This is a genomic window from Microbacterium sp. LS_15 (assembly GCF_041954735.1).
Lineage (GTDB): Bacteria > Actinomycetota > Actinomycetes > Actinomycetales > Microbacteriaceae > Microbacterium.
Genome location: NZ_JAVAYD010000002.1, coordinates 280,548 through 336,027, shown reverse-complemented (window position 1 = coordinate 336,027; position 55,480 = coordinate 280,548). Strand labels below are relative to the sequence as shown.

At 70.1% G+C, this 55,480-nt stretch carries 53 protein-coding genes and 2 pseudogenes (2 of these 55 only partly in view); 20 read left to right on the top strand and 35 right to left on the bottom strand.

Going from position 1 to position 55,480, the window contains the following annotated elements:
• The 3 genes from RAC69_RS05760 to RAC69_RS05750 all read left to right on the top strand — a co-directional run.
• Positions 1–242: the 3' portion of a LuxR C-terminal-related transcriptional regulator gene (locus RAC69_RS05760; RefSeq protein ID WP_375085791.1), read on the top strand. The gene continues 1,303 nt to the left of window position 1, outside the view; only the last 242 of its 1,545 coding nucleotides appear in the window; the start codon falls outside the window, past its left edge; the stop codon is at positions 240–242.
• Positions 243–502: 260 nt separating this feature from the next.
• The gene (locus RAC69_RS05755) at positions 503–3,622 is read left to right on the top strand and encodes an LPXTG cell wall anchor domain-containing protein (RefSeq protein ID WP_375085789.1); all 3,120 of its coding nucleotides are present in this window, start codon (positions 503–505) and stop codon (positions 3,620–3,622) included.
• A gap of 184 nt (positions 3,623–3,806) precedes the next feature.
• Positions 3,807–4,730 carry a zinc-binding dehydrogenase gene (locus RAC69_RS05750; RefSeq protein WP_375085788.1) on the top strand — a complete coding sequence of 308 codons (924 nt, stop codon included), beginning with the start codon at positions 3,807–3,809 and terminating at the stop codon, positions 4,728–4,730.
• A 189-nt stretch (positions 4,731–4,919) separates the two neighbouring features.
• Here the strand turns inward: RAC69_RS05750 and RAC69_RS05745 are convergent, their stop codons facing one another.
• The 8 genes from RAC69_RS05745 to RAC69_RS05710 form a co-directional block, all read right to left on the bottom strand.
• Positions 4,920–5,705, bottom strand: a complete 786-nt coding sequence (locus RAC69_RS05745) for a DNA/RNA non-specific endonuclease (RefSeq protein WP_375085787.1) — start codon at positions 5,703–5,705, stop codon at positions 4,920–4,922.
• 142 nt (positions 5,706–5,847) lie between these two features.
• Positions 5,848–6,744 (bottom strand): SDR family oxidoreductase, encoded by an 897-nt coding sequence (locus RAC69_RS05740; protein WP_375085785.1) that lies wholly within the window; start codon positions 6,742–6,744, stop codon positions 5,848–5,850.
• 71 nt (positions 6,745–6,815) lie between these two features.
• Positions 6,816–8,621 (bottom strand): glycoside hydrolase family 15 protein, encoded by a 1,806-nt coding sequence (locus tag RAC69_RS05735; protein ID WP_375085783.1) that lies wholly within the window; start codon positions 8,619–8,621, stop codon positions 6,816–6,818.
• 103 nt (positions 8,622–8,724) lie between these two features.
• The gene (locus RAC69_RS05730) at positions 8,725–8,952 is read right to left on the bottom strand and encodes an RNA-binding S4 domain-containing protein (protein ID WP_375085781.1); all 228 of its coding nucleotides are present in this window, start codon (positions 8,950–8,952) and stop codon (positions 8,725–8,727) included.
• An 86-nt stretch (positions 8,953–9,038) separates the two neighbouring features.
• A complete protein-coding gene (locus RAC69_RS05725; protein ID WP_375085779.1) occupies positions 9,039–9,869 on the bottom strand; it encodes a PepSY domain-containing protein in 831 nt (276 codons plus the stop codon).
• 88 nt (positions 9,870–9,957) lie between these two features.
• Positions 9,958–11,283, bottom strand: a complete 1,326-nt coding sequence (locus RAC69_RS05720; RefSeq protein WP_375085777.1) for a sensor histidine kinase — start codon at positions 11,281–11,283, stop codon at positions 9,958–9,960.
• A complete protein-coding gene (locus RAC69_RS05715; protein ID WP_375085776.1) occupies positions 11,276–11,953 on the bottom strand; it encodes a response regulator transcription factor in 678 nt (225 codons plus the stop codon). The genes RAC69_RS05720 and RAC69_RS05715 overlap by 8 nt, the downstream gene beginning before the upstream one ends.
• Positions 11,954–11,998: 45 nt before the next feature.
• Positions 11,999–12,529 carry a putative immunity protein gene (locus RAC69_RS05710; RefSeq protein ID WP_375085775.1) on the bottom strand — a complete coding sequence of 177 codons (531 nt, stop codon included), beginning with the start codon at positions 12,527–12,529 and terminating at the stop codon, positions 11,999–12,001.
• Between the two features lie 252 nt (positions 12,530–12,781).
• Between RAC69_RS05710 and RAC69_RS05705 the strand changes: the two genes are divergently transcribed.
• From RAC69_RS05705 to RAC69_RS05690, 4 genes are read left to right on the top strand one after another with little or no spacing between them, the layout of a single operon-like run.
• On the top strand, positions 12,782–13,471 hold the full coding sequence (locus RAC69_RS05705; RefSeq protein ID WP_375085774.1) for a MerR family transcriptional regulator: 690 nt from the start codon (positions 12,782–12,784) through the stop codon (positions 13,469–13,471).
• 45 nt (positions 13,472–13,516) lie between these two features.
• Complete coding sequence (locus tag RAC69_RS05700) at positions 13,517–13,936, top strand: MarR family winged helix-turn-helix transcriptional regulator (protein WP_375085773.1); 420 nt, start codon at positions 13,517–13,519, stop codon at positions 13,934–13,936.
• 20 nt (positions 13,937–13,956) lie between these two features.
• Positions 13,957–14,397 carry a hypothetical protein gene (locus RAC69_RS05695; protein WP_375085771.1) on the top strand — a complete coding sequence of 147 codons (441 nt, stop codon included), beginning with the start codon at positions 13,957–13,959 and terminating at the stop codon, positions 14,395–14,397.
• Entirely contained in the window at positions 14,394–14,660 is a 267-nt protein-coding gene (locus RAC69_RS05690; protein ID WP_375085770.1) for a hypothetical protein, read from the top strand. The genes RAC69_RS05695 and RAC69_RS05690 overlap by 4 nt, the downstream gene beginning before the upstream one ends.
• Positions 14,661–14,697: 37 nt before the next feature.
• On the opposite strand, the gene RAC69_RS05685 is transcribed toward RAC69_RS05690, so the two are convergent.
• Together RAC69_RS05685 and RAC69_RS05680 are read right to left on the bottom strand one after the other, a co-directional pair.
• Positions 14,698–14,904 carry a CDGSH iron-sulfur domain-containing protein gene (locus RAC69_RS05685; protein WP_375085768.1) on the bottom strand — a complete coding sequence of 69 codons (207 nt, stop codon included), beginning with the start codon at positions 14,902–14,904 and terminating at the stop codon, positions 14,698–14,700.
• A complete protein-coding gene (locus RAC69_RS05680; RefSeq protein ID WP_375085767.1) occupies positions 14,901–15,935 on the bottom strand; it encodes an iron-containing redox enzyme family protein in 1,035 nt (344 codons plus the stop codon). Before RAC69_RS05680 ends, RAC69_RS05685 begins: the two co-directional genes overlap by 4 nt.
• A gap of 136 nt (positions 15,936–16,071) precedes the next feature.
• Here RAC69_RS05680 and RAC69_RS05675 point away from each other — a divergent pair, with 136 nt between their 5' ends.
• Positions 16,072–16,599, top strand: a complete 528-nt coding sequence (locus RAC69_RS05675; RefSeq protein WP_375085765.1) for a hypothetical protein — start codon at positions 16,072–16,074, stop codon at positions 16,597–16,599.
• Between the two features lie 31 nt (positions 16,600–16,630).
• Here the strand turns inward: RAC69_RS05675 and RAC69_RS05670 are convergent, their stop codons facing one another.
• The 13 genes from RAC69_RS05670 to sigJ form a co-directional block, all read right to left on the bottom strand.
• Positions 16,631–17,080 carry a carboxymuconolactone decarboxylase family protein gene (locus tag RAC69_RS05670; RefSeq protein WP_375085764.1) on the bottom strand — a complete coding sequence of 150 codons (450 nt, stop codon included), beginning with the start codon at positions 17,078–17,080 and terminating at the stop codon, positions 16,631–16,633.
• A 119-nt stretch (positions 17,081–17,199) separates the two neighbouring features.
• A complete protein-coding gene (locus tag RAC69_RS05665) occupies positions 17,200–17,961 on the bottom strand; it encodes an HpcH/HpaI aldolase/citrate lyase family protein (protein WP_375085762.1) in 762 nt (253 codons plus the stop codon).
• 32 nt (positions 17,962–17,993) lie between these two features.
• Positions 17,994–18,791 carry a carbon-nitrogen hydrolase family protein gene (locus RAC69_RS05660; RefSeq protein WP_375085760.1) on the bottom strand — a complete coding sequence of 266 codons (798 nt, stop codon included), beginning with the start codon at positions 18,789–18,791 and terminating at the stop codon, positions 17,994–17,996.
• Positions 18,788–19,705, bottom strand: coding sequence for a LysR substrate-binding domain-containing protein (locus RAC69_RS05655; RefSeq protein ID WP_341932946.1), 918 nt, complete (start codon positions 19,703–19,705; stop codon positions 18,788–18,790). The genes RAC69_RS05660 and RAC69_RS05655 overlap by 4 nt, the downstream gene beginning before the upstream one ends.
• A 3-nt stretch (positions 19,706–19,708) precedes the next feature.
• Positions 19,709–21,394 carry an ABC transporter ATP-binding protein gene (locus tag RAC69_RS05650; protein WP_375085758.1) on the bottom strand — a complete coding sequence of 562 codons (1,686 nt, stop codon included), beginning with the start codon at positions 21,392–21,394 and terminating at the stop codon, positions 19,709–19,711.
• Entirely contained in the window at positions 21,391–22,236 is an 846-nt protein-coding gene (locus RAC69_RS05645) for an ABC transporter permease (protein WP_341932948.1), read from the bottom strand. The genes RAC69_RS05650 and RAC69_RS05645 overlap by 4 nt, the downstream gene beginning before the upstream one ends.
• A complete protein-coding gene (locus RAC69_RS05640) occupies positions 22,233–23,186 on the bottom strand; it encodes an ABC transporter permease (protein ID WP_375085756.1) in 954 nt (317 codons plus the stop codon). The genes RAC69_RS05645 and RAC69_RS05640 overlap by 4 nt, the downstream gene beginning before the upstream one ends.
• 7 nt (positions 23,187–23,193) lie before the next feature.
• Positions 23,194–24,774, bottom strand: a complete 1,581-nt coding sequence (locus tag RAC69_RS05635; RefSeq protein WP_375085755.1) for an ABC transporter substrate-binding protein — start codon at positions 24,772–24,774, stop codon at positions 23,194–23,196.
• 288 nt (positions 24,775–25,062) lie between these two features.
• The gene (locus RAC69_RS05630; protein ID WP_375085753.1) at positions 25,063–25,668 is read right to left on the bottom strand and encodes an HD domain-containing protein; all 606 of its coding nucleotides are present in this window, start codon (positions 25,666–25,668) and stop codon (positions 25,063–25,065) included.
• Between the two features lie 108 nt (positions 25,669–25,776).
• Positions 25,777–27,156: an LLM class flavin-dependent oxidoreductase gene (locus RAC69_RS05625; RefSeq protein ID WP_341932952.1), complete on the bottom strand. Its 1,380-nt coding sequence runs from the start codon at positions 27,154–27,156 to the stop codon at positions 25,777–25,779.
• Positions 27,157–27,340: 184 nt separating this feature from the next.
• A complete protein-coding gene (gene pnuC / locus RAC69_RS05620; protein WP_375085751.1) occupies positions 27,341–28,069 on the bottom strand; it encodes a nicotinamide riboside transporter PnuC in 729 nt (242 codons plus the stop codon).
• Positions 28,066–28,614 carry a GNAT family N-acetyltransferase gene (locus tag RAC69_RS05615; RefSeq protein WP_375085750.1) on the bottom strand — a complete coding sequence of 183 codons (549 nt, stop codon included), beginning with the start codon at positions 28,612–28,614 and terminating at the stop codon, positions 28,066–28,068. Before RAC69_RS05615 ends, pnuC begins: the two co-directional genes overlap by 4 nt.
• Positions 28,615–28,714: 100 nt before the next feature.
• Positions 28,715–29,623, bottom strand: coding sequence for an RNA polymerase sigma factor SigJ (gene sigJ, locus RAC69_RS05610; protein WP_375085749.1), 909 nt, complete (start codon positions 29,621–29,623; stop codon positions 28,715–28,717).
• 144 nt (positions 29,624–29,767) lie between these two features.
• Here sigJ and RAC69_RS05605 point away from each other — a divergent pair, with 144 nt between their 5' ends.
• A complete protein-coding gene (locus RAC69_RS05605) occupies positions 29,768–30,520 on the top strand; it encodes an SDR family oxidoreductase (protein WP_375085748.1) in 753 nt (250 codons plus the stop codon).
• 45 nt (positions 30,521–30,565) lie between these two features.
• Here the strand turns inward: RAC69_RS05605 and RAC69_RS05600 are convergent, their stop codons facing one another.
• The gene (locus RAC69_RS05600) at positions 30,566–31,483 is read right to left on the bottom strand and encodes a DUF808 domain-containing protein (RefSeq protein ID WP_375085746.1); all 918 of its coding nucleotides are present in this window, start codon (positions 31,481–31,483) and stop codon (positions 30,566–30,568) included.
• Between the two features lie 167 nt (positions 31,484–31,650).
• On the opposite strand from RAC69_RS05600, the gene msrB reads away from it, so the two are divergent.
• Both msrB and msrA read left to right on the top strand, forming a co-directional pair.
• Positions 31,651–32,148 carry a peptide-methionine (R)-S-oxide reductase MsrB gene (msrB, locus tag RAC69_RS05595; RefSeq protein WP_375085745.1) on the top strand — a complete coding sequence of 166 codons (498 nt, stop codon included), beginning with the start codon at positions 31,651–31,653 and terminating at the stop codon, positions 32,146–32,148.
• Positions 32,145–32,687, top strand: a complete 543-nt coding sequence (gene msrA, locus RAC69_RS05590) for a peptide-methionine (S)-S-oxide reductase MsrA (protein WP_375085744.1) — start codon at positions 32,145–32,147, stop codon at positions 32,685–32,687. Before msrB ends, msrA begins: the two co-directional genes overlap by 4 nt.
• Positions 32,688–32,739: 52 nt before the next feature.
• Here msrA and RAC69_RS05585 read toward each other — a convergent pair whose 3' ends face one another.
• Entirely contained in the window at positions 32,740–33,549 is an 810-nt protein-coding gene (locus RAC69_RS05585) for an alpha/beta fold hydrolase (RefSeq protein ID WP_375085742.1), read from the bottom strand.
• 121 nt (positions 33,550–33,670) lie between these two features.
• Entirely contained in the window at positions 33,671–35,140 is a 1,470-nt protein-coding gene (locus tag RAC69_RS05580) for a catalase (RefSeq protein ID WP_375085740.1), read from the bottom strand.
• Here RAC69_RS05580 and RAC69_RS05575 point away from each other — a divergent pair.
• Positions 35,139–35,414: pseudogene (locus RAC69_RS05575) on the top strand (hypothetical protein); the annotation flags it as partial. The gene RAC69_RS05580 and the pseudogene RAC69_RS05575 overlap by 2 nt on opposite strands.
• Here RAC69_RS05575 and RAC69_RS05570 read toward each other — a convergent pair.
• Positions 35,334–35,627: pseudogene (locus RAC69_RS05570) on the bottom strand (Fur family transcriptional regulator); the annotation flags it as partial. The pseudogenes RAC69_RS05575 and RAC69_RS05570 sit on opposite strands and share 81 nt — an antisense overlap.
• 98 nt (positions 35,628–35,725) lie before the next feature.
• Here RAC69_RS05570 and RAC69_RS05565 point away from each other — a divergent pair.
• Positions 35,726–36,397 carry a hypothetical protein gene (locus RAC69_RS05565; RefSeq protein ID WP_375085738.1) on the top strand — a complete coding sequence of 224 codons (672 nt, stop codon included), beginning with the start codon at positions 35,726–35,728 and terminating at the stop codon, positions 36,395–36,397.
• Positions 36,398–36,418: 21 nt separating this feature from the next.
• Positions 36,419–36,946 (top strand): hypothetical protein, encoded by a 528-nt coding sequence (locus RAC69_RS05560; protein ID WP_375085736.1) that lies wholly within the window; start codon positions 36,419–36,421, stop codon positions 36,944–36,946.
• 29 nt (positions 36,947–36,975) lie between these two features.
• Here the strand turns inward: RAC69_RS05560 and RAC69_RS05555 are convergent, their stop codons facing one another.
• Complete coding sequence (locus RAC69_RS05555; protein ID WP_375085734.1) at positions 36,976–37,566, bottom strand: TetR/AcrR family transcriptional regulator; 591 nt, start codon at positions 37,564–37,566, stop codon at positions 36,976–36,978.
• Between the two features lie 67 nt (positions 37,567–37,633).
• Here RAC69_RS05555 and RAC69_RS05550 point away from each other — a divergent pair, with 67 nt between their 5' ends.
• Entirely contained in the window at positions 37,634–38,248 is a 615-nt protein-coding gene (locus RAC69_RS05550) for a hypothetical protein (RefSeq protein ID WP_375085733.1), read from the top strand.
• On the opposite strand, the gene RAC69_RS05545 is transcribed toward RAC69_RS05550, so the two are convergent.
• Together RAC69_RS05545 and RAC69_RS05540 are read right to left on the bottom strand one after the other, a co-directional pair.
• A complete protein-coding gene (locus RAC69_RS05545) occupies positions 38,245–39,216 on the bottom strand; it encodes a squalene cyclase (protein WP_375085731.1) in 972 nt (323 codons plus the stop codon). The genes RAC69_RS05550 and RAC69_RS05545 overlap by 4 nt on opposite strands.
• A 49-nt stretch (positions 39,217–39,265) precedes the next feature.
• Positions 39,266–39,916, bottom strand: a complete 651-nt coding sequence (locus tag RAC69_RS05540) for a histidine phosphatase family protein (protein ID WP_375085808.1) — start codon at positions 39,914–39,916, stop codon at positions 39,266–39,268.
• Between the two features lie 316 nt (positions 39,917–40,232).
• On the opposite strand from RAC69_RS05540, the gene RAC69_RS05535 reads away from it, so the two are divergent.
• Complete coding sequence (locus RAC69_RS05535) at positions 40,233–41,537, top strand: ABC transporter substrate-binding protein (protein ID WP_375085729.1); 1,305 nt, start codon at positions 40,233–40,235, stop codon at positions 41,535–41,537.
• A 217-nt stretch (positions 41,538–41,754) separates the two neighbouring features.
• Entirely contained in the window at positions 41,755–46,296 is a 4,542-nt protein-coding gene (locus RAC69_RS05530) for a discoidin domain-containing protein (protein WP_375085727.1), read from the top strand.
• A gap of 108 nt (positions 46,297–46,404) precedes the next feature.
• On the opposite strand, the gene RAC69_RS05525 is transcribed toward RAC69_RS05530, so the two are convergent.
• From RAC69_RS05525 to RAC69_RS05515, 3 genes are read right to left on the bottom strand one after another with little or no spacing between them, the layout of a single operon-like run.
• The gene (locus RAC69_RS05525) at positions 46,405–47,487 is read right to left on the bottom strand and encodes a glycosidase (protein ID WP_375085725.1); all 1,083 of its coding nucleotides are present in this window, start codon (positions 47,485–47,487) and stop codon (positions 46,405–46,407) included.
• A gap of 54 nt (positions 47,488–47,541) precedes the next feature.
• Positions 47,542–48,399, bottom strand: a complete 858-nt coding sequence (locus tag RAC69_RS05520; RefSeq protein ID WP_375085723.1) for a carbohydrate ABC transporter permease — start codon at positions 48,397–48,399, stop codon at positions 47,542–47,544.
• Positions 48,396–49,337 carry a carbohydrate ABC transporter permease gene (locus tag RAC69_RS05515; RefSeq protein ID WP_375085721.1) on the bottom strand — a complete coding sequence of 314 codons (942 nt, stop codon included), beginning with the start codon at positions 49,335–49,337 and terminating at the stop codon, positions 48,396–48,398. Before RAC69_RS05515 ends, RAC69_RS05520 begins: the two co-directional genes overlap by 4 nt.
• Positions 49,338–49,537: 200 nt before the next feature.
• Between RAC69_RS05515 and RAC69_RS05510 the strand changes: the two genes are divergently transcribed.
• Complete coding sequence (locus tag RAC69_RS05510) at positions 49,538–50,653, top strand: LacI family DNA-binding transcriptional regulator (RefSeq protein ID WP_375085719.1); 1,116 nt, start codon at positions 49,538–49,540, stop codon at positions 50,651–50,653.
• Positions 50,650–51,435, top strand: coding sequence for an HAD-IIB family hydrolase (locus RAC69_RS05505; protein WP_375085717.1), 786 nt, complete (start codon positions 50,650–50,652; stop codon positions 51,433–51,435). The genes RAC69_RS05510 and RAC69_RS05505 overlap by 4 nt, the downstream gene beginning before the upstream one ends.
• Positions 51,436–51,549: 114 nt before the next feature.
• Here RAC69_RS05505 and RAC69_RS05500 read toward each other — a convergent pair whose 3' ends face one another.
• Positions 51,550–52,479 (bottom strand): J domain-containing protein, encoded by a 930-nt coding sequence (locus RAC69_RS05500; protein WP_375085715.1) that lies wholly within the window; start codon positions 52,477–52,479, stop codon positions 51,550–51,552.
• Positions 52,480–52,542: 63 nt separating this feature from the next.
• Positions 52,543–53,994 (bottom strand): D-serine/D-alanine/glycine transporter, encoded by a 1,452-nt coding sequence (cycA, locus tag RAC69_RS05495; RefSeq protein ID WP_375085713.1) that lies wholly within the window; start codon positions 53,992–53,994, stop codon positions 52,543–52,545.
• A 104-nt stretch (positions 53,995–54,098) separates the two neighbouring features.
• Between cycA and RAC69_RS05490 the strand changes: the two genes are divergently transcribed.
• A protein-coding gene (locus RAC69_RS05490) for an MATE family efflux transporter (RefSeq protein WP_375085711.1) crosses the window boundary here: on the top strand, positions 54,099–55,480 show its 5' portion. Its footprint extends 97 nt past the window's final position; only the first 1,382 of its 1,479 coding nucleotides appear in the window; the start codon lies at positions 54,099–54,101; the stop codon falls past the right edge of the window.

The following is a 55,480-nucleotide window of genomic DNA, read 5'->3' as shown; positions in this document are numbered from 1 at the left end:
ACGACATCGCCGACAGGCTGCGCGCCGTCGTCGACAACGCAGCGATCGCGGGCACCGACGCTCTGACGAGACGCGAGAACGCGGTCGTGCGCGCTGCGGTCGCCGGTCGGTCGAACGTCGAGATCGCCGCCGACCACCACGTCAGCGTCAACACCGTGAAGACCCACCTGCGCACGGCGTATCGCAAGCTCGGGGTGTCGAACAGGGCCCAACTGCAGCAGCTGTTCCAACTCGGGCGCTGATCCGCGCCGTCTGCCGTCCGCCGCTCTTCCGACCCAGGGGTGATATATCGGTCGGAGGGGTGAATTCGCTTCCTGTGCCTGAGCTGAATGCCCGCCCCGCTGAAAGACTCCCCCTGGACTCGGTCGCGCAGTTGCACCCGCGAACCGATCCGCAGTCATCGCGGCGTTGTGGAGCCGCGCTCATCGGTGCGAGCGGCGCACCCGAACGACAGCGCCGCATGCACACAGGGTCTGCCCCACGGGCAGACGGGGAGGGAGTCATGCGAAGGAACCACCGGGGGCGCTCGCGCCCATCATCGGCACGGGAGACGGGGCGCAGGATCGCCGCCGCCCTCGGGCTTCTGGCTCTGGCGAGCGCCTCGCTCGTCGGCGTCGCGACCGCCGCGCAGGCGGCGCCGGGCACACCGGGCACACCGCAGCCGAACAGCGTCGTCTTCGAGGAGAACTTCGAGAACGGTCCGGGCACCGCGCCCGTCGTGCTCACCTCGTACGTCGGCGCGGGCGGTCAGACGTACACGGCCGACACCGCTTGGCTCACGAACTGCAACGGCGCCATCGTCAACTTCAACATCCCGTACACGTCGCAGGGCAACTGCGCCAACGCCGGCAGCTCGGCCAACCTGCGCCAGCTCGCGTACGGTCTGGGCGTGCATAGCGGCGCAGCCAACCCCAACACGAACGACGTCGTCGCCGCGTACACCGAGGGCAACCCGGGCGCGAACCTCGTCGAGTTCCAGACCGTGAACAACATCCCGCTCGCTCAGGCGTCCGGCCGGTTCCTGACCTTCAGCGTCGACACGGCCGCCGTGAACTGCGGGGTGTCCGCACCCCAGTACCAGTTCGCCTTCCTCAACGAGGGCGGCACGGCGACGAACGTCGGCGGTGTGCTGAACGCCTGCTCGTCGACGACCACTGTCGACGCGCCCGCCGTCGGACCGGTCGCCGCCAAGCCCGTCAACGTCGGCACGTACACCTCGAACGGCTCGGTGCTGTTCTCGGGGTCGAGCCTCGGCATCCGCATGACGAACGCGAACGGCTCGGGTGTCGGCAACGACGCGGCCTTCGACAACATCCGCATCCTCGACGTCACGCCGCAGCTCGACAAGGTCTTCAGCCCGGCATCCGTCGTCGCCGGTGGGGTTTCGACGCTCACCCTCACCGTGACGAACACCGCCGACCTGGCCGCCAAGAACGGCTGGTCGCTCACCGACGCCCTGCCGGCAGGTCTGACGATCGCCGACGGCGCGGCCGCGACCACGTGCCCCGCAGGAGTGGTGAACGCCCCGGCGGGCGGCACGACGATCACGGCCTCGGGCAACCTCACGGCCGGGATGGCCTCGTGCGCGATCACGGTCACCGTCACGTCGCCGGTGGCCGGCTCGTTCACGAACGGTCCGGACAACATCACCAGCACCGGTCTCAACCCGCCCGCCGACACCACCGTCGTGTTCGACGAGCAGGCACCGGCGATCCGCGTCGTGAAGTCGGCGACCCCCACCTCGGAGGAGCAGTTCACCGCCGGCCAGGCCGTCACCTACTCCTTCGTCGTCACCAACACCGGAAACGTCGCGCTCACCGACGTCGAGGTCACCGACACCGGGTTCACCGGAACCGGCATCCTCTCGCCGGTCGTCTGCCCGGCGGGCGCGGCGAACCTCGCGCCGGCTGCCTCCGTGACCTGCACGGCGACGTACACGGTCACGCAGGACGACGTCGACAACGGCTCGATCACGAACTCCGCGACCGCGACCGGCACCCCGCCGCAGGGGCCGCCGCCCGTATCGCCCCCGTCCGAGGTCACCATCCCGTCGGTCGACCCGGCTCCCGCCCTCACGATCGTGAAGAGCTCGGACGTCGAGACGATCGATGAGGCCGGCGAGACCATCACGTACTCGTTCCTCGTCACCAACACGGGCAACGTCACGCTCAACGACGTCACCGTCACCGACACGGACTTCTCGGGCACCGGGCAGCTGTCGGCGATCACCTGCCCCGCAGGCGCCTCGGCGCTCGCGCCGAACGCCTCCGTGACCTGCACGGCGACCTACGTCGCCACGCAGGCCGACGTGGACGCCGGTGAGATCGCGAACACCGCATCGGTGACCGGCACCCCGCCGAGCCCGCTGACGCCGCCGCCGGTCGTCCCCTCGAACGAGGTCGTCGTCGAGGTGCCCCCGGCACCCGCGCTCGAGGTCGAGAAGACTGCGAACCCGACCACGATCACGGCCGCCGGCCAGACGATCACGTACTCGTTCCTCGTGACGAACACGGGCAACGTGACGCTGACCGACGTGACCGTCACCGAGACGGACTTCTCCGGCACCGGCGACCTCTCGGCGATCGCGTGCCCGGCAGGCGCGGCATCCCTCGCCCCCGGCGCCTCCGTCACCTGCTCCGCGACCTACGTCGTGACGCAGGCCGACGTCGACGCCGGATCGGTCACGAACGCGGCGACCAGCACCGGCACCCCGCCGAACCCGCTGACGCCGCCGCCCGTCTCGCCCGAGGACGAGATCACGGTCGACATCCCGCCGGCACCCGCGATCACGGTCGTGAAGTCCGCCGACGAGGCCGCGCAGGACGACATCGCCGTGGGGCAGGAGATCACGTACTCCTTCCTCGTGACGAACACCGGCAACGTCACTCTCGCTGACGTGGAGGTCGTCGAAGGCGACTTCTCGGGTGCGGGCGACCTGTCGGCGATCACCTGCCCGGCCGGGGCCGCGTCTCTCGCTCCCGGCGCTCAGGTCACCTGCACCGCGACCTACACGGTCGTGCAGGCCGACGTCGACGCGGGCACGGTGACCAACACCGCGACCGCCACCGGCACACCGCCCACCGGCCCCGACCCCGTGTCGCCGGAGTCCGAGGTGTCGGTGCCCAGCGCGCCGGCTCCCGGTCTGAACGTGGTGAAGACCGCGAGCATCGACCGTGCGACGGCTGTCGGACAGGCGATCACCTACTCGTTCGTCGTCACCAACACCGGCAACCTGACGCTCACCGACATCGTCGTGAACGAGACCGGCTTCACCGGCACCGGGACGCTGTCGGCGGTCACCTGCCCCGCGGGAGCGGCATCGCTCGCCCCCGGCGCGCAGGTCACCTGCACGGCGACGTACTCGGTGACGCAGGCTGATCTGGATGCCGGATCCATCCGCAACCTGGCGACGGCCGGCGGCACCACCCCCGGCGGTGACCCCTTCACCTCCGATCCGTCGATCGTGTCGGTCGAGACGCCCGGCGTCCCGCTCGCCGTTACCGGTGGCGAGGTCGCGGCGTGGGTCGTGGTCGCCGCGCTGATGCTGCTCGCCAGCGGTGGGGCTCTGCTCCTGATCCGCCGGAAGCGCGCGACGGAGGATGCTGATCAGCTGATCGGCTGACGCCCTGACGACTGTGCGGTGCCCGCGGTGACGCGGGCACCGCACAGTCGCGTCCGGGCGCGGTCCTGCTCGTCGTCCGTCTGCGTGCCGATGCCCGATCCGGCTCCCGCTGACGCTCGCGCACGGGAATGCCGCTTCCGAGCGACCGGTTGCTCCCCACGGAACGACACGGGAGGACGGACCGATGCTGGCCTGGACGAAGAACGCGCAGGAGCCCGGCGGGCTGGCGCTCGCCGACGTGCCCGAGCCGACGCCGCGCCCCGATGAGCTGCTGGTGCGCGTCGATGCGTTCGCCCCGAATCCCGGGGACCTCGCTGCGCTGGCCTCCCTCTCCGATGGAGCGATCCCGGGGTGGGACGGAAGCGGTGTGGTGATCGAGGCTGCGGCGGACGGGCTCGGGCCGCAGGCGGGGGAGCGGGTCGTCTTCCTCAGCCTCGCGGCACGCGGATGGGCGGAGCACAGAGCTGTGCCGCACACCATGACGGCGTCCGCGCCGCGCGACGTCTCGCCCGAGCGCCTCGCGACCCTGCCGGTGCCGGCGACCAGTGCGCTCCGGGCCGTGCGGCGCCTCGGCTCGGTGCTCGGACGGCGGATGCTGATCGTCGGCGCGACCGGAGCCGTCGGCCGTGTCGCGGTGCAGCTCGCTGCGCGCTCGGGCGCGCACGTGGTCGCGGTGGCACGCGACGGAGGACAGCACGAGGAGCTCCGCCGTCTCGGTGCGCACGAGGTGCACGGTACGACCGAGGCCGTCGAGGGCCGCGTGCACGGCGCGATCGACCTCATCGGCGGCGACGAGCTGGTGCGCGCCTACTCTCTGCTCGCACCGGGAGGCACGGCCATCGCGCTCGGGCACGCGGCCGGCGCCGACGAGCACTTCCCCTACGGCGCGTTCGTCGCAGACCCCGCGACCGCGGATCGTTCCATCACGAGCTTCTTCCTCGGATCCGAGCCAGGACTGCCGGAGGAGATGGCCTACCTGGCCGCGGACCGGGACCTCGACGTCGGCCCGCTCGACATCCGGCCCTGGACCGAGGTGGCCGACTGGGTGGCATCGGGTGGCGCGCGGACCTCCGGTCGCCCGGTGTTCCGAATCGCGCACGACGACTGAGGCGCGTTGCAGGCGGGACGCCCCCACCACGGGGGAGGCGGCGGAAAGGGCGCCCCGCCTGGCATCGCCGAAGGGCGACGCCGCAGCATCCGCATTGCGGTGCGAATGGCTGTTTCGCAAGCGTGACACCCCTGCGCCCGCCGCGCAAGAGGGTGTGCGTATCGGTATGCCGGGAGTCGCCGTGGGGCGTCAGAGCACGATGTCCGCGGGAGTCGCGAGCGGGATGCGGTCGGTCGGTCTCGCGGTGCGTCGCGGCAGCACGTCGGCATCCGTCAGCGGACCGAGGTCGATCCCGGTCAGACGCGCGATCTCGGCGACGGAGACCTGGAACGTGCGGAAGCCGCCGAGCGGCGGCGCCGCACGCAGACCCTCCGAGAGATCGACCAGATCCGACTGGTCGAGCAGGAAGCCGGCCGCGGCGAGCCCGTCAGGCCCCTGCCAGGCGGCGACCTTCCAGAACCGCAGCGGGATGAGGATGCCGCGGTACGGCGGGTCGTCGTCGCCGAGCACGGGCGCCGTGAACACCGACACGCGCTGATCCGTCGTCTGCGCGTACGCGAGCACGTGGTCTTCGAGTCCGAGCCAGAGCTCTTTCGACTGGTTGAACCCGGCGGCCTGCGGGGCGGCGTTGGGGTAGAAGAACGTCGCCTCCATGGCCTCGCGTGCCTCGGCCGCGCCGCCCCAGCCCGGGTCCCGTCTGCGCACGAGGTGCCCCCGGTCGAGGTCATTACGCGCGTACACCTGCGGCCCCGTCTGCAAGTCGGCGCCGACGCGGGGATCAAGGCGCCACTCTCCTGAGCGCCCCAGGTCGAGGAGTCGCGAGCCGTCGATGTTGACCCCGGTCACCGCGGCGAGGCGGCGCTCCGGATCGAGCAGCACGGTGAACCGGGGGTAGGTCAGCTCGCTAGTCGCGCCCGGCGGCACAGGCAGCGGCAGGGGTGCGGGCAGGAAGTCGATGTCGTATCCGGCAGCCATGACCCCATCGTGCCGTGCCCCACCGACAGGCGTCGAGACCCACCACCTGCGCCGAGACCCACCGCTTCGACGTATCGGGCGATGGGTCTCGGTGAAAGCGATGGGTCTCGGCATCACGAGTGTGCGAGCCGACGCATCCCGATCACGGGGTGGGCATGCCGCCGTTCACGTTGAGCGTCTCACCGGCGACGTAGCTCGACTCGGCCGACGCGAGGAACACGTAGGCCGGCGCGAGCTCGGCCGGCTGCCCCATGCGTCCGAGCGGGGTCTCCTCGCCGAACTGCTCGATCTTCTCCTGCGGCTGGCCGTCGCTCGGCTGCAGCGGCGTCCAGATCGGCCCGGGCGCGACGGCGTTCACGCGGATGCCCTTCGGCGCGAGCTGGTCGGCGAGACCCTTCGTGAACGCGTTGATCGTCGCCTTGGTCGACGCGTAGTCGACGAGGATGCCCGACGGCGAGTACGCCTGGATCGAGGTCGTGTTGATGATCGTCGACCCGGGCTTCAGGTGCGGCAGGGCTGCCTTCGTGATCCAGAACATCGCGTAGACATTGGTCTTGAAGGTGTCGTCGAACTGCTCGTCGGTGATGTCGGTCAGCGACTCCTGGAAGATCTGCTTGCCGCCGTTGTTGACGAGGATGTCGAGCCCTCCGAGCGCGCCGACGGCCTCGGAGACCAGGGTGCGGCAGTACTCGGGGTCGCGCAGGTCGCCGGGGATGGTCGCGACGTTCGCACCCGCTTCGCGCAGGATGCCGGCGATGCGCGCCGCATCCTCCTCCTCCTCGGGCAGGTACGACAGGGCGACGTCCGCACCCTCACGGGCGAACGCGATCGCCGTGGCCGCACCGATGCCGGAGTCGCCGCCCGTGATGAGAGCCTTGCGGCCCTTCAGGCGGTCGGAGCCGCGGTACGACTCCTCGCCGAGGTCGGCCTTCGGGGTGAGGTCGGCGTCGAGGCCCGGCTCGGACATCTGCTGCTTCTGCGGTTCGATGTCGGAGTAGAGCTCTGCGGGGTTGACGAAGGTGTACTGGTCACGAGACATGGTGTGTCCTCTCCTTGTTTTCCGGTCTGTGGTCGGTCTGCGGTCCGGGCGGTCGGCCGCCCGGAGTGCGGTCAGCTGTCGGGCAGCAGGTCGTCGGGCATGACCTCGCGCATGGTCATGGCCGCGGTCAGGAACGCTAGATGGCTCAGCGCCTGCGGCGTGTTGCCCCAGGCCGAGCCGTCGTCGGCGTCGATCATCTCGGCGTAGATGCCGACGTCGTTCGCGAGGGCGAGCAGCTGGTCCATCCGCTCCCGCGCCTCCTGGTGACGGCCGACGCAGGCGAGCGCTTCGGTCAGCCAGAACGCGCATGCGACGAACGTCTTCTCCTCAGCCGAGACGCCGCTGTAGCGGTACAGCAGCGCGCCGGCCCCGAGCTCCTCGATCAGGGCGTCGATCGTCGTCGACATGCGCTCGCCGCGGTCGAAGCCGCTCGGCGCGTGCAGCAGGACCGACGCGTCGAGGGTGTCGGCGCCGGCATAGAAGACGTATGCGGAACGCTCCTCCGACCAGCAGTGCTCGTCGATCCAGTGACGGATGCGGTCGCGCTCCGCCCGCCACCGCTCGGCGCTCCCGGGGATGGCGCCCGCTTCGGCGAGGGCGACAGCATCCTCCAGTGCTTTCCAGCAGCCCATCTTCGATGACGTGTAGTGGCGCTCCTCCGGCAGCTCCCACATTCCCGAGTCGGGGTTGCGCCACACGTCGCAGGTGCGGTCGGCGATCTGCGACAGCATCCGTCCGGTGCCGATGTCGAGCACGTTTCCCGCGTCGACGTAGGTACGGCAGATCGCCATGAGGTCGCCGTACACGCCGAGCTGCAGCTGCTCGCCGGCCGGATTCCCGGTCACGACGGGTCCGAGGCCGTTCCAGCCGGACACGTCGTACTCGGTGGGCGCCGGTACGAGGCCGCCGTTGAGCGTGTACATGACGTGCAGGTCGTCGCCATGGCGGCGGATGGTGTGCAGCAGCCACGACAGGGCGGCGTGCGTCTCCTCGCGCAGCCCGAAGCGCACGAGCGCGTGTGTCGTGTACGCGAGGTCGCGCACCCACGCGTGCCGGTAGTCCCAGTTCTTCCCGCCCTCGGGGTTCTCGGGCAGCGAGGTGGTCGCGGCCGCGGCGATCGCGCCGGAGGGGCTGTAGATCAGCAGCTTGAGGGCGAGCGCGCTGCGCTGCACCTGCTCGCCCCACGGCCCGTCGTACGAGAACACCCGGGACCAGTGCTGCCAGTGCGCGATCGTGCGGTCGATGCCGTCGTCGACGTTGTGCGGGTCGGGCAGATGCAAGGGCTCATCGTGCGTGGCGGCGACCGCCAGCAGATGCCGTGACCCGGGTGCGGTGGTGAATGCCCCGGTGAGCTCGGCGCCGAGCGGGGCATCCGGGTCGGGGTCGGCCGGACCGTGTTCGAACCCCGTCAAGGCGAAAGCGGTCTTCCCGCTCCGGATCACGTCGCCGTGCTGCGCGCGCTCCAGCCACGGGGATGCCGTCTGCAGCGACGAACCCGGCTGCACGCGCCACCGCATGGCGACCGCGCCCTCGATGCCGTCGATGCGTCGGGCCAGCTCGGCCCACGGCATCCGTCCGGCGACGCCGGAGACCATCGCGTCGGTCACCCGCACCACGCCGTCGTCGGTCGTGAAGGTCGTCTCGAGCACGTTCGTGTCGGGGATGTACCGCCGCGCGGAGCGGAACTCCGAGACGGGCCGCAGCTCGAAGCATCCGCCGGTCTCGTCGTCGAGCAACCGCGCGAACACGGGCAGATCGGTGAGGTCGGGGAGCGGCAGCCAATCGACGCGTCCGTCATCGCCGATCAGCGCGACCGTGCGACCGTCGCCGATGGGCGCATACGAATCGATCGGTCGAACGGAGGGGGAGGACGGCATGTCCTCATGCTCGCCCCGCCCGCGCCGACGGGCAAAGACCTTGCGCGGCGGTGGGGGTGTGCGTTACGCGCGTGCGCAGAAGGATCGTGCGCAGAGGGTGTCGTCAGGGGCGCACGCGCACGGTGCGTCCCTCGAACGTCACGAGGTCACCGTCGTGCAGCTGGCGTCCGCGACGTCTGTCGACCTCACCGTTCACTCTCACGAAGCCGTCGATCACGACCTCTTTCGCGTCTCCGCCGGAGTCGAGCAGCCCCGAGTACTTCAGGAACTGACCGAGGCGGATCATCTCTCCGCCGATGGAGATCTCGTCGATCGGGCCGGAGTTCGTCATTCCAGAATGCTATCGCCGAGGGGAATGGGGAGCGGGGCGGAGACCGCCGCCTCGCCCCCGAAGCCGGAGGACGGGTTGCCGGCGGATCAGTCGTCGGAATCGGTGCCGACGACCGCGAAACCGGAGTCGAAGTCGATGTCGATCGACCGGCGGTCATCGGTCACGACCTGCGCGTCGTACGGGCTGGACGCGTCGTCGTCGGCATCGAGGTCGGTGACCACGCCGTCCGCCTCGGCGAGCGCGGCGGCGACGAGTGCGCGGATGGCCGCGTCGTCGAGAACGTACGCGGGCGCGGTGTCGTCCTCGTCCTCGTCGTGGGAGGACACCACCGTCGCCGTGCCCTCGGCATCGACGCGGACCTCGGTCTCTCCGCCGGTCGCGGTCGTGAGCTCGACCTCCCACGAGCCGTCGCGCTTCGCGTCGATCGATGTGACGTCTCCCTCGGCTGCGCCGCGCGCCGCGTTCGCGATGTCGACGATCTCGTCGGCGGATGCCGTGCCGATGCCGGACACGGGACCGTCGGCCGGTCTTCCGTCGGGACCATCGTCGTCGCGGCCGCGGTCGCCGGGGCGTCCGTCCTGCTGGCCCTGGCCGGGGCCATGGTCGTCGCGCGGTCCGTCGGAGAAGCCGGGACGGTCGTCATCGTCGCCGAACTCGTCGCCGATGGCCGCGCCGACCGCGACGCCACCCCCCGCGAGCAGCAGTGCGGCGAGCACCCCGCCGCCGATCAGCAGACCGCGCTTGCGGCCCTTCCTTACCCCGGGTGTGGGCTCCGCAGAGGTGGGCTCCGCAGGGACGGTTTCGGTGGCTTCGGGAGTGGCGGACGCCGGAGCGACGGGCACCGTCGGGGCATCCGGTGACGGGATCGGGGTGGTCTCGTCGGAGCTGTGGTCCTGGTTCGGGGTCTTGTCGTTCATGTCTCCGATGGTGGCGGAGGGGCGCTGAAGCGATCCTGAAGCCACCTGAAGCCCATTTCAGGAACGCGGGGAGGGCCGTGCGACGCGCTCACCGACCCGGATGGGCGAGAGGCAGCGTCACGACGAAGCGCGCCCCGCCCCAGCGCGAGTCGTCGACCGTGACCGCTCCGCCGGCGGCGGTGGCGATCGCGCGGACGATCGCGAGTCCGAGGCCGCTGCCCCCGGCATCCCGGCTCCTGGCCTCGTCGAGTCGCACGAAGCGTTCGAAGATGCGCTCGCGTTCCTCGGGGGGAACGCCGGCGCCGTCGTCCTCGACCGTGACGAACACGTGCCGGTCGGCGGGCGTGACGCCGATCGCGAGGCGTCCGCGGCTGTGCCGGGCGGCGTTGTCGGCGAGGTTGCGCAGCAGCTGTCCGAGCAGGCGGGGGTCGCCGTGGACCCGCGCTGCCGTGACGCCCGAGCCGTCGACGTCGAGGCCGGACGCCCGCAGCCGTCGCACTTCGCCGAGCGCGATGTCGTCGAGGTCGACGGGCTCGGCATGGGAGCCCGCACCCTCGTCGAGGCGGGCGAGCAGCAGCAGCGACTCGACGATGCCCTGCAGGCGCAGCCCCTCCTCCGACACGACCTCGGCCAGTTCGCCGATGCTGGTGGCGCCGGGGTGCGCCTGGGCGAGCTCGGCGTGCTGGCGGATGGTCGCGAGGGGTGATCGCAGTTCGTGCGAGGCGTCGGACACGAAGCGCCGCTGGGCGGTGGCTGAGGCGTCGAGCCTGTCCAGCATCCCGTTCATGGTGGTGGCGAGCGCGGCGATCTCATCGGCCGACGGCGGCACTGCGACGCGGCGGTGCAGGCGTTCGGCGGTGATGCCGTCGACCTCTTCGCGGATGCGGTTCACGGGACGCAGGGCGCGGCCGACGACGAGCCACGTCGTGACCGCCACGAGGATCAGCAGCAGCGGGACGGCCACGATCAGCAGCACCGCCACGGTCGACAGCGCCTCGTCGTCGTCGTCCAGACGCACCGCGAGCACGATCGTCTGATCGTCGCGCAGGTCCTCCGACACCACGAGCATCGGCGTGCCGTCGATCGTTCGGGTGTGAGTATCGCCGTCGAAGGGCAGCGCGGTCGAGCCCAGCTCGTCCTGTGCCTCTTCGCTCGCCGCGCGCACGACGCCGTCCGGGCCGATGATCTGCACGATCTCGTCGTCGAGGGTGCGGATGTCGCGGCCGCCGGGTCCGTCCAGCCGGTCGGCGAGCTCTTCCACGCGCTGCTCGGCGGCACGCTCGGTGTTGGCGCGGATGCTGGTGGTCAGGATGCCGTAGAACGAGAACGCTCCGACGATCAGCGCGACGGCGACGACGGCCGTGGCGCCGAGCGTCGTCCTGCCCCGAACGGAGCGCCAGCCGCGGCTACCCACCGTCGGCCGCCAACCGGTACCCGGCGCCGCGGATGGTCTCGATCGCCTCGCGGCCGAACGGCTTGTCGACCTTGCGGCGCAGGTGGCCGACGTACACCTCGACGATGTTCGGGTCGCCGTCGAAATCGTCGTCCCACACGCCGTCGATCAGGGAGCGCTTCGAGAGCACCTGGCCGCGGTGCCGCATCAGATGCTCGAGCACCGCGAACTCGCGTGCCGTGAGGGTGATGGCGGTGTCGCCGCGCCACACGCGGTGCGCGGCGGGGTCGAGACGCAGATCGCCCGCTTCGAGGACCGCGGGCCGGGCGACCGCTCCCCGCCGGACGAGCGCGCGGAGGCGGGCGACGAGGATCGCGAACGAGAACGGCTTCGTGACGTAGTCGTCGGCGCCGCTCTCGAGCGCCTCGACCTGATCCCACTCGCCGTCCTTCGCGGTGAGCATGAGCACGGGGGTCCAGTTCTCCTCCGCGCGCAGCGCCTCGCAGACCTTCCAGCCGCTCATCCCCGGCATCATGAGGTCGAGCACGATCGCGTCGTAGCGGGTCTCCCGCGCACGCCACAGCCCGTCGACGCCGTTGTGCGCGACATCGACTGCGAAGCCCTCGGCCTCGAGTCCTCGACGCACGGCGTCGGCGAGGCGCACCTCGTCGTCCACCACCAGGATCCGCATCTCTCCAGTGTGGTGGCCGCGTGCTGAATCCGGGCTGAAGAGCGCTCAGACCCGCAGGCGTGCCTGGATCACGCGGATGCTGTCCCCGCGCACCCCGCGGTCGAGCAGCCCCGGGCCGAGCGGCCCCGACGCGTCCTCGCCCAACGGCGGCAGACGGCGGAGGGCCGACGTCGCGGCGGCGCTGAGGAGTGCGAGCTGAGCGTCGATCTCCGACGCGGCGTCCGCCGGAGATGGACCGACGGCCTCGACAGCGTACGCGGCGGCGCCCAGGGCGTGCGCACCCATGTGAGCGACGCCGGCCGCCTGCGCGGCGGATCGCGCAGCGGCGACACCCGCCGGAGTGCTCGCGCTCGCCGCAGCACGCCCGGCCATGAATCGTCGGCGGATCTCGCCGGCGGCGTCCCGTTCTCCGCGTCCGAACGCCCTGGCGCGCGCGATGGCGTCGCGTGTCCGGCCGTCGCCAGGCGCCTCGCGCTCGAACAGCGGAAGCACCCGTTCGGCGCAGTCCGCCGCCCACAGCGCGAGCTCCCGACGGTCGGCCTCGCTCAAAGACTGCGGTGACAGCGACTTCGCCATCGCCGTCACCGCGCGCATCGTGCGGACAGGGGTCCGGCGACGCCCGCGCATCCGGAGGGGTCGGAGACGGGATGACGCCCGACGTCCTCGGTGCCGCGCGGAGATGCTGCGGGATCTGCGTTCTCCGCCGCGCGCGTGCGGCCACGGAGGTCTCCGATGATCGTCTGCATGTCCATACCTCCATGGTGACGTTGATGTGCTTATGTGGACCGGGATGCCGAGATCACAGGGAAGAGACAGGGAAACCCTCAAGTGACGCGCACGACATCGCAGCTCGCGAGCCTCGTCGGATACTCGACACAGCAGGTGCGTGACCTCGAGCGGCTCGGCGTGCTTCCTCCGTCGACGCGCGGGTCCAACGGCTACCGCCGCTACGAGCGCCGTCACGCCGTGGCGCTGCGCGCTTATCGCGATCTCGCCGCAGCGATCGGGCCGGTCAGCGCCAGGGCGCTTATGCCCTCGCTGATCGCCGACCCGGTCGAGATCGCGGCCGAGCGGATCGATGCACTGCATGTCGACATCGCCGACGAGCGGCGACGCGTGCGCGAGGCGCTGCAGGGACTGGAGGCGGCGATGACCGATGCCGACGACGTCTTCGAGGATGCCGATGCGATGTCGATCGCGGAGCTCGCCGTCGCCGTCGGAGTGCGCCCGTCGGCGCTGAGGCACTGGGAGAGGGAAGGCCTCGTGCATCCGGACCGCCGGCACGTGACGCGGTCGTACCGTGCGGCGGCCATCACCGAGGTGCGGATCGTCGCGGCTCTGCGGTCGGGCGGGTACAGCATCCCGCTGATCGCCGGCATTCTCGATCAGGTGCGCGAGAAGGGGATCACCGCCGACGCCGAGCGCGTGCTGACCGAACGGCTGAGCGCCCTCACCCGCCGCAGCGTCGCGCTGCTCGCCGCCGCATCCGCGCTGCACGAGCTGCTCGTCGGCTTCTGACGCCGCAGGCGAGCGCGCGCGCGACTCGGCGACTACCCTGAACGGGTGTCCGACTCCCCGCCGTTCAGCCCGACGATCGCGCTGCTGACCATCGTCACGGCGTGGGAGAAGGACTTCGCGGCGGCGCTCAAGCCGCTCGGGCTCACCTCCCGCAAGTACGCGCTGCTCGGCCACATCCGGTCGACACCCGGCATCTCCTTCAGCGAACTCGCCCGTCGGTCGCGCATCACCACACCCAGCGCACACGTGGCGGTGGCCGGACTCAAGAACGATGGGCTGGTCGCCGACGCCACCGAGCGCGCGGGCGCGGCGTCGCATCTGCAGGTGACGCCGCAGGGCGAGCGGATGCTGTCAGCCGCAGCGGAATCCCTTGCCGAGCTGGACGCGAGGTTCGCCGAGACGCATCCTGCGCTGAGCGGCGCGTTGCGCGCGGAGTTCGACGCGCGGAGGAATCGGAGCGGGTGACCTTTAGTTATACTAAAGGTATGGAGAACGCCCTTCTCGCCATCCACGTGCTCGCCGGCATCCTCTTCGTCGGACCGGTCGCCGTCACCACGAGCATCTTCCCGCGCTTCGCGCGCGCGCCGGCCGACGGCGGATCCGTCGCACCCGGTCTGGCCGTCGCGACGGTGCTGCATCGCATCACACGTGTGTATGGCATCCTCGCGCTCGTCGTCCCGCTGGTGGGCCTCGCGCTCGCCGCGGTGCAGGGTCGGCTGGGCGAGGTCTGGATCACGACAGCCATGGTGCTCACCGCTGTCGCCGGCGGACTTCTCGCGCTGCGGATCGTGCCGTCGCAGCGCGACGCGCTCGCCGCTCCGCTCGACGGGCGCGGGCGACGGACCCTCGGGATGATGACCGGTCTGTTCAACGTGATGTGGGCGGTCGTGGTGGTGCTGATGATCGTCCGGCCGGGTGCCGAGTGAGCCCGCTGCTGCGCACCCTCGAAGCGCTGTCAGCGCTCGAGCTGCTGAGCATCCTGGTGCTGCTCGGGAATCTGCTGACCGTGCACAGGGAGGGCGTCGCATCCGTGCTCGGTCCTGTGCACGGCGTCCTCTACCTGGCGGTCGCCGTGACGGCACTGCTCGGTCGTGGTCTTCTGCTCCGCACGCGCCTGATGGCGCTGATCCCCGTGCTCGGCGGGGTCCTCACCCTCGTGAACGTGCGGACGGAGTCGAGGCGGCGGTGAACGCACGGCCGATCGCCCGCGACGCGCACGTCGGCCGTCAGACGTCGGTGCGGAACCCGGATGCCTTGTGCGTGCCGTCGCAGAACGGCTTGATCGTCGACAGCCCGCACCGGCACAGAGCGACGGTCGGACGCGTGACTTCGATGGTCTCGCCGTCGACGGTCTGCAGAGCTGCGGCTCCTCTGACCAGCAGGGGTCCGTCGGGGTACGCCGTGATCGTGACGTCGTCGGCCGCTCTGCTCATGCCCGTGCCCCCGTGCGCAGCGACGACTCGCCCCGCTGCCAGGCGTCGAGGATGTGCCCGCCCATCCATCCGTCGACCGTCAGGCATGCCGAGGCGCCGAACATGATGTCGTCGAGCAGCTCCGGGTGGTCTTCGGCGAGGGCGCCGGCGAGGTCGCGCCCCGCGATCTGCTCGTGCACGGCATCCGCCTCGACGTGCTCGTCGAAGTAGTCGGTGACGTCGTCGGGGTAGCCGAGCCGGCGCAGCCCGTCTGCGTAAAGACGGCACGGGATCGACGAGGTCATCTCGTAGGCGGCGAGGTGTCCGACGATCGCACCGACCAGCCGCCGGTTCAGTCCGAACATCGACATGAGGTTGTGCGAGGCGAACGTGATCGCGGGCACATCGTCGACGTAGGTGCCGTAGGTGTCGTCGAGGCCCATGCCGCGCATCGCCCGCGCGAAGATCGTGGCGTGCACGCGGTCTGGTCGGCCGCCGCCGTACTCGTCGGTCTGGATCTCCACGAGCGCCGCCTTCGCCCGACCGTGCAGCCGCGGGATCGCCCAGGAGTGCGGGTCGGCCTCGCGCAGCGTGTAGATCGACCGCTGGATGAACATCTCCGCGGCGTTGTCGCGGGTCGCCTTCTTCGCCATGTACCGCGACAGGCTCGGGCCGGTGTCGGCCGCAGCGAGCGCGAACAGGGCGCGGCCCACGGCATCCACCGTCGGCTCGGGCGACTCCGGCTGCGGCACCTGCGCACGGAGGGCCGCCTCGAACGCCTCCTCGAGGATCCGGCGGGCGGCGATCAGCTCTGCGTCCCACTCCAGGTCGGGGTCGAGACCGGGCAGGGAGCCGTACGACGACGCGTACAGCAGGAACAGCGACAGCTGCACGTCGTCGTCTCGGACGACGTCGGTGACCGTCGGGAGCGCTGCGCCCGCGGCATCCGCCGGTCCGGTGTCGGCATGACCGCGGAGACGGCCGAGCACGGCCTCGCTGATCGGACCCCTCGCCGTGACGGTGTCGAGGGTGGAGTGTGCGAGCGCAGTCATCGGTGATGCTCCCATCGGTCGGATGATCGCAGTGTGCGCCTCTGCGCGAGGGCGACAAAGGGTCTTGACGCGGGGTGGTGCCGTGCGGAAGCACGCGATGCTCGACGGGGCGGGGGCGATGTGGTTGCATGGCGGCATGACCGGTATCCGGGGGGATGCGGCGAGACGGGCAGGCGTGCCGCTCGTTCTCGCGACGATGCTGCTGCTGGGCGGATGCGCCACCGCGACGGGGCCGGGAGCCGCACCGCCCACTCAGAGTCCCACCCCGACGCCGACAGTGGCGTGCCCGCTGGTGGAGGGGCAGACGCTGCCGCCCGAGTGCGCGCCGTACGACCCCGACCATGCGATGGCGCAGAACGATCGGCACCGAGAGCGGATGGATCTCGACGAGGACGCCCGGGCGGCCGCCGCACAGCCCGCAGCCGATCTGCAGCGCAGCCTCGAATCGCTGCAGGCTTCCGGCAGCATCTCGGTCGACGCCGTCGAGCAGGCTCTCGACGACGCCGGCCTCGTCGACCCGCAGGTGATGGGCGATGAGCGTGCCGTGGCGTTCGGCGCCGCGGCCCCCGCTGGCGGCTGCGTGTTCGGCGAGCTCCGCGCCGACGTGGTCACGGTCGACGTGGGCGGCTACATCATGGACGGCGGCTGCCTGCCCGCCCAGTGACCTGCGCCCCCAGTGATCTCGCGGTCGTGGATCAGGGATGCACGGGGTAGTGGCTGCTGATCGCAATGCGGTTCCAGCTGTTGAGGACCACGGCGAGCCACGTCACGGCGGCGATCTGCTTCTCGCTGAGCACGCCGTCGACGTCGACGCCCCGGTCGGGGAGGCGGCCGTGGTCGCCGATCATCGTCACCCGCTCGGCGATCTGCAGCGCTGCCTGCTCCTCGGGGCTGAAGTACTGCGACTCCCACCACCCGGCGACGACTGCGAGCCGGTCGGCGGTCTCCCCGGCCTTCACGGCATCGGCGCTGTGCATCCGCAGACAGAACGCGCAGCCGTTGAGCTGCGAGGCGCGCACCTTCACGAGTTCGACGAGCAGCGGCGAGAGCCCGGCATCCACTCCCGCGGCGACCGCCTGGTCGTTGAACTCGAGCATCGCCCGATAGGGGGCCGAGTAGATCTTGCCGATGTTCACGTGCGACACGTCGTCTCCTTGGTTCTGGGGGCGCCGGATGCGCCTCCACCGATATGACGACGCAGGGAGTCGGGGTGTGAGGGCGGGATCGGAGAACGCCCCCGGAGCGGGGCTCCGGGGGCGGCCGATCAGGAGGCGACGGAGACGGATGCGTCGGCGATGAGCCCGTCCATGAGACTGCGCGCGTTGCCGTAGCCCTCCGAGATCGCGGCGTGCTGCATGGTCAGCAGCACGTAGTCGGCGTTCTCGGCGATCGCGAACTCCTTCTCGATCGTGGTCCAGGCGGGGAGCACCCACGGCTTGCCGTTCGCGCGCGCGGCGGCGATCACGCGGCGGAAGTCGTCGAAGTCGGCCTCGGTCTGCCGGTACGCGCCGCGACCGCTCATGGCCGCGAGGTCGCCGGGGCCGATGAAGATACCGTCGACCGTGGGCAGGGCGGCGATGCCCTCGACGTCGCGCAGGGCCCGTGGATCCTCCACCATGGGGAAGACCTTGATGTCGCGGTCCTGGGCGGCGATCCACTCGTCGGAGTAGCCGCGGTAGCCCATGGTGCGACCACCCGCGAGGCTCCGTGATCCGAGCGGAGGGAACTTCGCGAAGTCGGTGATGCGCTTGGCGTGCTCCAGTCCCTCGATGTGCGGGATGATGACGCCGTCCGAGCCGAAGTCGAGGGCCTGCTGGATCGCGCCGCGCTCGGGCACCAGCACCTTCGAGAGCACCTCGAGGCCGAGCCCCTTGAGCAGCGGGATGAAGCGCTCGAGGGTCGCGAGGTCGAACGATCCGTGCTCGATGTCGAGCACCACGAAGTCGTAGCCGAGTCCGGCGACGATCTCGCCGATCGCGCTGCTGCCGTCCGAGAGCCAGGCCCCCTGCTTGAGTGTGTGAGTCATGATGTTCCTTTCGGTGTTCCGGGGTGCGGGCGTCAGGCGGACGCGACGACGGTGAAGCGGCGGTTGGCGAGTGAGGGGTTCACGCTACGCACCTGGGCGATGCGTTCGGGGCGGGCGTCGGCGACGGCGATGCCGGTCGACTCGCCGATCTCGCCGAGCGTGATCCCCATGGGGTCGACGATGATGCTGCCGCCGGTGCCCACTCCCGGCCCCTGCGACACCGCGGCGACGTAGAGGGTGTTCTCGATCGCGCGGGCGCGGGCGAGGGTGTTCCAGTGGTCCTCCTTGCGGGCCCCGGGCATCCAGGCGGCGGGGTAGAGCAGCAGGTCGACGCCGGCGTCGGCGTGCTCGCGCGCGACCTCGGGGAAGCGCAGGTCGTAGCACGTCAGCATCCCGACGGTCACGTCGTCGACCGTGAACGTCACCGGGCCCGTGATGTCGCCGGGGCGGATGTGGTCGGACTCCAGGAACCCGAACGCGTCGTACAGGTGGAGCTTGTGATAGACCCGCGACAGGCCCTCGTCGGGCGTCACGAGCACGAGCGTGTTGTAGCCGCGGGCCTCTCCGTCGATGGATTCGAGCATGCCGGCGACGATCGAGATCCCGGTGCGTCGCGACAGCTCGGCGAGTCCCGTCACGAACGGTCCGTCGAGCGACTCGCCCTGCTTCACGAACTCCTCGTCGAGGGTGGGGACGTCGAACATCGCGAACTCCGGGAAGACGACGAGGCGCGCTCCGGCAGCCGCCGCCTCCTCGGTGAGCCGGGAGATCTCCGCGAGGTTCGCGGCCTTGTCGTCGCCCGAGACCATCTGGCCGATCGCGAACTTCATGATGAACCTTCTTCCGTGGTGAGGCTCTCCGGGACGGAGAGCTCGGTGATGCAGTGCTGCACGAACGCCCGGCCGACCGCGTCGAGGCGGCGGTCGAACCAGGAGATCGAGGTCGTGAGTCCCACCGAGGGGTTCACGAGCGTGCGGTAGACGACGTTGTGCTGCGGGATGTCCGACAGCGACTTCGGGATGAAGCAGACGCCCATCCCGGCCGACACCATCGCTGCCTGGTCGAGGTACGAGCCCATGACCTCGAGCGAGCGCGGCGAGAATCCGGCGCGCATGCACGCGGTGACCACCGCGTCGTAGCCCGTCGGGTTGGCGGTGCGCGGCCCCTGCAGGATGCGTTCGTTGCGCAGCATCGCGAAGTCGACCTCGTCGACCCCCGCGAGCGGGTGGTCGTCGGGGAGGGCCACGAGGTACTCCTCGGCGAACAGCGCCGTCGACGAGAGGTCCTTGAGGTCGGGCTCGGTGAGCAGGATGGCGACGTCGATCGACCCCTGCTCCAGCTCGTCGACGAGCAGGGAGGTCGGGATGCTGCGCACCTGCACCGTCGCGGTCGGATGCGCGCGGATGAACTGCCGAACGGCGCGAGCCGGTGAGCTGAACATCATCGCGGGCACGATGCCGACCCGCACCCGCCCGAACTCGTGGCTGCGCTGGTCGTCGAGCAGCTGGGTGATGTGCTGCATGGCCTCCAGCACCCGCCGGCATCGGTAGTAGAACTCGCGGCCCGCCTCGGTCGGCGTGATCGGACGCGTGGTGCGGTCGATCAGGGCGACCCCCACGTCCTTCTCCAGCCGGGAGATCTGCTGCGAGAGGGCCGGCGCCGTGATGAAGAGGCTGTCGGCCGCCTGCTTGAAGCCGCCGGCATCCACCAGCGTCACGAACAGCTCCAGTCGTCGTGTCTCCATGCGCTAGGCCCTCCTCGACGCGAGGCGCTCCGCGCGCCGCACCCGCTGGATCTCGGGGTCGGGCACGGGCGCGGCGGCGATGAGACGCTTCGTGTAGTCGTCGTGCGGGTGGTGCAGCACCTCCTCGGTCGGTCCCTCTTCGACGACGTCGCCGTGCCGCAGCACGACCACGCGGTTCGACAGGGTCTCGACCACCGACAGGTCGTGGCTGATGAACAGGCACGAGAACCCGAGCTCGCGCTGCAGCGCCAGGAACAGGTCGAGCACCTGCGCCTGCACCGACACGTCGAGCGCCGAGGTCGGCTCGTCGGCGATCATCAGCACCGGGTCGGTCGCGATCGCGCGAGCGATGCCGATGCGCTGCCGCTGCCCGCCCGACAGCTCGTGCGGGTAGCGATCGGACCAGTCCGGGTTCAGTTGCACGCGCTCCAGGAGCTCCTTCGCCCGCACCCTCCGCGCGCGGGGATCGCGCACGAGCCCCTGCCACAGCAGCGGGTCGGAGATCGCCTGCCCGATCGTGCGCCGGGGATTCAGAGAGGATGCCGGGTCCTGGAAGACCATCGTGACGTGGCGTCGCAGCTGGCGCAGCGCACGCCCCGGTCGCCCGGTGATGCGCTCGCCGCGCACCTCGAGGGTGCCCTCGGTCACCGGAAGGAGGCCGATCGCGGCCTTGCCGATCGTCGACTTGCCCGATCCGGATTCGCCGACCAGGCCGACGATCTCGCCGCGCTGCACCTCGAGGTCGATGCCGTTGATGGCCTGGAACCCGGGGCGGCGCCAGCGTCCGGGGTACCGGATCACGGCATCCTCCAGCCGCAGCACCGTCTCGGGCAGCGGGGTGGTGGCGGTCACGCCGTCGATGCGCAGCTTGTTGCCCGCGGCGGCCAGGAAGTCGTCGGCCTTGCCGAGATGCGGCACTGCGGCGAGCAGTGCCTGCGTGTACGGCTCCTGCGGGCTCTTGAACAGCCGAGCGGACGGCGCCCCCTCCACGACGCGGCCGTCCTTCATGACCACCACCTCGTCGGCGACGTCGGCCACCACGCCCATATCGTGCGTGATGATGAGCACCGCCATCCCCATGCGCTCCTGGATCTCGGCGATGAGGTCGAGGATCTCGGCCTGCACGGTCACATCGAGCGCCGTGGTCGGCTCGTCGGCGATCAGCAGGTCGGGCTCCGACGAGATCGCCATCGCGATCATCGCGCGCTGGCGCTGGCCGCCCGAGAGCTGGTGCGGATAGTGGTCGACCTTCTCCTCCGGAGCCGGCATGTGCACGTCGCGCAGCAGCTGCACCGCGCGCTCACGCGCCACCCTGTGGTCGAGGTCGTGGTGGCTGGTGAGGGCCTCGATCAGCTGATGCCCGATCGTGTAGACGGGGTTCAGCGCCGTCATCGGCTCCTGGAAGATCGTCGCGATGCGGGATCCCCTCAGCGGCCTCAGCCCCTTGTCGCGCAACGGCACGAGGTCGGTGCCGTCGAAGAGGATGCGTCCCGTGCGTCGCGCGTTGGGAGGGAGGAGGTCGAGGATCGACATCGCCGTGACCGATTTGCCGGAGCCCGACTCGCCCACGAGGGCGAGCGTCTTGCGACGGTCGACGCTGAACGACACCTCGTGGGTGACCTGGCGCCAGCCGTCGGGAGTGGCGAACTCGACGGACAGGCCGTCGACCTGCAGCAGCGGGTCGTTCATGAGCGCTTCTTCGCTTTCGGGTCGAGGAGGTCGCGGAGGGCGTCGCCGAGGATGCCGAACGCGAGGATCGTCAGGACGATGACCGCGCCCGGCACGAGCAGCACGTGCGGATCGGTCGTCAGGTACCGCTGACCCTGCGCCACCATCGAGCCCCACGACGGGGTGGGCGGCACGACGCCGAGGCCGAGGTAGCTGAGTCCGGACTCCATGAGGATCGCCGCAGCCATCGTCAGGGAGAACTGCACGATGATGGGCGCCGAGACGTTCGCGAGAACGGTGCGGAACAGGATGACGACCGTCGGCGCTCCGAACGTGCGCGCCGCGTCGACGTACTCCTCGCGCTTCGTCGACAGCACCTGTCCGTAGGTGATGCGGGCGAAGATCGGGGCGAACAGCACACCCATCGCGATGATGAGGGTCACCGGGCCCGGCCCGTAGAGCGTCACGGCGAGCAGTGCGAGGACGATGGGCGGGAACGCGAGGATGACGTCGACGATGAGCCGCATCGTGACCACTTCGGTGAGGCCGTTGAAGTAGGCGCCGAGCAGGCCGAGCAGGGTGCCGAGCACCGCGGCGAGCACCGTGGCGCCGAGGGCGATGAACAGCTCGACCTGTGCGCCGAACATGATGCGCGAGAGGATGTCGCGCCCCAGCTCGTCGGTGCCGAGCAGGTGCCCTGGACTGAAGATCGGCTGCAGGCGGATCGCGACGTTCTGGGCGATCGGGTCATACGGGGCGAGCAGCGGCGCGAACGCCATGAGCACGATGATGACGACGAGGTACACCACCATGACGCTGCGCAGCGGGGTGATCGCCTGACGGAGGCGGGGGCTGATCTTCATGCTCGCCTCACTCGGGGGTCGAGGATTCCGTAGGTGATGTCGACGACGATGTTGATCGCGATGAACAGCATCGCGATCACGATCACGACGCCCTGCACGACCGGGTAGTCGCGTGTCGTGACGCCGTCGACGAGGAGGCTCGACAGGCCCGGGTAGTTGAAGACGCGCTCCACGAGCACGGTCGACCCGAGCAGGGTGCCGAAGCCGATGCCGACGACCGTGACCACCGGGGTCAGGGAGTTGCGCAGCACGTGCCGGCGGAACACCGTCACCGGCGCGAGTCCGATCGACTTCGCGGTACGCACCCAGTCCTGCGTCTGCACCTCGAGCACCGCCGACCTCGTCATGCGGGCGATTTGGGCCGCGAACCCGACCGCCAGCGAGATCGCCGGAAGGGTGAGGCTCTTGATCGCCCCGAGGAAGTCCTTCGACGGGTCGACGTAGCCGCCCGCGGGGAAGAGGCCGAGGGTGATCGAGAAGACGAGGATGAGCACGGCGCCGAACACGAACACGGGCAGGGCGACGCCGATCGAGCTGAGCGCGGTGACCAGCGTGTCGACCCATCCGCCGCGGCGGGCCGCGAGGGCTCCCATCGCGACGCCGATCACGATCGACAGGACCGTGGCGTACGCGACGAGGAGGAGGGTGCGCGGGAGGCGGGCGCCGATGGCCTCGAGCACGGGCTGAGAGGTGCGGAACGACTCGCCCAGGTCGCCGGTGAAGACGCCGGAGAGGAACGACAGGTACTGGGTGAGGAGCGGCTGATTGAGGCCCAGCTGCTCGCGGAGGGCCGCGACGGCCTCCGGGCTGGGCGCCCCGCCGTCGCCCGTGCTGAGGAGCAGCACGGCGGGGTCGCCCGGAACGAGTTGCAGTGCGGAGAAGATGAGGGTGAGGACCAGCAGGACCAGTCCCACCCCCATCGCCAGCCGCTTCGCGATGAAGAGGATCACAGCGGGGTCACTCCACGGAGGCGTGCGCCAGGTTGAGCGAGCTGTAGAAGACGAGGAACCCGGGCAGCGTCTCGAAGCCCTTCACCTTGTCGTTGTAGGCGTACGCCTGCTCGCGGGTGTTGATGGAGGCGAAGGGCACGTCCTCCGCCCAGATGTCGGCGATCTGCGCGTAGATCTCCTTCTTCGCGGCGTCGTCGTCGGCGGCGCGGAGGCCGTCTTCGATCAGGCCGCGCAGCGTCTCGTTCGAGTAGCCCCAGCCGACGTTGAAGTTGCGGCTGTCGACGACCCAGTTCAGCAGGTAGGACGGATCGGTGATGACGCCGGCGTCACCCGAGACGGCGAGGTCGTACTCTCCGGCGTTGCCCTTGCTGACGCGGGTCGACCAGTCGGGGGCGTCGAGCGTGACGTCGATGCCCACCGCGCGCAGGTCCTCCTGGACCGACAGCGCGTTGTCCTGCAGGAACGTGTACTGCGAGGTCGAGAGCAGCGTCGCCGAGAAGCCGTCCGGGTAACCGGCATCCGCGAGCAGCTCCTTCGCCTTCTCGGGATCGTAGCTCCACAGCTCGGCGGCCTTCGGGTCGTACGCGGGGTCGTCCTCCGGGATCACGATGCCGTCGAGCGGCGCGCCGTTGCTCTGGAACGCTGCGGTCACCGCGTTCTCGCGGTTCAGCGCGTAGGCGACCGCCTGGCGCACCTTCGGGTCGGCGAACGGGCCGTCGGTCACGTTGAACTGCACGTACTGGAACGGCCCCTGCTGCGCGTCGACCGTGAGCCCGGCATCCGACACCCGCTGGAAGTTCTCCCACGGCACGTACTCGATCATGTCGACGTCGCCGCTGAGCAGCGCGTTGGTGCGGGCCTCCCCGTCGGGGTAGAACTTCACCTCGATGCTGTCGAGCGACACCTCGTCGGCGTCGTAGTAGTCCTCGTTCTTCTCGACCGTGAGGCCGATGCCCTGATCGAGGTTCGTCATCTCGAAGGGGCCGGCGCCGATCCAGTTCGCGGTGTCGGCGTTGAGCGACGAGTCGGGCACGATCGCCGCGAACGGCAGGGCCAGGTACTGCAGGAACGCGGTGTTGGGCTGCGCGAGCGTGACGGTGACGGTGTCGCCGTCGGCGACGATGTCGGTGATGTCCTTGAGGCCGGCGGCGAGCTGCGAGCCGTTCGCGGGGTCGCGGTAGTAGTCGAGCGAGTTCTTCACGTTCTCCGCCGTGAGCGGGGTGTCGTCGTGGAACGTCAGGTCGGGACGCAGCGTGAACACGTAGGACGTGGGATCGCTCGTGTCGACCGACTCGGCGACACCCGGCACGACCGCGCCGCTCTCGTCGTACGTCATGAGCCCGCGGTGCACCATGGAGAGCAGCTGGTTCACGGCCCCGCCCTGCTGCATGCCGGTGATGGGCGTCGCCGGCTCGGCCGAGAGGCCGAACACCAGGGTCTGCGTTCCGCCCTCGCCCCCCGAGTCGCCGGAGTCGCCTGAGCCGCCGCAGCCGGCGAGGACGAGGACGGATGCCGCGCCGAAGGCGACGGCGCCGATCCAGCGGGCAGGAGTGCTCCCGTGACGGCGGAGATGCTGTGAAGCAGGCATGACGAAGTCCTTCCATGGCGCGCCGAGGCGCCATCGCTCGAGGTGTCACGAAACACGGAGCGTCGTCATCGACGGCTCCGTTGCTCGTCGGGGTGAGGGGGTCTCGGCTAAGGCTGAACCCTTCGTGATCGATTATGTCGACGCCACAGATAAGTGGAAAGTTCGACTTCTCAGCGCGGCATAACGGATTGCTTAACCTGTTCGCGCGACCTGGGGTTTTCCCGCGGAGTCGGCATCCCCCTCCTGATACCCGAGCGCGGGTCCTTTTCGCTCCGGGGCCGGCCGACGTCAGGCGAGGGTCTCGAGGGGGTTGTCGCGGAGCTTGCGCACGACGCCGCCGTCGACCAGGCGGCACGCGGCGGACGACGGCTTGCGCTCGGCCTGGTCGACCACGGAGGCGCCGAACTCCTGCGCGAGGTCGAGACGGGGGTGGGCGGCGAGCACCTCGCGGAGGTAGTCACCGGGCAGCGCGTCTGGTCGCGCGCCGGAGATGTCGAGACCCGTCGCGACCTCCAGCAGGTAGCCCTCGGCATCCTGGCCAGGGTCCACGCTCGGCCAGTTGTGCTCCACGATCACGTCGAGCACGCGGCGGCGCCGCACGGCATCCCAGCCCGCGCCCGCCGTCAGCGCGACGCCGACGTGTCCGCCGGCATGCTCGTACGCGAGGGTGTGGTTGTCGAACTCGGGGGCGAGGCCGATGTCGTGCAGCATCGCCGCGACGTAGAGCAGCTCGTGATCGATGGCGCCGAATCCCTCGACGGACGCGAACGCCTCGGCCCACAGCCACGAACGCGTGACGTGGTTCAGGATCGAGGGCGAGTGGTACTCGCGGGCCAGGACGAGCGCGCCGTGGGCGGCGGCGGTGTCGGGAACGGGGAAGTCGGCGATGCGCATGGCGTCCTCTCGGGTCGTCGCCAGTCTCTCCGTCCGCACCGGTCCGCGCCAGGGGCGCAGGCGCCAGGATGCCGCGGATTTCTGCCCTTCGCCGCAGAAGCGACAGGCTTAGCCGACCCGCGCGCCCACCCGGTACCGTGCCGCGCGGTGCGTGTCCTGCACCCGGTCGCCCTTGCCGTGCAGCTTGTGGCGCAGCGTGCCGGGCGTGTACTCCTCGGGATAGGCGCCGCGCGCCCGCAGCACGGGGATGACGTGTTCGATGACGTCCTGCCAGGTGCCTGGCGTCACGGCGTACGCCAGATTGAAGCCGTCGATGTCGGTCTCGTCGACCCACGACTGCAGTTCGTCGGCGATCTCCTCGCCCGAGCCGACGATGGTGGGTCCGAGGCCGCCGATGGCGTTGTGGCGGCCGAAGTCGCCGACGGTCCACTCGCGGCCGAGGTCCGCCTCCTCCTTGAGGTGCTGCAGCACCGACTGGATGGCGTTCGACTCGACGTTGCCGACCGGCTCGTCCTCCTCGTACTGCGACAGGTCGACGCCCATCCAGCCCGACATGAACGTCAGTGCGCCCTCGGGGCTCGCGTACGACAGGTACTCGGCGTGCTTCGCCGCCGCCTCCTCCGACGTGGCGCCGGTGATGACGGTGAGCAGCGTGTAGATGCGGGCGTCGTAGCGGTCGCGCCCGGCATCCTCCAGCGCATCGCGGATGCGCTTGACGGTGCCGGCCAGCACCTCCTTCGACGGGGCGGCGACGAAGATCGCCTCGGCGTTCTCGGCCGCGAACCGCACACCGCGCGGGCTCGCGCCGGCCTGGTAGATGACCGGAGTGCGCTGCGGCGACGGCTCGGAGATGTGGATGCCCGGCACGCTGAAGTGCTTCCCCTCGTGGCCGATCGGGTGCACCTTCGACGGGTCGGTGAAGATGCCGCGCTCGCGGTCCTCGACGACCGCGTCGTCTTCCCACGACCCCTCCCACAGCTTGTACAGCACCTCGACGTACTCGTCGGCGTGGTCGTAGCGGTCGTCGTGCGCGAGCTGATCTTCCTGACCCATGTTGCGCGCGGCGCTGGGCAGATATCCGGTCACGACGTTCCAGCCGACGCGACCCTGCGTGAGGTGGTCGAGCGTGCTCAGGCGACGGGCGAACGGGTACGGATGCTCGAACGCGGTTCCGGCCGTGACGCCGAAGCCGAGGTGCTCGGTCACGGCTGCCATGGCGCTCACGAGCAGGATCGGGTCGTTCACCGGAACCTGCGCGCCGTTGCGGATCGCCGCCTCGTTCGTGCCGCCGTACACGTCGTACGTGCCGAGCACGTCGGCGATGAAGATGCCGTCGAAGGTCGCGCTCTCGAGCAGCTTCGCGAGGTCGGTCCAGTACGAGATGGTGTTGTACTGCCGCGAGCGGTCGTCGGGGTGGCGCCACAGCCCGGACGACTGGTGGGCGACGCAGTTCATGTCGAAGGCGTTGAAGCGGATCTGACGGGTCATGCCGTCAAGGCAACCGCGCACCCGCCGCCGCGTGCCAGTGTCGCCGACACATGCCGTCACACGGACGGTGTTTCGAATCGCGCAACTGGCGACTGAGCGGGGGTGAAAACTGCAATTCGGGCGATTCGAATCGGGCGCCGGCGGGCGGCGGCGGCAGCGGCAGCAGCGGCAGCGGCGGCCGCGGTCAGCGGCGGTGTCGGGCGGTGCGGATCGGCGCGGTCTGCGGACGCGGATCCGGCATCAGCGTGTCGACCTGCGGTTTCGCGTTCGCCTGCGCGCGGCACCAGACGACGAACCCGACGGCCGTGAAGACGCCGTAGAACACGTACATGAACCCGGTCGCGTAGAAGCCCGATGCGAAGAGCAGGGGCACGCCGACGACGTCGACGGCGATCCAGATGAGCCAGAACTCCGTCCAGCCCTTCGCCATGCCGTAGGTCGCGAGCAGCGATCCGACGAACGTCCACGCGTCGGCCCACACGGGCTCGTACGACCCGAGCGCGCGGAACAGCGGGGTGAGCGCGACGGTGCCGATGACGAGCACGAGCACGAGTCCGATGCGGGCGCTCGTGGGCGCCCACCGCGGGGTGACGCGTCCGCCGTCGTTCGACGCCTGCTTCCAGCGCACCCATCCGTAGATCGCGACGACGATGAACATGACCTGGCGTCCGGCCTGACCCAGCAGGTGCGGCAGCTCGTGGTCCGGGTTGAGGATGGTGCCGAGGAAGACGGTCAGCAGCAGCAGATTGCCGACGATGCCCACCGGCCACGCCCAGACCTTGCGGCGCATTCCGCCCAGGGCGCTCGCGAGCCCGAACGCGTTGCCGACGACCTCGCGCACGAGGAGCGCCTGCCCGCCGGGGAGCACCCACTGCGAGTTGAACGCGTCGACGAGCCAGAGCAGGGGGTTCACCCGGCGGCTCCGTCGGTCGCGGGGAGCTCGGGCGGGAAAGGGCGGTCGTCGAGGATCAGCTGCAGGAACGTCAGGTCGAGCCAACGCCCGAACTTGGCGCCGACCTGCGGCATCCGTCCGATCTGCAGGAAGTCGAGGCGCTTGTGCAGCACGATCGACGCGAGGTTTCCGCTCTCGACCGCGGCGACCATGACGTGCACGCCGAGGCGGCGGGCGCGGTCGATGAGCTCGATCATGAGGGCCTTGCCGATGCCACGGCCCTGCTGGTCGTCACGCACGTACACGGAATGCTCGACCGTGTGGCGATAGCCGCTGTGCGGGCGCCAGTCGCCGAACGAGGCGTATCCGACGACCCCGGTTTCGTCGACGGCGACGATCACGGGGTAGCCGCGCTCCCGCCGTGCGGCGAGCCAGGCGGCGCGGTCGGAGACGTCGACGGCGTCTTCGTTCCAGATCGCCGTGGTGTGCACGACGGCGTTGTTGTGGATGTCGGTGATGGCGTCGAGGTCGGCCGTCTCGGCATCCCGGATCAGAGCGTCGCTCATCGGGTCTCCTGCGGGGGCGTGCGGGTGCGCAGGGACGACGCTAGCAGGATGCCGGTGCGACCGCGCCCCGCGCGCAGACCCGCGCGGGGCGCCCGGCTGCTCAGCGCCCGCCGCCCCAGAGGGTGAGCTTCTCGGGGTTCAGCACGATCCACAGGTGGGTGATGCGGCCGTCCTGCACCTGCATGTCCATGACCGACTGCACGGCCGGACCGTTGCGGAACACGAAACCGACGCCGCCCGCGAGCTGCTGCTCCTCGAGAGTCAGCTCGGGATGCTTCGCCGCGATGCCGAGCAGGAAGCGCGCCACCCGGTCGGCGCCGGACACGATGTTGCGGGCCGCGCTCACGAAGCCGCCGCCGTCGCTGTGCAGCTGCACGTCGGGCGCGAGGAAGCGCATCAGGCTCGCGACCTCGCCGGTGCGCGTCGCCTCCTGGAACGCGCGCACCACCCGGTCGTGCTCGGCGCGCGGCACCGACTTCGCGCGGTTCTCGCGCACGTGCCGCCTCGCCGAGGAGGCGAGCTGGCGCACGGCGGCGGGGGAGCGGCCCACCGCCCGGGCGATGTCGTCGAAGGGCACGTCGAACACGTCGTGCAGCACGAACGCCACGCGCTCGGCGGGAGTCATCGACTCGAGCACGACGAGCAGCGCGGTCGAGACGTCGTCGTCGAGGGTGACGCGGTCGAGCGGATCGTCTGCGGACGCGATCCTCGCCGGTGCGGTTCCGCGGAACAGGTCGGCCGGCACCGGCTCGGGCAGCCACGGACCCACGTACTGCTCGCGCCGCCGCCTGGCCGAGCCGAGCAGATCGAGGGCGACGCGGCCCGCCACGGTGGTGAGCCAGCCGGCCGGATTCGCGACGGCGGCGCGCTCCTGATCGTCGAGGCGGTACCAGCGCAGATAGGTCTCCTGCACGACGTCCTCGGCATCCGCCAACGTGCCCGTCATGCGGTACCCCAGCGCGAGCAGGCGCCGACGCTCGCGGAACACCTCGTCCAGATCGTCGTCCACACCGGCTCCTCTCGCGGGCTGCTCTCGCAGGATATGACGATGCGGCATCCCGGAATGTGAGCCTCACGTTCCGCCGGGCTGCGTCGTCATCGAGATGGAGGCGTGCGATCGCACGCCGAGAGGCACGACAGCAGGAGGATGCAGATGAGGATCGCCGTCGCAGGAGGAACGGGAGTCGTCGGTCGGCACGTGGTGAGCGCCGCGACCGACGCCGGCCACGATGTGGTCGTGCTGGCGCGGTCGCGCGGGGTGGACGTGCTCACGGGAGCGGGGCTCGTCGAGGCCCTCCACGGAGCGGATGCCGTCATCGACGCCTCGAACAGCGGCACCACGCTGTCGGCGAAGACGGCGACCGCGTTCTTCGAGTCGGCGACGGCGAACCTGCTCGACGCCGAACGCCGGGTCGGGGTCGGGCATCACGTCGCCCTGTCGATCGTCGGGATCGACGACATCGACGCGTCGTACTACGCGGGCAAGCTCGCGCAGGAGCGCGCGGTGGCCGCAGGGCCGGTCCCGTTCACGATCGCCCGCGCCGGACAGTTCCACGAGTTCGCCGGGCAGCTGCTGTCCGGGATGAGGGGACCCGTCGCGCTGATGCCGAGGCTGCTCATGCGCCCGGTCGCGGCGCGCGAAGTCGGGGCGCACCTCGTGCGGGCGGCCGAGGGAGGTGCGGTCGGGCGCGCCCGCGATCTCGTCGGACCCCGTGACGAGGTTCTGGCGGATGCGGCAAGGCGGCAGCTGGCGTTCGACGGCTCGCGGCAGCGGGTGCTGCAGGTGCGGCTGCCGGGAGCCTACGGACGCGGGCTGGCCTCGGGTTCCCTGCGCGGCGGACCGGATGCGATCCGGGGCACGCAGACGTTCGACGAGTGGCTGCGGAGCGCCGACCACTCCCACTGACTGCGACTGTCGCCGGAGAGCTCGACGGTCGGTCGCGCTCAGGGCTCAGACGTGCACGTCGGCGGGGGATTCCTCGCCCTCGTGGAAGCTCGGCCGCCTGCCGAAGAGTCGTCCGACACCCAGCACCACCCCGACGATGATCAGTCCGGCCGCGAGCCCGGCGATCGCCGAGAACAGGGTGTCGCCGATCCACACGATGACCCCGCCCGCCGGCTCCAGGGCGTGCTCGATCGCATGCAGGATGTCGGCGCCGACGTGCACCCCGACCTCGCCGAGGTTCACGAGGAGCAGATGCCCGCCGACCCACAGCATCGCGACCGTGCCGAGGATGCTGATGAAGCGGAACACCGCCGGCATCGATCGCACGATGCGGGTACCCGTGTGGCGCACCCGTCGCTCCGGGCTCTTCGCCATCTTCAGGCCGATGTCGTCGATCTTCACCAGCAGCGCCACCGCGCCGTACACGACACCCGTCATCAGCACCGCGATCACCGCGAGGATGGCGAGCGTCGTCCACACGTCCAGACCCGCCTCGAGGTTCGCGAGCGAGATGAGCATGATCTCGGTCGACAGGATCAGGTCGGTGCGCACGGCACCCCACACGAGCTTGTTCTCGTTGCGCGCGCCCTCGTCAGCGTGGCCGTGATGCACACCGAACCACTCGAGCACCTTCTCGGCGCCCTCGAAGCACAGATACGCACCACCCAGGATCAGCAGATAGGGCAGCACCCACGGCGCGAAAGCCGTCAGCAGCAGCGCGATCGGAATGATGATCACGAACTTGTTCGCCAGCGAGCCCAGCGCGATCTTCGCGACCACGGGCAGCTCCCGCGCGGGTGTGATGCCCTGCACGTACTGCGGCGTGACAGCGGCGTCATCGATCACGACGCCCGCCGCTTTGGCCGACGCCTTCATCGCCGCGCTGAGGATGTCATCGACGACCGCGAGCAATCCCACCGACATGTGCGTTCTCCCCTGGCGATCCGTGTGCAGAAGCGTGCAGACGTGCAACTCTATCGACTCCGTCGAAACTCACAGCCCGCTCACAGCCCCGCGGGACCAAATCGGGCCCGTCGCCGGTTCTCCTCTATGACGCCGCAGCCAGCCGCGTCGGACAAAGGAGACAGACCATGTCGAACGACTACGGCAAGACCCCTCAGGCCCTCAGCGAGCTCACCCGTCTGCAGTACGAGGTGACGCAGGAGGACGGCACCGAGCCGCCCTTCCGCAACGTGTACTGGAACAACCACGACGACGGCATCTACGTCGACGTGGTGTCAGGCCAGCCGCTGTTCTCGTCCACCGACAAGTACGACAGCGGCACCGGGTGGCCGAGCTTCACCAAGCCGATCGACGCGGATGCCGTCACCACCCGCACCGACCGCAAGCTGTGGATGACCCGCACCGAGGCCCGCTCCACCGGCGCCGACAGCCACCTCGGGCACGTCTTCGACGACGGACCCGTCGCCGACGGAGGACTGCGCTACTGCATGAACTCCGCCGCCCTCCGCTTCATCCCGGCTGACAGGCTGGAGGATGAGGGGTACGGTCGCTACCGTCCCCTCTTCGCCGAACCCGACTCCGACCAGACCGACATCACCGCCCGCACCTCCGAGGAGCAGTCATGACAGACACCGGAACCATCACCCGCACCCCCGGAACCGAGACGGCCGTCCTCGCCGGCGGCTGCTTCTGGGGCATGGAAGACCTCATCCGCCGTCAGCCCGGCGTGCTCGACACCCGCGTCGGGTACACCGGCGGCCAGAACGACCACGCCACCTACCGGAACCACCCCGGCCACGCCGAGGCCGTCGAGATCGTCTTCGACCCCTCGAAGACGACGTACCGCGACATCCTCGCGTTCTTCTTCCAGATCCACGACCCGTCGACCTTGAACCGTCAGGGCAACGACATCGGCTCGAGCTATCGGTCGGCGATCTTCCCGCTCAGCCCCGAGCAGGAGCGCGTCGCCCGCGACACCATCGCCGACGTCGACGCCTCCGGCCTGTGGCCGGGCAAGGCCGTGACCACGATCGAGCCCGAGGGGCCGTTCTGGGAGGCCGAGCCCGAGCACCAGGACTACCTGATCCGCTACCCCAACGGCTACACCTGTCACTTCCCGCGCGCGGGATGGGTGCTGCCGAAGCGCGAGACCACCGCGGTCTGACCGGCATCCCCCACGTAGAAGCCCCCGTCTCCGGACGGGGGCTTCTACGTTCTCAGTGCTCCGCGAGGAACGCGAGCGCGGCCTCCTTGAAGGCGCGCGACCCCGGGGCGTTGAAGTGGTTGCGGTCGGGGATCTCGAAGAACCGGCCCTGCGGCGCGGCCTCGGCGAGCGCACGAGACCCCTCGATGATGGCGTCCTTCGACCCCGTCGCGAACAGGATCGGCGCCTCCGGCGCGTGCGACGGATCGGGGTCGATCGTGCGCGACGACCGCAGTCCCTCCGCCAGCGCGACGAGAGCGCTCAGGTCATTGCCCGGCACGCGTTCCGTGAGCGCGATGTAGTTCTGGGTGGTCGGATCCGCCACGGGTGTGCCGTCTGCGAGGTAGGCCCTCACCTGCGCGAGATCGAGGCGCGCGAGAGGGATGCCGTCGGGCACGCCGCCCAGCACGGCCCGCCCGATGCGCTGCGGCAGATCGCGCACCACCTCCCAGCCGACGCGGGCGCCGAGGGAGTAGCCGACGTACGACGCGTCGTCGACGAGATACGCGTCCATCACCGATTCGACGTCTGTGGCGAGGGTGCGGATGCCGTACGCATCCGCCTGATGCGGCTTCTCGCTGAGCCCGTGGCCGCGCTGGTCGAGCGCGAGCACGCGGTAGCCGGCCTGCGTCAGCTGGCGCACCCAGGCCGTGAGCACCCAGGTGTCGCGGGCGCTCGACGCGAACCCGTGCACGATCACGACGACGGGGGCGTCGAGCTCGCCCCAGGTATACGTCGCGAGGCGGGTGCCGTCGGCCGCGTAGACCTGCTGCGGCGTGGGCATGCTGTTCAGATCGGAGAGGGGGACGGCCACGGCGTCCATTCTCCCCCGTCCGCTCGCCCTGAGACGCCGAAACCCACCGGTCCCGTCCAGACCCACCCTCGCGCACGGCGCGGGGGTGGGTCTCGACGGTCGCGGTGGGTTACGGCGAGACGGGGATGCGTCAGACGGCGCGGCGGAGGGCCTCGCCGAGAGCGGCGTCGACGTTCGTCCAGTACTCGAAGAAGCGCTCGCGGATCGCGTCGACCGTGAGGCCGCGACCCTGACCCGTGAGGGTCTCGAGGAAGCGGGCGCGCTGCTCATCGTCGAAGACCGTGCGGTACAGGGTTCCGGCCTGACCGAAGTCGTCGTCATCGAGGTGCAGGGTCGCGGCCGAGCGGATCAGCTCGCCGTCGGACTCCCAGCTCGCCTCGACACCGGCCAGGGGGTCGGCGGCGGGGCCGCCGGCAGGGCCGTACGAGTTCGGCGTGTACACGCGGTGCTCGGCCGGGTTGAACCGGTACTGCATGTTGCCCTCGTGCATGTAGTTGCGCACCTCGGCCGCGTGCGGCTGGTTCACGGGCAGCTGGTTGTAGTTCGTGCCGACGCGGTGACGCTGAGCGTCGGGGTAAGCGAAGACGCGGGCCATCAGCATCTTGTCGGGCGAGATGCCGGTGCCGGGCACCTGGTTGCCGGGCGAGAACGCCGCCTGCTCGATCTCGGCGAAGAAGTTCTGCGGGTTGCGGTTCAGCGTGAACGTGCCGACCTTGATGCGCGGGTAGTCCTTCTTCGACCAGGTCTTCGTGAGGTCGAACGGGTTGAAGCGGTAGGCCTTGGCCTCCTCGTACGGCATGATCTGCACGGAGACGTCCCACGAGGGGTGCTCGCCGCGGGTGATCGCGTCGAACAGGTCGCGACGGTAGAAGTCGGCATCCGATCCGGCGAGCTGCTCGGCCTCGGCCGCGCCCATCGCCTCGACGCCCTGGTTGGACAGGAAGTGGTACTGCACCCAGAAGCGCTCGCCCTCGGCGTTGACCCACTGGTACGTGTGCGAGCCGTAGCCGTTCATGTGGCGCCAGCTGCGCGGCAGACCGCGGTCGCCCATCAGGTAGGTGACCTGGTGGGCCGACTCGGGGGAGAGGGTCCAGAAGTCCCACTGCATGTCGGCATCCCGCAGACCGGAGTCGCCCAGGCGCTTCTGCGAGTGGATGAAGTCGGGGAACTTCATCGCGTCGCGGATGAAGAAGGTGGGGGTGTTGTTGCCGACGATGTCGAGGTTGCCCTCGGTCGTGTAGAAGCGCAGCGAGAAGCCGCGCACGTCGCGCCAGGTGTCGGGCGAGCCCTGCTCACCGGCGACGGACGAGAAGCGCAGCAGCGTCTCGCTCGTGGCTCCCGGCTGGAACACGGCGGCGCGGGTGTAGGCCGACACGTCCTCGGTGACGACGAACTCGCCGAACGCGCCGCCGCCCTTGGCGTGCGGGTTGCGCTCCGGCACGCGCTCGCGGTTGAACGACGCGAGCTTCTCGACCAGGTAGCGGTCGTGCAGAACCGTGGGGCCGTCGGCGCCGACGGTGAGGGAGTGCGCGTCGCTGGCGACCGGCGTGCCCGTCTGCGTGGTGGTCGCGGGGAGGGGCGTGGTGGATGGGTCGGTCATGATCTTCTCCTTCTGCGCGTGGGCGCGACGAGTGCACCCGGGGTTCCGGGGGCGTCGGCGGACACGCCTACGCGGCGTTCTGGCAACTGGGGCAGAGGCCCCAGAAGGTGACTTCGGCTGTCTGGACGGTGAATCCCCCGGCCGAAGACGGGGTGAGGCACGGTGCTTCGCCGACGACGCAGTCCACGTCGCCGATCGCACCGCAGCGGGTGCAGACGACGTGGTGGTGGTTGTCGCCGATGCGCCGTTCGTAGAGCGCTGCGGATCCTGCCGGTTCGATCCGGCGGAGCAGGCCCGCCGTCGTCAGGTCCGCGAGGATGTTGTGCACCGACTGGATCGACGTCGTCGGCAGCACCTCGGAGACTGCGCGGAACACGCGCTCCGCATCCGTGTGGGCCATGGATTCCATCGCCTCGAGAACGGCGACGCGGCCCGCGGTCGCCCTCAGACCGGCGTCGTGAAGCGCCGACTCGAGTGTGGTTTCCATGCCCCCGACACTACACGTTCTTTTGAATGATTCAAAAGAACGGCGGGTCGTATGCCAGGATGCTGGAGGTGTTGCGGCCCTGCTAACGTGCCTCGTACATGGGCGGATCGAGACGCAGGGCCACGGAGCGGACCGGAGTCCTCTTCGCCGTGACCGCGGTGCTCGCCGGAGGTCTCGCCGGGTTCCTCTTCGGCGCGGCCACCATCGGAATGGTCCGCGAACAGCTGCACCTCAGCTGCAGCATGGGTCCGCCGGGAGGTGAGGGCGCCGACACATGGACGTGCGCCGACGGCATCGGCTACCTCGGTGTCGCCGTGGTGCTCGGACTCATGTGGTTCGTCGCGGTCGTGGCAGGCGGCCTCGTCGCCCTGCTGGTCCGCGCCGATCGCATCGCCAGAGTGTGCCTGGTGATCCTCGCCGCGGCATCGGTCGCCTGGATCCTCGCCTGGACCCGATACGGCTCAGCGACCCTGGTCGGCGATGAGTACGCGCCGATGAGCGGACTCGGATACTGGAACCAGGCTGTCGGGCCGGCGGCCATCGCGGCGATCGTCGGGACGATCGCCGCAGCGGGGAGCGTGGCGACGACGGGATGGACGTCGCGGATCCTCGAAGTCGCCGCGCCGGTCGCGCTGATCGTGGCGATCGTGCTGCAGCCAGGACTGATGGTCAACCTCGCCCCGGCGACAGGGCTTCTCGTTGCGTCGGCGGCGCGCGGATCCGACCCGACCACCCCGTCGCTCAGACCGCGAGGGGTTGCGATCTCCTGAGGGCTCCGTAGCGTGGAGGGCATGGACGGCAGACGGATGGCGACGGTCGGGCTGGTTCTCGCGGTGACGGCAGGGGTGGTCGGCTGCACGCCGATGTCGGATGCCGACAGCGATGCGTCCCCGTCTCCGGCGCCGTCCGCCTCGGTCACCGCACCCGAACCCACACCGGATCCCGCGGCGGCGGAGAAGCTCCCCCTTCCGGTCGCCGAGATCCCCGACTGGGCGGAGACCGCCGTCCCGGGGTCGGAGACCGACGGGTACGTCGGCTCGCTGTCCGGCTGGCTCAGCGAGCCCCTGTCCGCGCACCACATGTCGCGGTTCCAGTCGCTCGAGCCCGGCATCTACCAGGCGCAGATCGCGTGCCGGGGCGACGGCACGATCTCGGCATCCGGAGGCGATCTGGATGCCGAGCCCTCGCCGCAGCCGACCCAGTGCACGAACGCGACGATCGCCTTCGACGTGACCACGACGAGCACGGGCCTGAAGGTCGAGCTGGAGCTGCAGGGTGAGCCGTCGATCTTCGCGGTGTCGTTGCGACGAGTCGGCTGAGCGCAGGTCGCCCTGAGGTGTGCCCGCCGTCAGACCGGGAGTCCGAGACGGCGCAGGTGCGTCCGCAGCACCGAGGTCTGCTGCGTCGGGCTGAGCTCGCCTCGTGACCCGTGCAGCGCGACCCCGTCGATCACGGCCTGGAGGTAGCGGGCCTCGTCGTCGATCGCGATCTCGCCGGTGAGCGCGCCGGCATCCACCAGGCGCCGCAGCAGCCTCCGGCACAGTCTCGCGATGTCGTCGTGCGCGGCGTCGGCGAGGGCGGCGAGCTGCGCGTGGCGGGGCGCCTCGGCGGTCAGGGCGAGATGCACGCGGATCTCGACGATCCGCTCGTCGTCGAGAGGCAGCAGCTCGTCGATCACCTCGACGGTCGACAGCACGGCGTCGGCGTCGTCGAGATGCGGGGTGATGCGCTCGGCGGCTCGCTCGTGAACGAGGCGCATGGCGAACTCGAGCAGATCCGACTTGGTGGGGAAGATGTGACGGACGGAGCCGACCACGAGGCCTGCCTCCGCCGCCACGGTGCGGAGCGACACGGCACTGACCCCGTCTGCGAGCACGATGCGCCAGACCGCGGCGGCGATCTGCTTCTCGCGCTCGCGATGGTCGATGAGGCGGGGCATGTCCCCAATCTAGCCCGACCGTGCTACCTTGCTCTTTGTTAGCTTGACCGTGCTACCAAGGAAGATCATGATGACGCTCGTGCCGTTCCTGCGGGACCATCCCATCGCCGCGGTCATCGTGCTGTGCGAGATCGGCCTCTGGGTGCTGCTCGGAGCGGGACTGCTGCTGCGATACCCGGCCGGGCGGAAGCGTCTGGGCGGATTCGTGCTCCTGCTCATCCCGCTGCTCGACGTCGTGCTGGTGGTGGCCACGGCGATCGACCTGTGGAACGGCTCGCCCTTCGACCTCACGCACGGACTCGCCGGGATCTATCTCGGATTCTCGGTGGCGTTCGGCCCGGCCATCGTGCGCTGGGCCGACGTCCGCTTCGCGCACCGGTTCGCGGGCGGCCCCGCCCCGGTCGCGCCCGCGGGGCGCGCAGCCAGGCAGGCGGCGCTCTGGAAGGAATGGCGTCGCGTCGTCGTCGCCGCCGCGATCGCTTCGGGAGCCTACCTGGTGCTGATGGTGGTGGCGACGGATGCCGATGCGGCCGAATCCCTGTGGTGGTGGATCGGGCGCGCATGGGTCGTCGTCGGGCTGTGGTTGCTGTTCGGACCCGTATGGGGAGTCGGCGGCGGGTCGACGGGGGAGGCGCAGGCGCCCGCCCCCGTCGCCGAGCGACCGGCCGCCGACGACCGCTAGCCGCGATCGGTCCAGGCGAGCACGCGTGCGCCGATCAGGGTCAGCCAGCGCGAGGGCGCGCCCTCGGGGGCATCGACGTCGAACCAGGTGCGCCCACGCAGGGGAGCGCCCTGCAGCCACGTCCCGTCCGGCTGCCGCGCCGCGCGCACCACCTCCACGGCATCCGCGATCCGATCATCGGGTGCGGTGCCGTCGACGAGAGCCGCCTCGCGCAGGTGGTCGAGCGCGGTCAGCGCGCTGTACTGATGCCGCGACGGGTACACGAAGTGATCGACGAACGCGCCGACCCGTTCGCCCGTGGACTCGCGGTATAGCAGCCTCCGTCGCAGCAGGTACTCCTCGCCGGCGTGGCGGGCCTCGCGCAGCGAGGTGTCGCCCGTGAAGCGCTCGTACGACAGCATCCCGCGCAGCGCGTTGAGCGTCGAGTGGAACGACGACCGCACCGAGTCGCCTTCCGCCGTCTCGCAGTTCCAGCCGCCGTCGGCGAGCCGGTGTTCGGGGAACCACGCGACCAGGCGCGACACGTCTGCGCCGAGCCACGCGCCGTTCGCGAGCGTGAACGCGTTGATGCACACGTCGACCTCGCCGCCCCAGAAGGGCATGTCGTCGTACTCCCAGCGGCAGTTGCGGTCGAGGCGGGCGGCGGTGTCGCCGAGCGCCGCCGCGTCGGCGCCCCACTCGCGCAACTGGTTCAGCGACCACGACGTCGCGATCCACGGCTGATCCGTCTCGGCCGGACCACCGGTGTCGAAGAAGCCGGCGGGAAAGTGAGCACCGCCCGCCCATCGCCCGTCGGCATCCTGCGCCGCCAGCAGGGCTGCGCCGAATCCCTCGGTCGCCACCCGTGCACGGGTCGCCTGCCACGCGGCATCCGGTGCGTGCAGGAGGTCGCGTTCGACCTGCCAGCGCACGGCGGGGTCTCCGCCGAGCAGCCACTGCATCGTCTCCGTCGACATCGTCGTCGTCATGACGGGCAGGCTACTCCCGCGCTACGACATCGCGCACGGGGTTTCCGGGTCAGGACTCCGAGGGGGCGAGCGGCAGTTCGAGTCCGTAGTTCCAGGAGAGGATCGCCGGCTGCTCGCGATAGAAGCTCAGCACCGACACCGACCCCGCGTTGAGCGAGATCTGCGCGCCGAAGCGCGGGGCCAACCGCAGGTAGACGGCGGTGAGGATGCGGAGGAAGTGGCCGTGCGCGACGAGTGCGACGTCGCCCTCGGCGAGCACGGGCAGCACGCGGGTGAGCACGCGCGATGCTCGTGCGGCGACCTCTTCGACGGTCTCGCCGGGCGTCTCCCCGCGCACGACGCCGTGCGTGAACGCGCTCCAGTCGTATCCGAGCTCGGCGCGGATGTCCTTCGTCGTGCGGCCCTCGTACCCGCCGTAGTCCCACTCGACGAGCAGCGGATCGACCTCGGCGTGCAGCCCGGCGAGCTCGGCCGTGCGCCGGGCGCGCTCGAGCGGAGAGGTGAGCACCAGCGAGAAGTCGTAGTCGGCCACGAGGCGGCCCGCACCACGGGCGAGGTCCTCCCCCCGCGCCGTCAGCGGGATGTCGGTGAGACCGGTGTGCCGCCCCGCCTTGGACCACTCGGTCTCGCCGTGCCGCAGCAGCACGAGCTTGCCTGCGGGGTTGTCGGGTGCGGGGCGGTCTGGCAGCGGATCGTTCATCGGCACACCGCCAGGCTGTCACGATCGGCGGATGCTGTCACCGATCCTGCACGCTTTCCCACGGGTCGCTCGAGATCCCGGTCAGATCCTCCGCCGATCGGACCGCAGACCGCCGATCGGCGCGCGCCACAGGATTTAGTGGAGTTTAGTTACTGATCAGTCAGTAGAGCGCCGCGATCACCCGGATCTATCGGTAGCCGAGGTCTCGTTGACACGTTCGACAAAAACCGGTTTACTACTGAATGTCGGTCCCCGAAGACCGCCACGATCACAGCACGGGCGTCCGCGAAAGGACTCTCGAACGAAGGAGTTCGCAATGAAGCGCTATGCAGGTGTCCTCGCTCTCGCAGCCCTCGCCCTCCCCCTCGCCGCGTGCGGCACCGCAGGAGGCGGCGCCGGGGGCGACGGAGGCGAGCTCACATCCGGACCCATCACGATCTGGTACTCGACGAACGAGCAGGAGATCGCCTGGGCCGAGGCCGTCGTGGAGGCCTGGAACGCCGACCACCCCGACGAGCAGGTCAAGGCCGCAGCGATCCCGTCCGGCAAGTCCTCGGAGGATGCGATCGGCGCCGCCATCACCGCGGGCAACACGCCCTGCCTGGTCTACAACACCGCACCCGCCGCGGTGCCCGCCTTCCAGAAGCAGGGCGGTCTCGTGAACATCTCGACGACCTTCGAGGACGGCGAGGACTTCATCACCGAGCGCTCCGGCGCAGCGGCCGACGGCTTCCGCTCGCCGGACGGCGACCTCTACCAGGTACCGTGGAAGGCCAACCCCTTCATGCTCTACTACAACAAGGAGGCGTTCGCCGCCGCCGGTCTCGACCCCGAGAACCCGCAGCTCGCCACCTACGACGACGTGCTCGCCGCCGCAGCGGCCATCAAGGGCTCGGGCGCCGCCGACTACTCCCTGTACCCGCCGGCATCCGGCGACTACACCAACTCGCTGTTCGACTTCTACCCGTTCTTCCTGGCCAATTCCGGCGGCACGCAGCTCGTCAGCGACGGAGCCGCCGCGTTCACCAGTGACGAGGGCCTCGAGACCCTCGAGTTCTGGAAGACGATGTACGCCGAGGGCTACTCCTCCGCAGAGGCCTACAGCGGCGACGCCTGGGCGGGACCGTTCGCCGACGGTGTGTCGGCGATGGGAATCGCGGGCCCCTGGGGTGCCGCGGCGTTCGACGGCAAGGTCGACTACGGCATCGTGCCCCTCCCCACCGCCGACGGCACCGCCGCGGAGGAGACCTACACCTTCGGCGACTCGAAGAACGTCGGCCTCTACACCTCGTGCGAGAACAAGCAGACCGCGTGGGAGTTCGCGAAGTTCTCGATGAACGCCGAGAACGACCTGGCACTGCTCGAGACCACCGGTCAGTTCCCGGTGCGCGGCGACGTCGACGAGGTGGCGGGCGACTTCCTCGCCGGCGACCCGGTGCTGGCGACCTTCTCGGCATCCGTGCCGCTCACGGTCGACGTGCCGAACATCGCCGACGCGACGGAGATGTGGCAGACCTTCCGCGACGCGTGGGGCAAGGCCGTGCAGGCAGGCGAGGGCGACCTCGAGGAGACCTTCTCCACCGCCGCCGACAAGATCGACGCCCTGATCGCCCAGGGCTGATCGCCCAGGGCTGATCGCCCAGGGCCGGTCCCTCAGGCCTGATCGCCCAGGCCCGGGCCTCCCGATCGGCAGCCCCCGCCGATCCGTCCGGGGTGCGCGTGCATGCGCGCCCCGGACCGCGATCCGTACCCTCGGAACGCGCACCCGCAGCATCCGAGGCCCCGGCCTCATCCGCCCCGGCGACGAACGCCTCGGGCACCGGCAAAGGAGCCTCGCCATGAGACGCGTCACCGCACTGCTCTCCTTCCTCCTCGCGCTCGTCATCGGGGGGTCGACCCTCACGGCGGCGTCTCCCGCGTCCGCCGCGATCGACGACGACGTCGCGACGGTCGTCCAGCGCCTCGAGGAGTACTACCTCGGCCAGGGCGACGACATCATCATCGCGAACGGGATATACCTCGCGAAGACCTCCGAGGCCCTCGACTACGTCGCCTCCCAGAGCCCCGACGGGTCGTGGTCGGACGTGAACTACGCCGACCGCACGAGCTCGGCGAACGGCAGCGTGTGGTCGGCCTACATCGCGCTGTATCGGATGCTCGCCATGACCCAGGCGTACAAGGATCCGACCGCCGTGGGATTCGGCGACGCGAGGCTCGTGGATGCCGTGCAGCGCGCGCTGCTGCACTGGGACCGCGTCAACCCGGGGAACGCGAACTGGTGGGAGACCGAGATCGGCGAGTCCATCGCGATGGGTCGCATCTCGATGTTCCTCGGCGGGGTGCTGAGCCCCGAGGCGTTCGACGTCGCACTGAAGCACAACACCGGCAAGCTCGACCCGGTCGGCGCCAACGGCTCGTGGCGCACCTCCAACTACCTCTTCGAGGCGCTCTCGACGAAGGATGCCGCGAAGATCGCCGAGGGCTTCGCGACGATCGTCGCGACCATCGCCGTCGACCATTCGGGCACCGTCAAGGAAGCGGTGCAGCCGGACGCGAGCTTCTGGGCGCACGGCGCCCAGCTCTACAGCGAGGGCTACGGGATGGTGCTCTTCACCTACGCGGCGCTGTGGGCCGATGTCGCGCGCGGCACCGGACTGGCGTTCTCGAGGGACCAGCTCGACCAGATCGCCTTCTACTTCATCAGCGGAACCCGCTGGATGATCCGGGGCGAGATCGGGATGCTGTATCTCAACTACCGTCCGCCCAAGACGATCCAGGACGTGACGACCCACGCGTCGGAGTTCATCGAGCCGCTGCAGCGCATGGCGCGGACCGATGCCCTGTACGCCACCGCGTACCAGGACGTGCTCGACGGCGTGCTCGGCACGACCGAGACCAACGGTGTCACGGGTCACAAGTACTTCTGGCGCTCGGAGTTCGACTCCCACATCCGCGACGGGTACGGCATCTTCACCCGTCTCAACTCCTCGCGCACCTTCGGCGCCGAGCTCCGCACGAGCTACCGCGACGAGCTCGGCAACCCCGTGTACTGGAACGCGATGGGGTCGACCGCGATCCAGGTGAACAATCGCGAGTACCTCGACCTGGCCGCCGCCTTCGACTGGTGGCACTACCCGGGCGTCACGGCCCCCGACGTCAAGCGCACCGAGCGCGGGTTCGAGAACCGCGGTCGCAACGGCGACGGCGGCGGGTTCACCGGCGGGACGTCGGACGGAGAGTTCGGAGCGAGCGTGCTGACGCTCGACACAGCGGGCACGAACGCACGGAAGAGCTACTTCACCTTCGACGAGGGCATGGTCGCCCTCGGCACCGGCATCGTCTCGACCAGCGACGCACCCGTGCACACCACGGTGAACCAGGCCTCGGCGAAGAGCAACGCCTCCCTCGACGGCGCCGCCGTCGCGCCGGGCACCGATCGTCAGGCCGCCACGGGCGCCCGCTGGGCGTACAACGACGAGGTCGGGTACGTCTTCGCGCCGGGTCAGGCCGTCACCGTCTCGAACCGGACGCAGTCCGGAAGCTGGGAGGGCGGCGAGACGATGAGCCGCGACGCCTTCTCGCTGTGGATCGATCACGGGGTGCGGCCCACGGCCGGCTCCTACGACTACACGGTGCTGCCCGCAGCGACCCCCGCGCAGGTGCAGGCGTACGCGGCGTCGCCGACGATCCGCACGCTCCGCAACGACGCCGAGATCCAGGCCGCTCGTCACGACGGCGCCGGCATCACCATGGCGACCTTCTACGCGGCGGGTGCGCTCGACCTCGGCGAGGGGCGTGAGCTCGCGGTCGACCAGCCCGCGATCGTCATCCTCGACGAGCGCGGGGAGACCCCCGTCGTGAGCGTGTCGAACCCCGACCGCCCCGCGCTGTCGGTCGACGTCGCCCTCCGTGGCGGCGGCCGCGACTGGCACGGCACCTATGCGCTGGGCTCCGGCGAGAACCAGGGCAAGACGGTCACCGCTCCGCTGTCGGCCGGGCAGGCTCCCGCCGTCTCGGCGTTCTCCGCCAGCAGCACGGCCGACGGTGTCCGTGTCGACGCGCTCGGCGACGGCGACCGCGACTCCGTCTGGCGCTCTGCGGGTACGGGCACGCAGTGGGTCGCGCAGAAGCTGCCGCGCGGATCATGGGTGACCAAGGTGGCGATCGACTGGACGGACGAGCCCGCCTCTGACGTGCTCGTGCAGACGAGTGCGGACGGCGTCGACTGGACCGACCACTCCCGGGTCGGGGTGAGCGGCGGGGGAGCCACCGAGATCCCGATCACGCCGACGGCCGCGGTCGCGGTGCGGGTGCTCCTCCTCGACGGTGCCGGCGACGCGTACGGCATCCGGGAACTGACGGTGACGTCGACCCGCAATCTGGCGATCGATGCGCCGACGAGGGCGTCCGGCTACGCCGGCTACAACCTCGTGTTCTCGATGACCGACGGCGACCGCGAGACCCGTTGGCGCGGCAACAACGCCAACAGCGCGTGGTCGCAGGTCGACCTCGGGACGGTGCGACCCGTCTCCACCGTGCGGCTGTGGTGGGAGGCGGCCTACGCGAAGACCTACCGGATCCAGCTGTCCGACGACGGCCGCACCTGGCGCGACGCGTACACGACCCCGACCGGCGGAAGCGACGGCGGGCTCGACGTGATCACCCTCGACGGGCAGAGCGCCCGCTTCGTGCGGATGCAGACCCTCACGAGGGCGCTGGACTACGGCCCCTCGATCTGGGAGTTCGAGGTCTTCGGCGACCGGCTCGTCGTCGACTCCCCGACGATCCCGAGCGGCAAGGGGAACCTCGCCCTCGGTCGGCCGACGACGGCCGACAGCGTGCACAACAACAACGCCACGATCACCGCGCCCAAGGCGACGGACGGCTCCGCCTCGACGAAGTGGTCGTCGGCGCGTGCGGTCGCCGAGCACTGGCTGCAGGTCGACCTCGGCGAGACGCGGTCGGTCTCGCGTGCGGTGGTGGCCTGGGAGTCGGGCACCTCGAACGACTACCGCATCGAGGGGTCCGTCGACGGTCAGACCTGGGTGCCGCTGGCGCGGGTGCAGGCCGCCCAGCCGACGCTCACCCATACGCTGGACTTCGCCCCGACCGAGGCGCGCTACGTGCGCCTCACTGGCGTGCCCGCAACCCAGTACGGCCTCAACATCTGGGAGTTCGAGCTCTACGGCGGCTTCACCTTCGAGTGCACGGCCCCCGTCTCGGCCCCGCGTCAGAGCACGGCCGTGCTGACCGCGTCGGTCTCGCCCTTGAACCCCGGAGACGTGTTCTCCGCCGTCTCGCTCGATGAGACGGTCGCGAGTGTGCGCGGTGAGGTGAGGGTCTCGCCCGCGGGCGTGATCGACGCCGACATCGTGACCCACGAGCCGGGTACCACCCGCGTGATGCTGCGTCACGACGACGGCACCGAGGTCGCGTGGTGCGGCGTCACGGTCTCGGCCGACCTCGCCGGACTGACCGCGCAGATCGACGCCGCGAACGCCCTTGCCAGCGCCGACTTCACCCCGAGCAGCTGGGCGCCCGTGCTGCCCGCGCTCGAGGCGGCGAAGGAGATGCGGTCGACCGCCGCGGCGCCCCAGGCGCAGGTGGATGCCGTCGCGGCGGCGCTCGAGCGCGCGCTCGCCGGTCTGGTGCGCCGCGACGCGGTCTCGTCGCCTCCGCGCGACGTGATGGCGACGGCATCCGGAACTCTCGTGCAGGTGCAGTGGGCGGCCCCGGAGAGCGAGGGCGGTTCGCCCGTCATCGCCTACGAGGTCGCGGTCGGCGATCGGACGGTGCAGAGTGAGGCCTCCCGCCTCACGGTGGCCCTGACCGACGTCGCGCCCGGCACCCACGCCGTCACGGTCCGAGCGCAGAACGCAGGAGGGTGGTCGGCCGCCTCGGCGCCCGTGTCGGTCGTGGTCGACCCCGCGGTCGTCACGCCCGTGCTGCGGGTCGACGGCTCCCCGAAGGTCGGTGGACGGATCGACGTCGCGGGGTCGGGCTTCGCGGCGGGCGAGGAGTACGTGATCCAGCTGCGCTCCACCCCCGTCGACCTCGGCACGGCCACCGCGGCAGCTGACGGCACCCTCGCCTTCCGAGGCAGGGTTCCCGCCGACGTCGCGGTCGGCGCGCACACTCTCGTGGCGATGCGGGCCGGCGTCGACGTCGCGTCCGTCGCGGTGACGGTGGTCGCGGCCGATGGCGCGGGCGATCCCGGCGCACCGGGCGCCCCCGGCGCGGGGACCGGCTCCGACGGCTCGGGCTCACTCCCCGGCACGGGCGGCGACCTCACCTGGCTGCCGTGGACGCTCGGGGCGGCCTTGCTGCTGCTGGCCGCGGGCGCGATCGCCCTGCGGGTGCGCCGCGGACGGATCAACTGATCCGCACCGGCCGGGCTGCCCCGACCAGGCGCCCGGCCGAGTGACGAACGAGAGAGGCCGCCTCCCCGATCAGGGGAGGCGGCCTCTCTCGTTCGAGACGGATCCGGCTCAGGCGCGGGTCAGCTCCGCGACGCCGATCGACGAGTCGGCCATGCCGTAGAACACGAAGGTGCGGCCGCCGATCTCCTCGATCGCTGTGGGGAAGACGACGTTGCCGAGGGTGCCCTGCAGCTCCTCCGCGGTCTCCGGCGCGAGGAGCGGCTCCTCCGTGCGGGCGATCACGCGACGCGGGTCTTCGGCATCCAGCAGGATCGCCCCGGCGGAGTAGCGCGACCCGTACGCGAGCTCGAAGCCCTTGGGCGTCGCACCGGATACGCCGTGGTGCACGAGCAGCCAGCCCTCCGGCACGCGCAGCGGCGAGGGGCCGGCGCCGATCTTCGCGCTCTCGTACGCCATCTCCGGCGCGGCGATCATCGACGACGAGTGCACGCGCGTGAGCGCCGAGATGTCAGCGCGGGCGGCCTCCAGGTCGACGTAGCCGATCCAGACGGACGGACGGTCGTCGTCGACGCCGGCCGGGGGCTGCGTGCCCTCGCCGGGGCGCAGCCAGTCGAGGTCCCACATCGGCCGGTGCAGGAGCGCGATGCTCGGGGCGCCGTCGGGTCCGGGGACGAGCTCGGGGAAGAACACGATGTCCTTGTTCGCGAACAGGTTAAGATCGGTGCCGAGCTCCGGCTGATAGGCGAACTGCAGCGGTCCGAGCCGGTGCCAGGTCACGGTGTCGGTCGAGTACGCGAGCGCGGGCTTCGGGCCGAGCGGGCCGTACGCGATGTAGGTCATCACGTGCACGCCGAGGGGCTCGAGGAAGGTGATGCGCGGGTCCTCGACCCCCGCATTCTGCCTCCCGTGCTCCCACTGCTCGTCCGGCGCGAGCACGACCCCGAGGCGCTCGACGCCGGTGGGGACGCCGTCCTCCAGCACCACGCGGGCGCGCGCGATGCGCGAGACGTTCCCCTCGGCGACGACGCGGGGGAACAGGTACAGCTCTCCGTCCGGTCCCCAGGCGGTGCCCGGGTTGAGGACGCCCTCGGCCTCGAGGGGATCGCCGGGATCCGCCGTCATGATCACGCCGAGGCGTGTGAGGGCGTAGGGGATGGCGGTCGGGAGTGCGGCGACGGGGGATGGGGTCATGGTGATGCCTTCTCGGTGATCGGGGATGAGTCGGGGATGTCGGATGCCGGAGCCTCAGCCCTTGATGGCCGAGCCGAGGTTCGCGGAGGTGAAGTGGCGCTGGAAGAGCAGGAAGAGCACCACGACCGGGACGGCGAGCACGCACGCCCCGGCGAGCACAGCGCCCATCGGGTTCTCGAGGAACGCGCCATTGGTCTGAGAGAAGTTCGCGAGGCTCACGGCGAGGGTCTGCTTCGTGGCATCCTTCGTGACCAGGAACGGCCAGAGGAACTCGTTCCAGGGGCCGATGAAGGTGACGAGCATGGCGGTGAGCACGGCCGGACGCACCAGAGGCACGGCGATCGAGAGCAGGATGCGCACTTCGCTCGCCCCGTCGATGCGGGCCGCGTCGAAGACGTCGCGCGGGATCTGCAGGAAGTACTGACGGAAGATCAGCACGGCGACCGAGTTGATCGCGAACGGCAGGATCATCCCGAGGAAGTTGTCGGCGAGGCCGAAGTAGCGCACGACCATGACGTACAGCGGGATCATCAGCAGCTGGAACGGGATGGCCTGAACGAGGAGCACGAGGGCGAAGACGAGTCCTCGCCCTCGGAACGAGAGCACCGCCAGCGCGTAGCCGACCAGGAGTCCGAATACGAGCGTGCAGGCGACGACACCCGCCGTGAAGATCAGCGAGTTGAGCAGGGAGCCGAGCAGGTTCACCGACTCGTTGATCTCGACGAAGTTGTTCAGCGTGAGGTTCTCCGGCAGCGGCAGCAGGCCGAAGAGGCTCGTGTCGCGGGTGCGCTGCAGGGCCCCCATGATCATGTAGTAGAAGGGCACGAGCGCCGCGACGGCGCCGATGAGGAGCAGGACGAACCGCAGTGCCGCCAGACCGCGGCCGCTCCGTGGGGGTGTCGACGTGGTCATCGGTTCCTGCCTTCCGTGATGCGGCGCGAGACGAGAGAGACGATCATCACCGCGACGACGAGGATCATGCCGATGGCGGCCGCGACATCCGGCTTGCCCTGCTGGATCCCCTGCTGGTACATCAGCAGCGCGGGAGTCATGGAGGCGCCGTTCGGGCCGCCGCCGGTGAGCAGGTACGGCTCGGTGAAGATCTGCCCCGTGGTGATGATCGACAGCAGCACGACGAGCGAGGTGACCGGGCGCACCGCCGGCAGTGTCACCGAGCGGAAGCGCTGCCACCGACCGGCGCCGTCGAGCTGTGCGGCCTCGTGGAGCTCCTTCGGCACGTTCTGGAGTGCCGCGAGGTAGAGCAGGATGTAGAAGCCGAGGTTCTTCCAGGTCACATACACCGCGATGAGCGGCATGATCAGCGCCGGATTCGCCAGCCAGGAGGGATCCGGCTTGAGCGATCCGAGCATCGAGTTCACGACGCCGTTGCCGTTGAAGAGGAAGATCCAGACCGACAGAGTCGCCACGGATGCCGTCACGTACGGCACGTAGTACGAGATGCGGAAGAAGCCCTTCCAGTGCACGACGGCATCGAGCGTGGACGAGAGCAGGAGTCCGAGGACCACGGTCAGCGGGACGTTGATGACGAGGAAGATCAGGAGGTTGCCGAACGCCTGATGAACGACGGGGTCGGCGAGGACGGCGGAGAAATTCGCGAATCCCACGAACGGATGCTCCACCTCGGCGCCGGGTGCCGTGAAGTAGAAGTCGTGGACGGACATCCAGATCCCGAACCCGAAGGGGATCAGGAACACGACGACGACGAACAGGACGTACGGGGTGCTCAGGAGCAGACCGAGGGGGTCGTCTCCGAGCCAGCGCCGGACTCCGTGCGAGGGGCGGGAGTCTCGTCCTGCTGTCGGCCGACGATCTCGCTCTGCCTTGCCCATGGTGCTCTTCCTCACTGCTGCGGCCGCTGCCTTCCTGATCCGCGACCGACGAGGTCGACGTTGACAACACTCTTAGTAAACCGGTTTTGCCGAAACGGGTCAACTGTCGACCGCGGCGCGACCACTCGCCCCTTGTCCGCGGGATCTCGCGTGATCGAGACGCAGCTAAATCTCACTAAACGGTGGGATACACTTCCGCTATGAATCCGAATCCTCCGCCCGGGCGGGACGACGTCGTCCCCGCCACGGTCGCGTCCCCTCACGTCGGGGGCGAGCGCAAAGTCACGATCGGCGACGTCGCGGCTCGCGCCGGCGTCTCCAAGAGCGCTGTCTCCTTCGTGTTCAACGGGCGCTCGGGGGTGGGCGCCGAGGCGCGGGAACGCATCCTCCAGGCCGCGCACGATCTCGAATGGCGTCCGGACGCCCGTGCCCGGGCTCTGTCGCGCAGTCGCGCGCAGGCGCTGGGGTTGGTGATCCGCCGCGATCCGTCGCTGATCGGCACCGATCCGTTCTTCCCCCAGTTCGTCGCCGGTGTCGAGAGCTACATGTCCACCGTGGGATACGCGCTGGTCCTCCAGGTCGTCGACGGCGACGACGCCGAGCAGGAGGCCTATGCGCGCCTGGCCGGTGAGGCACGCGTCGACGGGGTCTTCCTCACCGATCTCCGCGTCGACGACGACCGTCCGGCGCAGCTCGGCGCGCTCGGGCTCCCGTACGTCCTCCTCGGCACCGATCACCGTGACGACAGCGCGGGGATCGGCCTCGACGACGCCGCGGGCATTCGGCGAGCGGTTCGGCATCTGCACGCGCTTGGTCATCAGCGGATCGCCCACGTCTCCGGCGCCGACCGCTACGTGCACTCCCGCGTCCGTCGTGCGGCCTGGGAGGGCGAGATGGCGGCGCTCGGACTCGATCCGGGAGCGCTGGTCGAAGCCGACTTCACCGGGGCAGCCGGCGCGAGGGCCACCCACGAGCTCCTCGACCAGCCCGAGCCGCCGACGGCGATCATCTTCTCCAACGACATCATGGCCATCGCCGGGATGTCGGCGGCGGCCGACCGCGGCGTCCGCGTCCCGCAGGATCTGTCGGTCATCGGGTTCGACGACATCCCGCTCGCGCCCTATGTCTTCCCGGCACTCACCACCGTGCGCCAGGACGTGTTCGAGTGGGCGAAGGCCTGTGCCCACGCCCTCGTCGCCCTCGTGGAGGGCGGCGAGCACCCGCCCGTCACCCTTCCGTCGGTCGACTTCATCGTCCGCGCGAGCACCGCGCCCGCCCGGAATCCTGCGGAACCGCGGCAGGGGGCGTCGGCGTGACGGTCTCGGACATCCGCCTGGTGGCGTTCGACCTGGACGACACCCTCGCGCCATCGAAGAGCGCGATCGATCCCACGATCGGGGAGCTGCTGATCGCGCTCGCCGCACGGGTCGAGGTCGCGATCATCTCGGGTGGCAGGCTGGAGCAGTTCACCGCGCAGGTGATCGACAGGCTGCCCGCCGCCGATCCATCGGTGCTGGCGCGCTTCCACCTCCTCCCCGCGTGCGGCACCCAGTACTACCGACTCCGTGACGGGGCGATCGAGACCGTCTTCGCACGGAGCCTGAGCGCCGACCAGCGGGACAGGACGATCGCGGCGTTCGAGAGCGAAGCGCGCCGGCTCGGCCTGTGGGAGCTCGAGACCTGGGGCGACATCGTGGAGGACCGCGGATCGCAGATCACGTTCTCCGCCCTGGGCCAGGAGGCTCCCATCGAGGCCAAGTCCGCCTGGGATCCGTCCGGGGCCAAGAGGGCGTCCCTGCGCGCCGCCGTCGCGGAGCGTGTGCCCGACCTGGATGTGCGCTCCGGCGGATCCACATCGATCGACGTCACCGAGCAGGACGTCGACAAGGCCTTCGGCATGCGAGAGCTCTCGCGCAGCACCGGCATCCCACTCGACCAGATGCTCTTCATCGGTGACAGGCTCGATCCGGAGGGCAACGACTACCCCGTGCGCGCGCTCGGCGTGCCGTGCCATGCGGTGACCGGCTGGCAGGACACGGCCGCGTACCTCGCCGAGCTCCTCGCGAGCGGGGGCGTTCCCGCCGTTCGCGAGGCCTGAACCCGCACGGCCTCGAACCACCCCCTTCTGCGCGACCCACCCTCCAGCGAACGGTTCGTGGAGGGGTGGCTCGGCGACGAAGGGGTGGCTCGGCGGCACGGTGACGGGATGCCCTCAGACGAACCGGACGGTCTGCTGCAACCGCGTGCGCACGTCGAACAGCTCGTTGCCGCCGATCGCGCGGGCGCCGGGAACGCCCTGCCGCAGCACCATCGCGAGAGCGCTGCGCCGCACGACCACCACCGGCACGCCGCGACTCGTGCCGAGCGGCGTCACCGCCTGAGCGAGATCGTCGTCGGGGAGCACGATGATCGCTCCGCCGAACTTCACCCGCGCGGCCTTGGCGACGGCGCGCATGCGGGCGAGGGCGGCGGTGACCGGCGCCCTCGTGCCGAGGCTCGGTCCGGTGATCTCGCCGCGGCGGAAGCCGACGACGCCGCCGAAGTCCTCCGACATGACTCCGTAGAGCCCGGACGGGCTCAGCACCACGTGGTCGAGCTTGGCGTCGGGGTCGGGGCCCGTCGCGACGTCGTGCCACACGGTGAACCCCATACCGAGCGTGCTCACGGTGCGCGCGGTGGCCTCTTCGGCGAGGGCGTCGGCGAGCAGCCGCCGCAGGTCGCGGGGCGCGGAGCGCACGAGCGCCGGGTCGTACGGGTCAGGCACCTCGACGCCGAATCCCGCCCACTCGCGGATCAGCGTGAGATACCGCTCGCGGCGCCATCCGCCGGGATGCCCATACGATCGCGCCTTCGGGCGGGTGTCGGTGCGCGCTGCGGTGCGCGGACGCCATCCCGACTCCTCCGAATCCGTGGGGATGCCGGGGTGCACCCCGCTGCGGCGGTCGTAGGCCGCGCGCAGCTCGGGTGTGCCGACGAGCTCCCACGCGCGCTGCACCTGGATGAAGACCGCGGCGTCGCCGCCCGTGTCGGGGTGCGTCTGCCGCAGCCGCAGGCGATAGGCCCGGCGCAGCTCGTCGTGCTCGACGTCCGGATCCACACCGAGGATCTCGTAGGCCGAGGCCGAGAGCGGACTGTCGAACATCGCTCTCCTTCCGCGACCGCGGCGTCCAGAATATCCGTCCGGTGCTGTGCGTCGGCCGCGTCCCTACTCCGCGGCGTCGCTCCGCAGGTGCGCGATGTGCGCGGCGTGCCGCTCGAGGTGGTTCTGCGACTTCCGCACGAAGAGCCACGCGACGATCAGCAGCGCGAACCAGATCGGGGTCACGAGCAGCGCGGTCAACGTGTCGGGCTGCGTGGTGAGGGCCCAGAGGATGAACACGAAGAACGCGAGCACCACGAACACCATGAACACACCGCCCGGCATCCGGAAGGTCGACGTCGCCGCCTTCTCCGGACGGGTGCGGCGGTAGGAGAGGTAGCTGAACAGGAAGATCGTCCACACGAACATGAAGCACACGGCCGAGACCGTCGTGACCATGTCGAATGCGGTGCCGATGTCCTTGCCCGCGTACAGCAGCACGACGCCCGACAGCAGCAGGATGCAGGAGAGGAAGAGCGCGTTCTGCGGCACGCGCCGCTTCGACAGGCGGCCGAAAAGGCGAGGGGCGTCGCCGTCCTTGGCGAGGCCGAACACCATGCGCGAGGTCGAGTAGATGCCCGAGTTCGCGCTCGACATCGCCGAGGTGAGCACGACGAGGTTCACCACGGTCGCGGCGATGCCGAGTCCGGCGAGCGCGAACATCGCGATGAACGGGCTCTCTCCGGCGACGTACTCTGTCCAGGGCGTGACGGCCATGAGGATCACGAGCGCGCCCACGTAGAACAGCAGGATGCGTATCGGGATGGCGTTGATCGCCTTCGGCAGGTTGCGCTCCGGGTCCTTCGTCTCGGCCGCAGCCGTGCCGACGAGTTCGACGCCCACGAAGGCGAACACCGCGATCTGGAAGCCGGCGACGAAGCCCATGAAGCCGTGCGGGAACATGCCGCCGTGGTTCCACAGGTTCGCGAAGCTCGCGGTGCCCGCCTCGTGCTGGAACCCGGTGACGATCATCACGAGACCCGTGACGATGAGCGCCACGATCGCGATGATCTTGATCAGCGCGAACCAGAACTCCATCTCGCCGAACGCCGCCACGGTCGGCAGGTTCAGCGCGAGCAGGATGACGACGACGAGCAGTCCCGGGATCCAGAGCGGGATGCCGGGGAACAGCGCGTCCGTGTACCCGGCGATCGCGATGACGTCGGCGACCCCGGTGACCACCCAGCAGAACCAGTAGGTCCATCCGGTGAAGAAGCCGGCCCAGGGTCCGAGCAGGTCGCTCGCGAAGTCGCTGAACGACTTGTACTTGAGGTTCGACAGCAGCAGCTCGCCCATGGCCCGCATGACGAAGAACAGCATGAACCCGATGATCATGTAGACGAAGATCACCGACGGGCCCGCGACCGAGATCGTCTTGCCGCTGCCCATGAAGAGGCCGGTGCCGATGGCTCCGCCGATCGCGAGCAGCTGGATGTGGCGGTTGCTCAGCGCTCGCCGCAGATGCTGCTCGTCGTCGCCGACGCCGGTGTCGGATGCTGTGCGCTTCGTGGTGCTCATCCCATAGACCGTAGTTGCCGATCGGGGATGGTGTTGTCCCGAATCGATTCGATAAAATGGTGGCTCCCCCGATCCGTCCCCACAGTCCTGCGAGCCGCTTCCCCATGGCCACCTCCCTCACCACGGGTCGCCCGTGGCGTGTCATCCTCTCGTTCTCGATCCCGCTGCTCATCGGCAACGTGGTGCAGCAGATGTACCAGTTCGCCGATGCCGTCGTCGTCGGTCGCCACCTCGGCGTGCAGTCGCTCGCCGCCGTCGGCGCGACCGGAAGCCTGCTGTTCCTGCTCATCGGCTTCGCCTGGGGCCTGACCAGCGGGTTCGCGATCCCGATCGCGCAGGCATTCGGCGCCGGCGACGCCCCCGGTGTGCGTCGTTCCGTCGCGACGGGCGTCATCCTCACCGGCGTCACGAGCGTGGTGCTGACGATCGTCGCGCCCCTCATCTCCCGTCCGCTGCTCGAGCTGCTGCAGACGCCGGCCGAACTGCTGCCCGAGGCGACGACCTTCACGCAGATCAGCTTCCTCGGCGCGAGCGCGACGATGTTCTTCAACTACCTCTCGGCGATCATCCGCGCGATCGGCGACTCCCGCACGCCGCTCGTGTTCCTCACGGTGTCGTGCGCGCTGAACGTCGGTCTCGTGGTGCTCATGGTCGGCCCCCTCGACTGGGGTGTGGGCGGTGCGGCGCTCGCGACCGTCATGGCGCAGGCCGTCTCCGTCGCACTGTGCCTGGAGTTCGTGCGCCGCCGCCTGCCGATGCTGCACCTGCGCGCGGCCGACTGGCGGGTCACGCGCGACGACGTCCGCGAGCACCTGCGGCTGGGGCTGCCGATGGGCTTCCAGGCGTCGATCATCGCGATCGGCACCCTGACCGTGCAGGTCGCGCTCAACACGCTCGGCTCCGACGCGGTCGCGGCGTACACGACGGCATCCCGCGTCGACGGTCTCGCGGTCGCGTTCCTCTCGTCGCTGGGTCTCGCCGCCTCGATGTACGCGGCGCAGAACCTCGGCGGACGTCGGCCCGACCGCATCCGCCGTGGTGTGATCGAGGGGACGTGGATGGCGATCGGCGCGGGTCTGCTGCTCGGCGTCGTGATCATCGCCCTCGGCGCCCCGCTCGTGCGCCTGTTCGTCGGGCACGGCGTGGATGCCGACGAGGTGGTCGATCTCGCGCACGTGATGCTCATCATCAACGGATGCGGGTACTGGGCGCTCGGCATCCTGTTCGTGCTCCGCGGGGCGCTGCAAGGTCTCGGCCACACGCTCGTCCCGACGGTGACCGGTGTGATCGAGCTCGTGATGCGCGTGGGAGCCGCCGTGGTGCTGGGCGCGCTGATCGGCTTCGAGGGTGTCGCGCTCAGCAATCCGCTCGCGTGGCTGGGCGCGATCCTGCTGCTCGTGCCCGCCTACGTCCGGGCGCACCGCGAACTCGCTCACCTCGAGGTCGACCCGGTCGAGGCCACCGAGACGTCGACCATGGCGATCGT

What these genes read in the sequence shown, in the direction of transcription:
- RAC69_RS05755 (WP_375085789.1), top strand. Translation starts at nt 503, where the DNA reads ATGCGAAGGAACCACCGGGGGCGCTCGCGCCCATCATCGGCACGGGAG.
- RAC69_RS05750 (WP_375085788.1), top strand. Translation starts at nt 3,807, where the DNA reads ATGCTGGCCTGGACGAAGAACGCGCAGGAGCCCGGCGGGCTGGCGCTC.
- RAC69_RS05745 (WP_375085787.1), bottom strand. Translation starts at nt 5,705, where the DNA reads ATGGCTGCCGGATACGACATCGACTTCCTGCCCGCACCCCTGCCGCTG.
- RAC69_RS05740 (WP_375085785.1), bottom strand. Translation starts at nt 6,744, where the DNA reads ATGTCTCGTGACCAGTACACCTTCGTCAACCCCGCAGAGCTCTACTCC.
- RAC69_RS05735 (WP_375085783.1), bottom strand. Translation starts at nt 8,621, where the DNA reads ATGCCGTCCTCCCCCTCCGTTCGACCGATCGATTCGTATGCGCCCATC.
- RAC69_RS05730 (WP_375085781.1), bottom strand. Translation starts at nt 8,952, where the DNA reads ATGACGAACTCCGGCCCGATCGACGAGATCTCCATCGGCGGAGAGATG.
- RAC69_RS05725 (WP_375085779.1), bottom strand. Translation starts at nt 9,869, where the DNA reads ATGAACGACAAGACCCCGAACCAGGACCACAGCTCCGACGAGACCACC.
- RAC69_RS05715 (WP_375085776.1), bottom strand. Translation starts at nt 11,953, where the DNA reads ATGCGGATCCTGGTGGTGGACGACGAGGTGCGCCTCGCCGACGCCGTG.
- RAC69_RS05710 (WP_375085775.1), bottom strand. Translation starts at nt 12,529, where the DNA reads ATGGCGAAGTCGCTGTCACCGCAGTCTTTGAGCGAGGCCGACCGTCGG.
- RAC69_RS05695 (WP_375085771.1), top strand. Translation starts at nt 13,957, where the DNA reads ATGGAGAACGCCCTTCTCGCCATCCACGTGCTCGCCGGCATCCTCTTC.
- RAC69_RS05685 (WP_375085768.1), bottom strand. Translation starts at nt 14,904, where the DNA reads ATGAGCAGAGCGGCCGACGACGTCACGATCACGGCGTACCCCGACGGA.
- RAC69_RS05680 (WP_375085767.1), bottom strand. Translation starts at nt 15,935, where the DNA reads ATGACTGCGCTCGCACACTCCACCCTCGACACCGTCACGGCGAGGGGT.
- RAC69_RS05675 (WP_375085765.1), top strand. Translation starts at nt 16,072, where the DNA reads ATGACCGGTATCCGGGGGGATGCGGCGAGACGGGCAGGCGTGCCGCTC.
- RAC69_RS05665 (WP_375085762.1), bottom strand. Translation starts at nt 17,961, where the DNA reads ATGACTCACACACTCAAGCAGGGGGCCTGGCTCTCGGACGGCAGCAGC.
- RAC69_RS05660 (WP_375085760.1), bottom strand. Translation starts at nt 18,791, where the DNA reads ATGAAGTTCGCGATCGGCCAGATGGTCTCGGGCGACGACAAGGCCGCG.
- RAC69_RS05655 (WP_341932946.1), bottom strand. Translation starts at nt 19,705, where the DNA reads ATGGAGACACGACGACTGGAGCTGTTCGTGACGCTGGTGGATGCCGGC.
- RAC69_RS05650 (WP_375085758.1), bottom strand. Translation starts at nt 21,394, where the DNA reads ATGAACGACCCGCTGCTGCAGGTCGACGGCCTGTCCGTCGAGTTCGCC.
- RAC69_RS05645 (WP_341932948.1), bottom strand. Translation starts at nt 22,236, where the DNA reads ATGAAGATCAGCCCCCGCCTCCGTCAGGCGATCACCCCGCTGCGCAGC.
- RAC69_RS05635 (WP_375085755.1), bottom strand. Translation starts at nt 24,774, where the DNA reads ATGCCTGCTTCACAGCATCTCCGCCGTCACGGGAGCACTCCTGCCCGC.
- RAC69_RS05630 (WP_375085753.1), bottom strand. Translation starts at nt 25,668, where the DNA reads ATGCGCATCGCCGACTTCCCCGTTCCCGACACCGCCGCCGCCCACGGC.
- RAC69_RS05625 (WP_341932952.1), bottom strand. Translation starts at nt 27,156, where the DNA reads ATGACCCGTCAGATCCGCTTCAACGCCTTCGACATGAACTGCGTCGCC.
- RAC69_RS05615 (WP_375085750.1), bottom strand. Translation starts at nt 28,614, where the DNA reads ATGAGCGACGCTCTGATCCGGGATGCCGAGACGGCCGACCTCGACGCC.
- RAC69_RS05605 (WP_375085748.1), top strand. Translation starts at nt 29,768, where the DNA reads ATGAGGATCGCCGTCGCAGGAGGAACGGGAGTCGTCGGTCGGCACGTG.
- RAC69_RS05600 (WP_375085746.1), bottom strand. Translation starts at nt 31,483, where the DNA reads ATGTCGGTGGGATTGCTCGCGGTCGTCGATGACATCCTCAGCGCGGCG.
- msrB (WP_375085745.1), top strand. Translation starts at nt 31,651, where the DNA reads ATGTCGAACGACTACGGCAAGACCCCTCAGGCCCTCAGCGAGCTCACC.
- msrA (WP_375085744.1), top strand. Translation starts at nt 32,145, where the DNA reads ATGACAGACACCGGAACCATCACCCGCACCCCCGGAACCGAGACGGCC.
- RAC69_RS05585 (WP_375085742.1), bottom strand. Translation starts at nt 33,549, where the DNA reads ATGGACGCCGTGGCCGTCCCCCTCTCCGATCTGAACAGCATGCCCACG.
- RAC69_RS05580 (WP_375085740.1), bottom strand. Translation starts at nt 35,140, where the DNA reads ATGACCGACCCATCCACCACGCCCCTCCCCGCGACCACCACGCAGACG.
- RAC69_RS05565 (WP_375085738.1), top strand. Translation starts at nt 35,726, where the DNA reads ATGGGCGGATCGAGACGCAGGGCCACGGAGCGGACCGGAGTCCTCTTC.
- RAC69_RS05560 (WP_375085736.1), top strand. Translation starts at nt 36,419, where the DNA reads ATGGACGGCAGACGGATGGCGACGGTCGGGCTGGTTCTCGCGGTGACG.
- RAC69_RS05555 (WP_375085734.1), bottom strand. Translation starts at nt 37,566, where the DNA reads ATGCCCCGCCTCATCGACCATCGCGAGCGCGAGAAGCAGATCGCCGCC.
- RAC69_RS05550 (WP_375085733.1), top strand. Translation starts at nt 37,634, where the DNA reads ATGATGACGCTCGTGCCGTTCCTGCGGGACCATCCCATCGCCGCGGTC.
- RAC69_RS05545 (WP_375085731.1), bottom strand. Translation starts at nt 39,216, where the DNA reads ATGACGACGACGATGTCGACGGAGACGATGCAGTGGCTGCTCGGCGGA.
- RAC69_RS05540 (WP_375085808.1), bottom strand. Translation starts at nt 39,916, where the DNA reads ATGAACGATCCGCTGCCAGACCGCCCCGCACCCGACAACCCCGCAGGC.
- RAC69_RS05535 (WP_375085729.1), top strand. Translation starts at nt 40,233, where the DNA reads ATGAAGCGCTATGCAGGTGTCCTCGCTCTCGCAGCCCTCGCCCTCCCC.
- RAC69_RS05530 (WP_375085727.1), top strand. Translation starts at nt 41,755, where the DNA reads ATGAGACGCGTCACCGCACTGCTCTCCTTCCTCCTCGCGCTCGTCATC.
- RAC69_RS05525 (WP_375085725.1), bottom strand. Translation starts at nt 47,487, where the DNA reads ATGACCCCATCCCCCGTCGCCGCACTCCCGACCGCCATCCCCTACGCC.
- RAC69_RS05520 (WP_375085723.1), bottom strand. Translation starts at nt 48,399, where the DNA reads ATGACCACGTCGACACCCCCACGGAGCGGCCGCGGTCTGGCGGCACTG.
- RAC69_RS05515 (WP_375085721.1), bottom strand. Translation starts at nt 49,337, where the DNA reads ATGGGCAAGGCAGAGCGAGATCGTCGGCCGACAGCAGGACGAGACTCC.
- RAC69_RS05510 (WP_375085719.1), top strand. Translation starts at nt 49,538, where the DNA reads ATGAATCCGAATCCTCCGCCCGGGCGGGACGACGTCGTCCCCGCCACG.
- RAC69_RS05500 (WP_375085715.1), bottom strand. Translation starts at nt 52,479, where the DNA reads ATGTTCGACAGTCCGCTCTCGGCCTCGGCCTACGAGATCCTCGGTGTG.
- cycA (WP_375085713.1), bottom strand. Translation starts at nt 53,994, where the DNA reads ATGAGCACCACGAAGCGCACAGCATCCGACACCGGCGTCGGCGACGAC.